Here is a 57,671-nt window from a genome sequence, read left to right as displayed (position 1 = left end):
CTATAGAAGGTCGTTTTTTGTATGTCAATCGTGCCTGGAAAGAAACCCTGGGATACAGTGAAGCCGACCTAGAGCGCCTGACGGTGTTTGAACTTCTGCATCCCCAAAGTAAACCCCAGTATCAAGACCGCTTTGACCGCATCTTTGCTGGGGAAACCCTGGATGAAGTCACCGCTGAATTTATGACGAAATCCGGTCAGACAATCTTCTTACAAGGCAGTATGAATTGTAAGTATTTAGAAGGCCACCCCGTCGCTATTCGGGGAATTTTCCGGAATATCACCGAACGAATTAGGGTAGAAAAAGCCCTGCAAAAACAACAAAAGAAAACCGAAAATTTGCTGTTGAATATTTTACCGGAACCCATCGTCGATCGCCTCAAGCTGGAACCCAACAGTATCGCGGAAACTTATGCCAATGTCACGGTTTTATTTGCGGATCTGGTAGGCTTTACCGAAATTGCTTCGGAACTTTCGGCCCTGGAAGTGGTTGAGTTGCTGAATTTAATTTTTTCGGCCTTTGATCGCCTCACTGAATTGCATCAACTGGAAAAAATTAAAACCATTGGAGATGCCTATATGGTGGTGGCGGGATTGCCCACCGAACGGGAAGATCATGCCGAGGCGATCGCAGATATGGCCCTCGATATGCAAACCGCCTTGAGCCAATTTAATCAGCAAAGTGAGCAGTCTTTTAGCATTCGGATTGGCATTCATAGCGGACCCGTGGTAGCAGGAGTAATTGGCATCAAAAAGTTTATTTATGACCTGTGGGGGGACACGGTAAACATTGCCAGCCGCATGGAATCTCACAGTTTACCCGGACGAATTCAAGTCAGCGAAACCACCTATTATTTATTGCGGGAGCATTATGAATTAGAAAAACGCGGACCGATTGCGGTGAAAGGAAAGGGAGAAATGAATACCTATTTTCTCATCGGGTCAAAATCAGAATTCTAGCAGTTCCTCGATTCCTCAAACCCTTTAGATATCTCCAGCTAGAGCAAGGCGATGGAACAGCCTTGACCCGAATCTTAAAGGGCGATCAATCGGGGTTTAAATGTCCTGCGGGAGTGTTATAAACCGGCGGGGATTTGTATCCCCGCCAGCGTTTTTGTCCTAACGGTTTAAAAACCTCTAAATCTTTTATGGTGTTACAAAACGGAGAGGGTCTTTCTTGCCCTTAAGCAATGCCAACCAACTCAATTTCAAAAATCAAATCTTTTCCCGCCAGGGGAGGATTGGCATCTAAAGTAACTTTTGATTCAGAAATCGCCGTAATGACCACGGGAATAATTTGATCCGGGGCTTGTTGAATTTGTAATTGTTGTCCCACATCTAAGGGGATATTATCCGGCAGTTGCTGCCGCTCAACTTCCACCACCATTTCTTGCCGATGGGGACCATAAGCCTCTTCCGCTGGAATCTTTTCCGTTTTGGATTCCCCCAGACTCATCCCTAAAACTGCTTGTTCAAAACCGGCAATGAGTTGTCCTTCCCCGAGGACAAATTCCAGAGGGTCGCGATCGATGGAGGAATCAAATACAGTCCCATCGTCTAATTTACCCGTATAGTGAACTTTCACCATATCGCCTTCTTTGGCTTGGGTCATTTTGTTTGCTCCTAATAATGTTCACGAAAACAAAGCATCCAAGTCTAGGGCTGATTAGTTATTACTCTGTAGCCTAAGCCCGTAAAAAAAACCGGGTTTTATAGACTGGATTGAAGTCAAGAAATCTTTATCCCTCCTTCATGCTAAATCAGTCAGACTGGAAGACCTTAACCCCAGGGAACCCATGAATGCTGAAATCCCCAGCCAACTTAGACCTCTGTTCCCGTTGTGGTTATTGGTTAGTATTTTAACTTGCCCGACAGAATTTTGCAGGAAGGTGGGGGAGTGGGGGAGATGGGGAGGATGGGGGAGATGGGGAGGATAGGGGAGATGGGGAGGATAGGGGAGATTTATCCTCGTGACTTGGCTGAAGGGAGTCATGGACTCTGGAGGCTGTGCCTACAGTCCCCCAGCGAGGCGCTTCAGTCTCGGATAGTGCGTGTTACGGCTCCAGCCATAATACGAGATGCACTTCTACTCTCCCCATCCACCCCATCTTCCCCATCTTCCCCATCTTCCCCATCCTCCCCATCTTCCCCATCTTCCCCATCTTCCCCATCTCCCCTATCCTCCCCTATCCACCCCATCCACCCCATCCACCCCATCTTCCCCATCCTCCCCATCCCCCCTACAAGCGCCCTTTGAGCAAATATACCTGCATTGCTCCTTTGCCTTTAATCTCGATCGCTCCTCTTGCTTCAAAACGGTATTGATCTTTCAAACAGTTATAGGTAGCCTCAGACACTTGAATTTGGCCGGGAATGCCGTGGGATTCCATGCGGGAGGCGGTATTCACCGTATCTCCCCACAGATCATAGATAAATTTTTTAATCCCAATCACCCCAGCGACGACGGGTCCAGTATGGATCCCCATGCGCATTTTTAAGGATTGATTAAATTCTGCATTAAATCGGGCGATTTCCTCTTGCATTTCTAGGGCCATCTCGGCGATCGCAACGGCACTATTTTCACAGGGAACCGGCATTCCCGCTACAACCATGTAACAATCGCCAATGGTTTTAATTTTTTCTAACTGATACCGTTCCAAGGCGCGATCGAAGCGAGAAAAAATATTATTGAGCAAGTGGACCAATTCCGCTGCTTCAATTTGAGCTGAAAGTTGGGTAAAGCCGACAATATCAGCAAATAACACGGTGACTTCAGCAAAAGTATCGGCTATATTTTCTTCCTGACCCTTGAGGCGATCGGCAATGACTTCCGGTAAAATATTCAGCAACAAACTTTCTGCCTTTTCGCGTTCGATTGCTAGGGCGTTGGCTGAGGATTCCAAGGTTTCTAACATGGCATTAATGGTCTGGCCCAAACTGGATAATTCATCTTTTCCAGAGATGGATACTCGCAAGGTTAAATCTCGGCGGTTATCAATTTTTTTGACATCTTGGCTCAAATATGATAATCTAGCCAATACCATTTTTTCGAGTAACAATAGGGTACAAAATCCAAAAACCAGACCGACGATCGCCAGCGACACCATCATATACCTGGCACTGGCTTGACCTTGATGGAAAATTTCCCTAGGAATATTCAGTTCTAATAAAACTGCCGGTTGACCATAGATATCCCGTAATAAACTATACCCTGCCATCCATTCCTGATTGAGTGGTTCGATGAGGATAGGAGGATCATCGGACATCTGGGATAAGCGAGCGATCGCCGGTTGTAACTCAACGGGGGTAGTCGGATCCATGAGTCCATAAGCCCTCACATCCAAGTGGGTAAGTTTTGCTAAACGCTGGATTTCTTCGCGATCCAGAAAGCGGGCGATCGCCAGGGTTCCCCGCGAGGGAAGATTCCCCTGACTGTTGAGAATTGGACCGGCGGCGAGCGTCATTGGACGGTTATTAATGGTGACAATTCCAGCCAAAGATTCTTTGGGTTTTAACACCTGAATGGAAGTCTCTGTAATCTTCTGAGAAACCTCTGCCGGAATCGGTACTAACCGCTGACGAACTAAGTCAAAACCCTGACCAAAAACCAGTTTACCTTCTTGATTAATAAAGAGGACCGCATTGGCTCGAAGGGAGGCCAAATTCACCTCCCCTAAATTTCTATCAATATAGTCTAAATTGCCATTTTGGATAAACCGATAAGTTTCATCCCAAACCCCCCACTGAAAGTTAAGCGCCTGTAATTCCTGCTGATAATTGGAGAAGGCATCCAAAACTCTTTTGACATTCCGCCTTGCTTCTTTTTGCTCTAAAGCGGTAAAGCCATTGAGTAAAATAGTTGAGGAGGTCAGATGCACGACTCCAAATAACCCAGCCAGGGTCATGCCGATCGCCAGTAATGTTTTCTTGCGGAGGGTCATCAGGCCACCAGGGAGGAGGGGACATATCAGTGAAATTATGACATGGATTGGCTGTTTTTTGAGAATCCTGTTTTGACTTCACCCAAAACCCAAAAATTACAGGGTGCAGGTATCCCACCCCAGCCCCCACTTCCCGTCCCACAAAGACGAAGTTTTTAATATCACCTTTGGGATTAGTTCACCCAATTGACTGAATTTTTGAGTAGGAACTTAAGAGAATAAATTGAGGAATTAGCGGGACTGAGTGCGTTTTAAATAGATTTGGGCAACTTTATCTTCTGGGTTAATTCTGAGACATTTTTGAAAGAACCGGGCAGCTTCGGCATATAAGCCTTTGTTGTAAAGCTCGATGGCTTCTTCAAAGATGCTTTTGGTGATTAATTTGCCCTCGCGGATGGAGGGAGGGTCGGCATCAAAGACTTCATAGACGGAGACAATTTCGGATTTGCCTTTGACTTGAACGCGATCAATATGTCTGATATTATAGGAATTCGGGTCCTTCAATCCGCAAAAGGTGCGATCGCCAATTAATAAGGCTACCCCATAATTTTTCGTCAAGCCTTCAATCCGTGAGGCTAAATTGACCGCATCACTAATCACCGTACTATCCATCCGTTTCTGTCCGCCAACGGTCCCCAGCATTAAGGAACCTGTATTGATACCAATGCCGATATGAATGGGGAGATAACCGCTTTGTTCTCGTCCTTGATTGTATTCGGTGAGTCGATTTAACATGGTAATTCCGGCTTTGACGGCATCATCGGCGCTGCCGCTAAATAAAGCCATAATCGCATCGCCAATATATTTATCAATAAAGCCATTATTATCGGCGATCGCGGGTTCCATACTGGAGAGATACGAGTTAATAAATTTAAAGTTATCTTCCGGTGTCATCCCTTCCGAAAGGGTGGTAAAATCGCGAATATCCGAGAATAAAATAGACATTTCCATTTCGACTGCTTCCCCGAGTTTAACTTCGACAATGCTTTCATAGCCTAAAAAATAAAGAAACTCATGGGGAACAAAGCGCCCGTAGGCATCGGTGAGCTCTAATTCCGCATCGAGGGCATCTTCGAGGTTTTGATTGAGTTCAAAGAGTTCTTTGGTAAAGCGTTCTCGTTCCGCTTCAACTTGTTTGCGATCGGTAATATCTTGAAAGGCAGCCATTGCGTAGGAAATATTGCCATTTTCGTCATAAATAGGAGTTCCCCAGGCTTCTATAGGGATGGTGGCATCAGGGCGGTGAATTTCCATATCATCGGCGGTGGTGCGATCGCCTTGAAGTGCGCGCACGATGGGTAAGCGTTCCGAAGGATAGGGGCGATCGCTACCCACAAAATAGATTTGATAAACCTCTGATAAGCGCTGGGTTGGTGCAGTTGTTATCGGTCCTTTTCCCAATAATTCTTTGGCTTTTTGATTGGTATAATAAGGCTTACCCTTAGCATCCAGGACGGCGATCGCCACCGGCATTGCTTCTAAAAATTGAGTCAATTGACTTTGACTATCGCGCTGGAGTCCCCGGCTATAATATCCAGCAATGGTGATTGCTGAAGTGGTTAAAGCCACCATTGGAGAGACGATGGGAACCCACCAACTATTTAAAAAAGCAACATAGCCCGTGATTAAAACTCCTGTACTCCCCAATACTAGCCAGAGGGCAAAGATAGCCCATCGCCCGCTCGAATTGTTCTTAAAAATTCGAGCTTGGAGCAAGGAATAGGAGACGGTGGCCCCAAACAGGGAATTGAAGGTGATCCAGAACCATTCTACAGAATCGGACCAGACTTGAATGAAGGGACGACCATCGAGGGCAGCGCTTAAAATTTGAGCGATCGCATTAGCATGAATCACCACTCCAGGCATTCGCTTTAGACTGTTGCCATAGGCACTGTAGGGGGTCAAAAACAGGTCATTCAGGCTCTCAGCGGTCACCCCCACTAACACCAGGCGATCGCGGAATAAATCTGGGGGAATCCGATCATTCAAAATATCAGTCATTGAGATTGTTTTAAAATTCTTTTCTGTCCCCTTATAGTTCAGAAAAATTTGATACCCTCCCGTATCAGCCCGGACATATCCCCCTTCATTTCCTTGTAAGGGGATAAAGCGGGCTTTACCCAATTGCAATTGGGAGCTATTTGGGTCTACCGCCTCTAAAGCCATCCCTTCGGCTTCCAAATACATTAAACTCATCCGGGCAGATAAACTTAATTTAGTCACCTCATCGTCAGTAACCACGGAGAGTAAACTGCGACGAACTTTACCATCCGGATCTAGGAGCAAATCCGCCATTGCCACCCGTTCAAGATCTTCTAAAAGTTTTGGGGCTTTGACTGGATTGCCCACCACTTTTTCTATCCCAATTAAATTTTGGGTCGATTCAAACACCTGTTGTAATCTTTCTGACCCGGGTTCTACGCGAAAATTCCGATATAAATCAATGCCCATGACCCGGGGTTCATAAGCGCTCACTTTTTCTAATAATTGGGCTAAAATCGCGTCTGGCATCGGCCATTGTCCGACATTTGTAATATCTGTCTCATCAATGGTGACAATGACAATTCGAGGGTCAGTGGGTTCGGAGGGACGGTGACGAACAAATAGGTCTAACGTAGCCCACTCTAACAATTGAAAGAGTCCCGCTGTGTTGGCAGCAATCACGATCGCAGCAACAGTGGGGGCCGTCATCAAGACGCCACGCCATTTCCAAACTTGCTTTCTGAGCTTTAGCCACATCTTTTATCGATACCCAGAAAGGATGAAAGACTCTAGGTTTATCCCAAATTCTAGAAGAATTCCTGGGGTTTGTGGAGAAAAATAACACAAATTGACCACAGCCAATCAAGTTTAAAGATATACCGATGATGAGCTCCACGCGATGGGTTGAGTTCCCGGCTTTCACCCAAGGAAAACCTGCACTGGGCTAAAATAGACCTCTTGCAAAATTCCGGATTGATCCCCCCAACCCCCCTGATTATCCCCCTCCCGTCCCCCTTAAGAAGGGGGAAGCCAGAGGAATAAATGTTTATTTCCCGGGGGCTTAAGAGATTTATGCAAGAGGTCTAATATAGACTGATACCCAATTCGGTTGTTTTAAATCAGTTTTCTCTCAAAGCCGCTGCACTCGGGTTGGATCGGAAAAGCCGGGAAGGGTATTTCCCGGCTTGATGAAATGGCAACGATTGAGCGGACATTGGAGTGAGGGGAGTCCAGAAATGGACTGAATCCCCAGGGAACTCATCTAAGGCAGTGCGATCGGTTTGGTGGCAATTTCCTCTAACCCAACCGAGGCTAATAACCCAGTCCAACTCGCTAGAATTGTAGGGTCATTGGGACTCGACTGCCGAAGCTGGGCTAAGGTGGTCATCATTTCATACCAAATCCCGGCGTTTCCGTACTGCTGGGCGAGTTCCAGGGTGGGAGCAGCCTGCTCGGAACCCCGGGTTAGGGAGTTGGCTTCCACCCGGCGAATGTCTCCCTGGACACCGGGACTATCGGGTTTGAGTCCGGCTTCATCAACGAGGATAAAGGTCCAGCGATAGGTTTGGCCGATTTCTAAAGGAGGTGCATCATCGGGTAAGGCGATCGCCATGACTGCACCTTCGCCTTCAGGGATCGGGATATTGGTTTGGTAGTGATGCTGATTATTTTCATCTTTGAGGGCGAAAAATAGTTCCCTCGCTGAGGTTTTAGGAACGTAAACGTAAAAGGTTGGACGCTGGGCTACGGTCAACCCCTGATCCGCTTCGGGGATGAGTGGTGTGACGCACGCACTGGACAACTGTGGTTCTTGTAAACAGGAATTTCCATCCCGGGATGCACCCCCTGCTGTATTGCGAGGTTGTCCCTTGCCTGGGGGATTGAAAGTGACTTGAGCGATCGCCCCGGGTTGTAGCCGTGGAGCGTTGCTGCTAGTCTGAGCCTGAGCTGGATTAAGAAGTCCTCCCACCCATGCCACATTTAAGGATAGGGTGAACAAGAGGGTTAGAGGTACATTAGTCTGTTGCCTTGCCATATTACAGTTACCCCTCTAGGATAATGTGCCGCTTTATTTCACTTTACTCTATATTCTGATTCAAGTTCCACTCCAATCTTATAGTTTTTATAAAGTTTTCTTCCAACTTCAATTGAGCTTCTGCATTGTCCTCATTGATTTCAGGGTTTCCATCCCCCAATCTGGAGGATTTTTCTTTCCGGATTAAATTTTATCCGACCGATTGGTAAGGATTATTTTGTCTAAAGTGAGTCATAAATTGTCTTTTCCTGTCGGAAAATAGCCCTATAAATTGTTAAAAATACTGCATTTTTTGCCCCTGGATTTGCTCTGATTGCTCCTTATGGCTTCCCTTGGGTTCCCAGGACAATAACATTCAGGGATTGGAGCCTCTGGCGGCCATCTGGCTAATCCGGAAGCAAGAGGCTCCAATCCCTGGCAACCTGGAATTTAAAGCCAATTCCCGACCAAAATAAACGGTGCCCAGTAAAACGGATGTTGGTACTCCGGTTGCTGCAATAAAGCGACTTGAGCGCGACGGAGGGCCTCAGCTTTGCTCATTTGACCCAGGGAGAATTCCCGATAAAAATCAGCCATCAACTGTGAGGTAGAATCGTCTTTCACAGACCACAAGGTTGCTAAAGTCGATCGCGCACCTGAGCGCACCGCCACCCCAGCTAAACCCAATGCTGCCCGTTTGTCCCCGGTTGCCGTTTGACAAGCACTAAACACGAGCAATTCAATGGGAGGAATCTCGGACTGGGTGACCCCCCAGCGGCCCGTTTCTCGCGATCGCAAAATCTCCTGGAGTTGCGTCACATGAATCTTCTGATCATAAGTGAGAATAAAGGTATCCTCGGGATTGGAACTAAACTGGCCGTGGGTGGCCAAATGGACCACGGGAAAAGAACTATTTTGGATCTCCTCCTTCAGAGCATCCGCCGTAAATGCCTGATTTAAAATCATCTGTGCCGGGAGATGTGAGCTAATCTCGTCCAGTTCCCTCGCAACCCCAGGCAAGGCACTAAATCCCTGCCGCGCTTCCGTCAATCCCACCGTTAAGGCGCGGAGTTGATTCGGGGCGATCGCCTGGGGAGCCAGCAATTGTAATCCCGGCGTGAGGGCAATGTTATAACTTTCTACCAGATACCGCCCTCCATCATAAAGCGCTGCCATTGGTAGATTTCGCAAAAGACCATCAAGGACAAACACCAGGGTCTGAATCTGTGCATCAGCTAAACTCGCTTCTGCCGGTCGAATTAGCCAGTCATACACCTGTTCCGATAACTTCAATCGCTCCTGATCCGAGAAAAAAGGATTCAAAGCAGCCAGTAACCGTTCTAGGGTACGTTCTACCTCACTTTGCGGTAAGCCAGTGGCATAATGACGCAGGGGCTGTCCCGGGATGGAGAGAATCACTTCCAGGCGATCGGGTAAAATAATCGGATAAATTGCCGCCGCTTTGGCATCCACCTGGTCGATTTGCACCGGCTGGATATCTAAACAGGCTTGGCGAAAAAAGTTTTCTAATTCAGCCAGTTGCAGGGCTTCCAGGGTTTCCCGGGCTTGTTTGAGGTGGTCTTGAGTGGGATTGTCACTTAAGAGTAAACTGACTAATTCCCGGTAGATGGGTTCGACTCGTTCTTGAAAGGAAAATTGCACCTCTTGGGCGATCGCCACTAAGTCTCGGCGTAGGAGAGACAAACTGCGAACCGCTTCGCTATAGGCAGCGATCGCACTTTGAGTCTCCCCTGTCTGCTTCAAAATGCGTCCGAGTTGCCATTGCCACCGCGCTGCAATCTCTTTGGCATTAATACTCACGGCGATCGCCAGAGCTTGCTGAGTCAATTTTTTGGCATCGGAAAACTGCCCGGTGCGTTTGTACAAATGCCCTAACTCGCCGATGGCGTAGGATTGCGATCGCGGATCTTGCAAGGCATTAGCCTCTTGAACTGCTGTTGCCAGGATTTGGGCGATTTCTGGCTCACTCAGGGTCGGTTCCCCCTCGCCTGTTGCCGATAACCCCTCCAGCATTTTCAGGGCCGAAAACGCGAAATTCACCCGCGCATAGACCCCGGAACGACTAGGGGGGAGGGTTGCCAGTTGCTCAATGATGGGGTTCAAGAGCGATCGGGCAGTTTCCCATTGTTGGGTTTCTACGGATAAACTGAGCTGATTGAGTTGAGCATCCAGTTTAGTAATCGGTGCAGTCGCTGTTGCTGCCGCTTCCTGATAGTAGGTGAGAGCTTGGTCCCAATCCTCTAAAGCCCGGGCGGTATTGCCCAAACTCAAGAGGGTGGTACTGATTTCTCCGGCAGCGCGCAGATTCCGGGCAATAGCTAAACTTTGTGATAACACTCGTTGCGCTTCGGGTAAATCTCCCACGACTTGTAAGGCATTGCCGAGATTTTGTAAGCCGGTGATTTTGAGATGGGAATCCGGTTGGGACTGCAATTCTTGGTTCACTTGCTCTAATAACAGTCGCGATCGCCGGTAGAGTCCCAAGGTTTGCATCCCTTGAGCTTGGTTAATTTGACTGCCCAAGGCCCCGGTGAGGTCCCCTTGAGCTTGATACAAGGCTTCGGCTTGTTTCCAACTGTCGAGGGCGGCTTCTGGTTCTCCCCGGGTCAATTGCAAACTGCCTTTACTGTTTAACGCTTGGGCGCGAATCCTTTCGGAGACTGGATTCCCGGTCCTGTGAGAGGAAGTTGCCGGGGAATCTAGGAGGGATAAACTCTCTTGGATTGATGCTTCTGCGCTGTCCCACTCTCCTAATGCTTGATACGCCAGGGTGAGATAGTTGAGACAGAGGGCTTGATTGAGGCGATCGCCTCCCTGTTGATACCCCTCGGCAGCGCGGTTCCAAACCCTGAGTGCTTCTGCAAACCGTCCCCCCTGATAAAGCTCCCGTCCCTGGTTGACGAGGGTCTCCCGTTGCTCCTCCACGGACTGCGCAGGGAGTTGGGACAACGGCAGGCGATCGCCGGAAATTCCCTGGACTGGAGTAACTGTGAGAACTTGTGAGGGTTCAGAATGCAGTCTTGAGGCGATCGCCGGTAACATCCCGGTGACGAATCCCAACGCCATCAGGAAAGCTATCCCCCTAAGCAGCAGTCGGTATCCCCTCCGGTTAAAAATACTGGTTTTCCAGGGGGTACAGCGCGATCGACATCGGGTGATCAGTTGAGTCAACATTCCTTTCATAGACTAGATACTAAATATCAAACTGCCCTTAGATCAGATTGCCACCCCTTCTGTTTTGTCCCCGATTGCATCACCATTCCCTGCTCCCCTAAACCCTCTGACGCACCCAATTAGGGTAGGCATTCAATGTGCCGGGTCCTTGTGCCTAACCGAGTGACCGGCTGGGTTTGGTCAATGAGCGCCACAGGTTCACCCCTGCGTCAGTTGTGACACTTGTTGAGCTATTCTATCAAGGAATCTTCATAAATTTCTGTCAGAGGTAGGGTTAATCCTAGGGATTCCAAATACAGGTCGTTTCCTAGATTTCCCAGGGTTTTTTCCCAGTTACCTAATGGGTTTTTGCGATAAATTTCAATGGGCATTTTCTCTTGGGGAACGAGGATATATTCTTGGAAACTGGGTAAGGTTTGATAGGCTAAAAACTTTTCTTGACGGTCTGTAGCGACGGTATTAGAGGAGAGAACTTCAACAATTAATCGAGGTTGAGTTTTATACTGGGGATGGCCGTCGGAGGGTTCGCAAACGACCATAACATCGGGATAATAGGCAACATCTGCCTGGGGAATCCAGAGTTTCATTTCTACTGTAAATACTTGGCAGTTTGTATCCCGTAGGCGGTCGTATAGTCCGGATCCGATATTGATAGCAAGGCGATCGTGTTGGGGACTGAGGGTTTCAATTTCAAATAATTGACCGGCGATGTAGTCATGGCGAACGGAACTGGTTTTTTCCAATTCCAGATAGTCCAAAAAGGTCAAGGTTGTCGGTTCGTCGTCCATTTGAGCTGTGCCACTTCAGGGGTTGAATGTATTGTAGCGGTTTGTTGCTCAAAAGAGGCGATCGCCTTGTTCAAGTCGGGGGAAAATCGGTACAAAACTCCGTCAGAAACCCGGTTTTTGGTCCCTTACCCAGTTATAGCGGTTCCCAGACTCTCCGGGGATCGATATTTAGGGAACTCCAAAAAATAAAATAGCCCAAACCCTTCCCCTGAATCAATTGTAGGGTGATCATTGCTCACCCTACTCCTAAACTCCAGATCCACCATTCCCTCGGATTTAACCCCCTCTTCAAGGATGGATTTGAAAAGTTAAGACTTTAATGTGGTTAAAAACTTTACCCAATTGACCTGATATTCCGGCGCTCCATATCTTCTTTGATAAACAAAATATTTATTTTGCAATCGATTAAATAAAGAGCGAGAGTTGGCGTGCCAGCAATGCCACTCTTGCTGTTCAAATGCAGAAATGGGTAAAGTTTTGCTGGCGGAGACGGTGGAGTTGATAAAAGGAACTTGAAAAATCTCCTCAAATGCGTTGATAAAGTTTTGAAAAGGCAGCAAAAACCGAAAGGTGTTGGCGCGATCGCACAATTCATCTCCATCGATTTCAGCGGCATCGGATTCCAGGATTCGATGAGCATCTGCCAGTCGCACTAACGGGAAAACTGGATTTCTGATCCCCCCACCGACGCAAACGTAAAATAATTGGTCCCTCGGATGCAATACTTGGGTGAAAGTGTCACCCACTGACACTTCTTGAGCGCGATGCCAAAAACTGCGTTCCAGGGTTTCGGAAAAGTTATCCCAAAATAAATGCCAGCGCAACATTAATTGCAAATTCGCTTGATTTGTAAATTCCATGACGCAATCTGATGGAGAAAGGCGATCGCCTATGGGTTTCTTAGATTTCCATCCCATTTTCGCCAGGAGGGTCATCGCCTTGACTGCATCTTGAGAACCAACTAATATCTCAAAGTTATTAATCATTCTTTCGCCAATATCGGAATAATGCAGCAAACATAACGCTGCATCTTTTATCAACAAACTGGGAATGCTGGCAGATTTAAACTGCTGTAAGATTTCCGTTAAATGTTTGAAAATGAGCTGATTTTCACACCACGTTCGTCGATACACGCCTTTGAGTTTGACCAAGGAGCGATCGCTAATCTCGTATTGTGATAAATTTCGGTATAATAATGGCAGCAACCGATACGATTCAGAATCGAGTGTTTCAATATCGACTAATTCGCTCCATTCTTGCCAGTAGGCGATCGCCTTTTCACTTTTTTCAACCGCCGCTTGCAGCAATCGTTTTTGTGCTAAGGTGGGTTGACCCCAAACCAGCAGTTCTTGTTCTTGCATTTTAAAGACTCCTGAGCGAGGGTTTAATGGGGGGGATGTTCATAAACCCGAGAGTTATATAATGATAATCCCGCATCAATTTTGAGGATGGTTCCGGTGGTAAATTTTGAGAAATAATCCGAGGCTAAATACACGGCTGCTCTACCAATGTAACGGGGGGGAATCGAGTGTTCATAAAGTACGGTGTAAGGGTGAGGGAGAGCAGTTCCGTCTTCGTTTTCCGCGATCCACCCCGGCGCAATTCCGTTGACACGAATGTTATGGGGTGCTAAATCTACGGCAAGTTCTTGCACGATCGCTCCTAATGCTGCTTTAGAGGCACTATAGCTCACCCATCGGGAAATTTCCCACTGATGTATGGAAGTGACAAACAGAATAGAACCCTGAGTTTGCCGATCGCGCATTCTATTGGCGATCACTTGGGTTAAAAACATCGGCTCAAATACATTAATATTAAAAGTGCTGTGCCAATCCTCTAACTTCAAACTTTTTAGTCCAATTTTATCGATTTTTAGGGCTACATTATTTACCAAAATATCGATATTAATCTGACTAGCTTCTAACTCCTTACACAGATTAAGAATTTTCTCCTGTTCTGAAATATCGAAAATAAAGCATTTAACCTGAATCGGATAAAGGTTTAATTCATGCTGTAATTGTTCGGCTCTTTCTTGACTGCGCTCGATGGCAAAGATATTGGCTCCCTGTTGCGCCATTTCCAGCGCAATACTTCTGCCAATATTATATCCCGCTCCGGTAATCAAGACATTTTTATTCTTTAACAGGCGATCGCTAATAATAACGCTAGGTTCGGGAGGCACTTCGCGAAATTTGGCCGTCTGCAACTTGCTGGGATTGACAAAGGCTTTTACCCCAGCTTTTAACCGCTTTTGCAAGTTAAATTTCATGGTTGAGTTTTCCCGCGACGCCGATCCAGAGACGCTTTGACAATGCGAACGTAATCTTTCCGGAAGTCGCGATCGCGGATTCCCGTATTCGTTTGATGAATTCTGCGCCTTAGCACTAGATCCGGTAACATCACGCTTTTTAATCCCGCCTCCATTGCTTTTAAATACCAGTCAATAAATTCTCCTAATTTCCAATGAGTATCAAACAATCCCACGCGCTCAAATGCCTCTTTCTTAATCATCATTGTTCCCGGATGATATCCCGCTATTAATTCCGGGGGACAGTAAACTTTCTGTTTCACGTCTTCAGGCAATTCTGGACTGTGAAAGTTTTTCATCTGTCCGAAAACGATATCCACTTCGGGTTTATTCGCAAAAGCTTCTAATTGACGATTTAACTTGTTTTCTTCCCAAATATCATCAGCATCTAAAAAGGCTAAATAGTTGCCTTTAGCGAGTTGAGTGCCATAATTGCGAGCGGTTCCGGCTCCTTGATGGGGTTGAGCGTAGTATTGAATAGATGCGGAAAATTCTCCCGCTACCGCCGCACTGTTGTCAGTGGAACCATCATCGATTGCCAGGATTTCAAAAGGAGTATGAGTTTGGCGCAAAATGCTTTCTATCGCTTCTTTTAAATAGCGATCGCAGTTATAAACTGGCACGATCACACTGACTAACGGTTGATTTTCCCTCATTTCCAACTCCTCATTATCGAGCCTTCCACTTCCAGCAGTTTTCTATCCTTCAGCTTTTTGCTTTTTTCGCTCTATCGATTGTCTCAGCAGTTTTAATAAATCTTGATTGTTGACCTGAGCTTGGTTGGAGAGATTGGTATCGTGAATATATTTATGAAGAAACACTTCCGGGATTGCTATCACCGAAATATTCAGATCTTTGACTCGTGAAAACCAGTCTACATCATTAGCAATGGTAAAATTAGAATTAAATTTCCCCACGGAATCGAATAGAGATTTGCGAGCGACTAAGGTTTCCATGATATAAGCAATGCGATCGCCTTCAAACAGTTCTGGTTTAAACCCAGGTGGAATCGAATGACCTTCCTCTAAAATAAACTTGACTTTGGCAACGCTATATTGGATTTCTGGATGTTCAAGCAGATAGTTAATCTGAGTGCTTAATTTGTTGGAAGTCCAAACATCATCATGAGAAAGAAAAGCAATAAACTCTCCTCGTGCGCTTTCAATTCCCAAGTTATAAGCTTCGGCAATTCCCGGTTTCTTCTGTTGAACACAACGCACTTGAGGATAGGATTGAGCAATGTTTAAGGTCCGATCGCTAGAGTGACCATCTACCACAATAATCTCATAATCTTTAAAGGTTTGAGCCATGATACTGTCGATCGCTCTGGCGATATATCGTTCGCCATTTTTGACCACGATGATAGCACTAACCATTGGAGCATTCATAAGCCAGTTTGGATTCATATTTAATTAAACGACTGAAAGCGAGGATGACTGGGATGCACTCCCAAATATTCCGACAGGGAAGGTAACTCCTTGGGTAAACTCGCAAAAGTGTCTTGGCGTTGCCGTTTGCGCTCAATATGCTTTTTATAAATTCGCAAAAACCCCAATTCTACTAATTCTTTACCGCCTGTCATATTTTCTTGATGTTTGCGATAAAACAAACTGACAGTTTTTATCAGTTTTTTAGGAATATTGTTTTCCCAAGCTCGCAAGAATAAATCCACATCTTCGCCATAGCGCATGGTTTCATCAAAGCCACCGAGTTTATCGAAAACGCCTCGGCGATAAAGTGCACTTCCCAGATTAATATAGTGATAGGCTGGCGTCGTTTTTTCAAATTTAGAGTCAAAAAGTTGCAGTTCTTGAATCAAGCCTTGCGCGATTTGAATAGACGGATTTTCGAGGAACGCATTGACTAACTCGATTACACAATTTTCCGACCATAAATCGTCCGCATCTAAAAACCCAAGAATCTCGCCTTTTGCCAGTTTGATGCCTGCATTGCGAGCCGCAGCAGGTCCCGCATTGTTTTGATAAATGTAGCGAATGCGATCGCCATACTCCTTGGCAATTTCAGCAGTGCGATCGCTGGAGCCGTCATCAACCACTAGAATTTCTAGGGAATGATAATCTTGAACGAAGACACTTTCAATCGCATCAGATAGATAAGTTTCTGCATTGTAGGCGGGAATAATAACGCTAATCAAGGGTAATTTTTCCATCACCTTTAATGTATTCCTTGGCTGAGAAGTTGGAAGATAGTTTGGGGAATTTGCTCGATTTCGGTACCGACTCGCAATTCGTAACAGGGGACGCGATCGGCCACGGTTTTCATCATTTGACAGGCTTCTTTGCCGGTACCGGGTAATTGAATCATCGTGCTGGGAGCGAGTGCGGTTAAGGCACTGGTGGATGAAGTGGGTTCTAATGTAGTGTCTTTTGTTCCGGCAATTCGAGGAATCAAAATGGCTTTGATGGGGAAATGGTTGAGAATTTTCTCGGGAAAGGTTTGATGAATAAAGTAAAGCGCTTTTTCTGTATCGAGGCGATCGCGATTGCGAATGGCAGAGGCTAAAAACGGCAACCGTTCCACATCATCAGCATTTTTTTTGCCGGTATTGTAAAGACTAAATACGGTAGGAGTCGGTGTTGGAGAAATTAAACAATAATCGTCGCTGGCATAAAACAAGTTAGAATTTAAACAAGCTAAGGCAGAGGTAGATTTTCCCGATCCGCCTTTTCCAGCAAGCAAAACGCCGCCTTCGGGAAGTCCTACGGCACCGGCATGAACCAGTTGCACCTCTCGTTGATTCAACCAAACGTTAAAAATGGTTCGCAGGGGAGCACCCGTTTCCCAATAGGGAATTTGTTTGACGGTAGATATCCAATAAATCCCTAAGTTGCGATCGCGATCGAGTAAGCTTAAGGCATAAGAACCCCATTGAAAGCTCGTATGAATGCGATCGGTATTGTATCCGATAATTTCGCCGCGTTTGGGATGGTAGCAATCTTTTGACCACGGTGGTGGTAGCATAGCGGTGTGCGTAGATTCGCTATCCCACAAACACACGGTGAGTTCTGGATTGGCAACCGCTTCTATTTCTAAATGGGATAATGCTGGCGTCAAATAGGGAATTAAAGCGGAACCCGCAAAACACAAGCGGATTTTATGTCCCGCTAGGTTATAAAATCGTTCTACAGATCCCTCGGACGCTACTTCGGCTGTTTTATATTTCTCGCCAACAGCATTGAAAAAATCTATAGGCGCTTGTGGGTCCGTATTCGATGTTGCAGCTTCTAACTCTATTTTTTTCGGGATTACCATCGCTTTCTTTTGCTGCTTTTTATTTTTTGGATTGGGGTTTAAATCTCTTTTTAAACCCCGGGTTTTCACAGTTCTACGCTTACTGTTTGACGTTGGGCCATCCCATGTCATCAACTTCATGGATGGGATCTAATGCCAGCAATTCCTCCATATCGGTATATTTTTGTAGAGTGGGAATTTCAAAGGGCTGCTTTTGCATTGAGGATAAATTTTCGGCAATAGCATTGGAAATAGTTTCTGACGATAAAGCGCCCCGAGCGTCTGGGACAATCAGTTCTTCATGCTCTAGTTTAGCTAAAAAATCCTGGATGGAAGTCTCAATTTGACTAGGTTCTCCTTCGTAGCGCTCTAGAATTTCTTGGAAAACGCGTTCGGTGGGTTTTCCTTGCAGTAAACCTTCCCAAATTTCGGCTCCCGTTGCCATAAAACTATAGTAGTCTCCTTTGTCTAAGTTGACCACTACCACTTCTCCTTCAATGGTTTCGTGAACCACTTTGGGGCTATTGACTCTATATTTTTGCGTTATTTTCATGGCTTGTTTGATTTCAAAGTGATAGAAGGACCGCCCGGATTTGGGGGACGTAGGAAATAGGGGTGTTTCTTGGACTTGTAAAAGGCTAAATTTAGCTTAACCGGGGGTTTTCCTCTTGTCAAGAGATTGGCTCGTTTAAAAATGTTGATTTGATAAAGTTTTATTAAACTTTAACTTTAAAATTTTTCTAGCTTAGAAGCGAGGGACGGACTCCTTTCAGGGGGTAGAATCCGTCTGGACTTCCTGGAGTAAGGCCGTGGATTAATTTCTGTGTTTTTCCAATGCTTTCACAATTTGTTCGCGAACCAGTCGGTAAGGGCGCAGAAAGTAATAGGGAAGCTGGGGAAATTCCGATAAAGGCAGCATCAACCAGTCTGAGGTAGTTGGAGTAGTTGCCACTTGGAAAAAATAATTGAGCCGATCGCCGATATGTTCTCTGACTTGCAGATGAAATCGGGTTTGGGTCCCATCGGAAATGGAACTGACTGGAGGCTCGAACAATTGTTGATAAACCCCAGGAAGGAGAGTCTTCAAGCTGGGGTCGCGCGACAGTTGCTGCTGAATGTTTTCGGGTAAATCGATTCCCAATAGTTCGGAGGCCAAACTTAACCCCAGCCCTAGCATTCGCTGGACTCTGTGGTGCTGAGCTTGCTGGAGAATTTGGTCCCAGTTTAGCTGAGGATGGTTGCGAATCAGGTAGGCAATGTCGGCAATTCTTGAGAGTTGCCTCCAACAGTCTTTGGTGCCATGTCCAATCAGGGCGAAGAGGGTTCTTTCGGGGGAAAGGGTGGGCACTTCTTGTCCGGAAATGCTCACGGATTCCAGAGTCTCCCAAAAGTCTTCTGTTTCAAGACAAAAACTAAAATATTTAGGCATGATTGCCCAATGCAGTTCGATGACTAAATGGCTTTGGGGATGCACGAAGGGATAGGCGGCTTCGCGAACGAAATGATAAATATCCCGCGATCGCAAAAAAGTCTCTTCTTGTTCTGAGGTGAGTTGAATCCGTTCGATTTTCATTCGGTATCCCTGGGACAACAATACCGCTTTGGCTTTTTCAATGTCTTTTTCGCGAATCAAAATATCTAAATCGCTAAACTGACGCAGGGAACAGTTTCCATAGGCTAATGCGGCCAGGGTCGCTCCCTTAAAAGGAAGGCTTTTAATTCCTTCTTTCTCCAACAATAACAACAGTTTTAACAACTCTCCACTTAATAATAAATTGTGTCGGCTATTTAAGCGAAAATCGAGGGTTAACTGTTTGAAAGCTGCGGGTGGGATGGACTCGCTTAGAGGGCTCAAACTGGTATAAACCAGAGGCATGACGCGATGGCGATTTGCCAGTTTTAGGAGAATCTGCCAGTTTATGGGGTTTTGTAACAGAGATTTCAGCAAGTCTATTTTCTCCGACTCGGGCTGGGAACTGGCACAAGTCAATAAAATTTCGAGTTCTCGTAGATGGGTTTTTGTGAATTGTTCGAGGTTGATTTGATATAACATCTGATGTCAATGTATAGGAGTTTTGATTGGCGATCGCCCGCGCGCAGGTCGAGGATTGCTAAACGGAGCTAGGGGGATAAATCCGACGCCGGAGCGTAGGGTTTGAAGAAACCAGAGCGAGAATCGTGCAAGATGTCGGTTTTTAACCGACTGAAAGAGTTATTGTGTTCCGGCTTTTAGTCGGTTTGAACTTTTAAGAAATACACTCACAAAGGTAGGTTTAACTACCAAAAAAAGCCCCATGAGTTAGCTTTTCTCGGGAGGTTATTGACCACCCGTTCTCAATACTTCTGTTCATAGGCATCTATGCCTGGATCTACATAGAGGCCCCTAATGTCCAGAAGTGATAGAAAAGGCGTGCCAGTTTGTGAGCAGTAGCAATAATAGCTTGAGGTGTACCCAAACGGGATCGCATCCGTCAATAAAAAGCGCTTAACGTGAAATTGCTCCTCCTGAAGGTTTGGGCAGCCCTGGGTAACGCCCCAGCAACTCCATTGACAACATGGCGAGTTTTGGAGCTTTTAGCCTTACCTCCCGTAATGCGAGTTCCAAGGCACAAGCCTAACCAAGAGGTAAAGTGTTTCAGCGCAGGGCAACGAAATGGAGCTAATCGTAACACGGAATATAGCAATTCTAAATGATTGGGAACAACACCACCGAGCAAGATGTAAAGCCCGAAGCTCGGGCTAAGGGCTGACTTGAAGGCTGCGCCAATGCTATGGGGCAGTACCAAGGTTGATACTAAGGCACTGCCTTGTTTTTCCCCATAAATCTCGGGCAAGTGAGGGAAAAGTTCCCATCAGGGGGTTTTAAAATGTTAAGAAATCATAACGATTAGGGCAAAGTGGGCTTTGCGAATTCTCCTGATATAGCGAAGAGAAAAAAGGCAGAGAATGACGCGGATGAAGCGAATTAACTGAGCAAATTGTATCCCAGGTTACAGTTAAGATTGACTGAATTCAGACTAGGGAGAGAAATTAGTCAATCATTTGCAGCCAACCGCGCCGGACGGCATAAACGAGGCGATCGATGAGGGTAATTTCTTCATCACTGAGGTCCTGTTCTAAAAGGGCAACCTTGATAAATTGCCGATCGCGTTGGGTAATCCGACCCACGGAATAAATATGAGAAAAAACATCGGTTACGGTCAGATTCGGGAACTGGTAAATCGCATCTATGATCATCATAAGAATTTTTCAAAGTTTCAAAATTTCTATGGGCTTCTGAAGCTACCATAAACGCGATCGTCTTGATTCAACCACCGCAGATCTATAGAAATCGATTCTCCGTAAATTCTCGGATACGCACTTCCGTATATTCTCGTATTTCTGATAGCAGAGGCAAAATTACTTAATAAACCGCCGATCGCCGGGAGTCTGCTACCCCATAAATTGCGGCGAGGATCAACCATCCCAAAATGTTAACCCGAGAGTCAAAGAGGGTGACATCGAAGAGGTGAAATAAGGTACAACCGGCAAAGGTAACTAGGTAGGTGAAAAAAATCAAGCGATCGTTTGTGAGTACCCCAGGGACAGAGACAGTCGCCTCAGCATTTCTGTCTAAAGGCAGATCGCTCCAATTCTTGAACGCTAAGACCCCTTTGGCCAGGACCCAACCGACTAACCCGCACAAGAACAGCATCCCGGGAATTCCCGTTTCTGCACTCAGCATCAAAAATAGGTTATGGGGATGACCCATCCAGACTTGAGTTTGGGCCTCATAGAGTTCGCTAAAGCTTCGTAAACCCCACCCGGTGATGGGGCGATCGCGAGTCAAATCCCAGGCAAATTGCCATTGAGTCGTGCGGAGGGTTGCCACGGGGCGATCGGGATATAACTGGTCCGTAATTCGCATCCAAAAATAAGCCGGAACGATCGCCTGTAATCCTTGGCGGATGGGGTGAGGACCAAACGCCGACCCTAACACCGCAGATATGGCCCCGAGAATCCCCAGCAACAGCCAACGCCATCCTTGGTACAGGATAAACACCAACCCCGCAAAAGAAGCCAGTGCCCACCCATTGCGGGAATTAGTCAATACCAAGGCGATCGCATTCGCCAATAGCGCCAGGGTCAAAAACACCAACCCCCACCCCACTTTTTCTTCCTCTCCCGTCACCGACAGGTCAATGGTTTTAACCACCCGGGGATCGCGGGGATCGCGGATTTTTTCGGGTTTTTTCGGCTGTTGTTTCAGGGTTCGCCATGCCTGAAAACTCTCACACCAGAGTCCCAATCCCAGAATCAAGGTCATTAAAAAATAACTGGCCAAAACGTTGGCATATTCAAACACCGATGCCATCCGTCCCGGAGGGGCGCCGGTGGCATCCAAGCGCCAATCTAAGATTAATCCTAATTTGACGGGTCCTGCCCATCCCCAAAATAATTGACCCCAGCCAATCACGGCGATCGGGACCGAGGTGGCGATCGCAATCCAAGCCATTCGCCGCATCTGTGCAGGGGTCTGGATCAGTAGGCTAAAGGTGACAAATAAGGCAAAGAAGGGCAGAAAATTAAATAATCCCAGGAAGGCAGAGAGGCGATCGGTGGCAAACACGGTTGTCACAACTAACCACAGGGCCAGGACCGCAAATCCTTGGTTGAGCGATCGCTCGTGAATTTCCCGGTACCGTTGTTTCCAGGTGCCAAACAGGGCCAACAACAAACCCATCCCACCCAGTAACGGACTCATGGGTAATAACAACAGTCCCACTTGGGCGCTATTCCACCAGAGTTGTAAACGGCGATCGGGATGGCAAATGGTCCGCAAGGATAAGGATTTGGTCATTGGCAGAGTGCAGGATTAAGGATGAAGTGGCAAGGATGAGGAAAATCACGAACGAGGGAAACGACAGCAAGTCGTTACTACAAACATCGCCTAACGACCATCTCCCCCATCTTCCCCATCTTCCCCGTCTCGATGGCGGTCTCCCCCATCTCCAACCCAGGACTCATTAAGCAAATTCCCAACACTCACTGCGTGTCAAGCGAATTTGGGCCAAGGTAAAAATGGTGGGGATAATGCGTCCATAGTTGGTAGCAATGGTCCGCCAGCCTAAATCGGCGAAGAACCAACCCCACAGGACGGGTCCGAGTAATGCTAAGGCACTGCGGGCAGCCCCATAGCGGGCAACGGAGAGGGCCATTCCGCGTTTGGCAGTTTGGGCAGTGAGGTAAGTCTGAACTTGACCTGCTGCCACTGCGCCCCCTCGGACGATCGCCGTTTGGGCGACTTGATACCGGGCAAAATGGAGGGAGAACTGGTGGGCAATATGTTGAAGGACGACTGGCTTGACGACGGAGGTAAAGGCGACCGCACTTCCGCCTTTGAAGAATAAGCCCAGGGGGTCTTTTTGGACCGACAGGGGCAGGGGTTTGGGAATGGTTGCCGAGGCCAGGGATCGCTGGACCCTTACTGTCAAGGCGTTTTGTTCCGAGGCGGGGAGTTGTCGCCATGCTTTGCCCAACAAGCACAGAAACACCTCAGCTTCTAAATCCGTGGTGGACAGGGCTTGAGAATAGGGAATTTTTAAATAGCGGCAAACTTGGATGAGGGTTTGTCGGTAGGTGACTTTGCGGGTTTTTCCTCTTAAAACAGTTAACCCATCGGCGGCGAGATAGCGAAATCTCTCTTCGATCGCATCCAGCCAGAAATCGCGATCGCGACTTTGGATATCGATCGGTTCTGGAGTTTGTAGGTAATCAATCGGATTAAAGCGACGACGGAATAAGATGTCCGTGATTTGCTGTAATTCCTCTTCTGTGGCTAACTCTAGCGCTGCTCTCAGTTCGTCCAAGGTTGGCTTCCTCCCCTGTGCTTGTCTTGTAAACCCTGCGGTTTCGACAGATTGGCAATCTTGATATGAGCGATGGATTCGGCGACTCTAGGGCCCGAAATATTTACCGTCTGTTCCTGCCTTCTGAGTTGACCCATTGCTGTTAGCTTACTCGAAACCGTCCCAAATCCGGTAGATTAGTCAAACCCCTTTTTTTACACCGGATGAGGACCAACCGATGAGCGATCGCATCGTTGAATTTGATATTGCCGTGATCGGTGCGGGGATCGCGGGATTGATCTCGGCCCAATCGTTGCGCTGTCTGGGTCATTCTGTTGTCGTCCTCGAAAAATCTCGCGGCGTGGGCGGACGAGTGGCTACCCGTCGATTATATGATACCCGCGCTGATTTTGGTGCACCGTTTTTAGAGCCGAGGGGAAGGCTTTCTCAACCGTTGGTGCAGGTCCTGTCTCGGGCGGGAATTGTGGTCCCTTGGACGGATACGGTTTATCAGGTTAACGAGGGCGACTACCCGATGAATCCTGCTGCAACCCTTTCTGCTCCTTATTATGTGGCCCCGACGGGGATCAATGCGGTGGGCAAGTTTTTGGCCCGTCATTTACCGATTTGGCATTGCCGTCGCGTCCAAACGGTTACCCCCACGGACCAGGGGAAGTGGCATCTGGAGTTAGAAGCGATCGCCGAGTCCAAAGATGCTGCTGTCCCCTTAGCTGTGCAGGCCAAAGCGATCGTGATGGCGACTCCCGCACCCCAGGCGGTGATGCTGTTAGAGTCGGGGGAGTCGGGTTTGCCAGGGGAGTTTGTTGATCGCCTCAAGGCGGTGGAGTTTGACCCCTGCATCAGTGTAATGGCGGGGTATCCGGCATCGAAACAACGGGAGTTAGTCCAGGGGGAATATCGGGGGCGAGCGGTGGGATTTCCCCCAAACAGTCCCCTGCGGGGAATGTTTTGGCAAAGTAGCAAGAGTTCAGACGCCACTCAACCTGTGTTTGTCTTGCACAGTAGCGCCCAGTTTGCCGAACAGTATTTAGATGCCACGGAACTTGAACCCGTGGGGAGAGAATTGTGCGACTGGGTGGGGGAAGCGGTGTTTCCCTGGTTGAAGGAGCCAGAATGGATGCAGGTCCATCGTTGGCGCTATGCCTTTTGTCGGCGTCCCTTAACAGAACCGTTATTGACTACGAGCACACCGTTACCGATGGTTTGTGCTGGAGATTGGTGTGGCGATCGGCAAATTGAAACTGCATTGCAATCCGGTTTAGCTGCTGCCGAATGGGTGAGCGATCGCCTGGGGGGAGCACCGATGCCACCTTTGGCGAGTTTATGGGAGGCGATCGCTCAGGAGAAATAACCGACTTAATTTCCATTAAAAACCTGGATTATCATGTGGAAAACAAAATACCTATCGAGATAGGACCCAGACCTCGCCTTAACCCCATAGAAAAATTTTACGGGGTGGAGTTCCCTTGCAAATAAAGTTAGAAGGTTATTCCTACCCGTCTTTGCGAAAAACTGTTAACCTGATTTTAGCCCAGATACCTTACTTCTATTACCCAACCCCTCAAACTAACTTGACAAGGAAAAACTATGCTCTCTTTTCCGGGTTATGAAATCTTAGAAGAAATTCACGAAAGTAATCATACCATTGTTTGTCGCGGTCGGAAGGAAGGCCAAGTCCAGACGGGAATTCTTAAATTCTTAAAAACTGAATATCCCACCCCTACAGAACTTGCTAAATTCCGGCATCAATATGAAATTGTCAAGCCCTTGAATATCCCCGGCATTGTTAAGCCTTTACACCTAGAAAGCTGGGGTCGGGGTCTGGTCTTAACGATGGAAGATGCTGGACCTTTGTCAGCGGAGCAACTGCTGTCTACTCAAACTATAAACTTAGAAAACTTTTTTAAAATTGCCATTTCCATTACGAAAAGTTTGGGAGAACTTCATAAACAATCGATTATTCATTTAGATATTAAACCCCAAAATATTGTAGTCAATCTCGATCCATTCCGAGTGACCCTAATCGATTTTGGCATTTCTACTCGCCTGGAACGCTCCCACCAAACTTTGAGTAATCCCAATTTACTCGAAGGGACTCTGGCTTATATGTCCCCAGAACAAACCGGGCGGATGAATCGCTCCATTGACTACCGCACGGACTTCTATTCTCTGGGAATCACCTTTTATCAAATGCTCACCAGGGAGCTTCCTTTTCCCACGACGGACCCGGTGGAAATGGTTCATGCTCACATTGCTAAACAACCGATTCCCCCCCATCAAGTTAATCCCGAAATTCCTCCCGTTGTCAGTGCAATTGTGATGAAATTGCTCTCAAAAACGGCAGAAGAGCGGTATCAAAGTGCCTATGGGTTAATTTATGATTTAGAAAAATGCTGGAGGCAATGGGGAGAAACGGGTCAGATAGATGAGTTTACCCCTGGGGAACAGGATACCTCGGACAAATTTCAAATTTCCCAGAAATTGTACGGTAGAGAAGCGGAAATTGCGGCTTTAATGGCGGCATTTGAACGAGTCAGCGGAACGGCCCAAAATGGAGACTTTTCAGAACCTAAGTCATCGGGAATCGAACTGATGTTAGTGTCTGGGTTTTCGGGTATTGGTAAATCGGTGATTGTTCAAGAAATTCACAAACCCATCGCCCAACAACGGGGCTATTTTATATCGGGAAAGTTTGACCAATTCAATCGGGATATCCCTTATCAATCCCTGATTCAAGCATTCCAAAATCTGATTCGGCAAATTTTAACTGAAACCCCGGAACGATTGGCGCGGTGGCAACAGCGGATTATGGAGGCATTAGGAACAGAAGGACAGGTGATCACCGATGTGATTCCGGAATTAGAGTTACTGATTGGGGTGCAGCCTCTGGTTCCTGAACTGCCGCCAACGGAAACCCAAAACCGATTTAATTTACTGTTTCAAAAGTTTATTGCAGTTTTTGCCCAAAAAGAACATACCCTCGTGGTATTTTTGGATGATTTGCAGTGGGTTGATTTGGCTTCATTGAAACTGATCCAACGATTAGCAACGGCTTCGGAAAGTCAGGCTTTACTGATTATTGGTGCCTATCGGGATAATGAAGTGGATGCGGCTCATCCGTTAATCTCGGCAGTGGAGGAGATGGAGGAACAGGGAGCTATTATTAATCGGATTGAACTGCAACCGCTGAAGTTAGAACATATCAATCAATTGATTGCCGATACTCTGCACTGTTCGGAGACAAAAAGTCTACCTTTGGGAGAGTTAATTTCTACTAAAACTCAAGGTAATCCATTTTTTATAAACCAGTTGCTTAAATCGCTTTATGACAGTCATCTGTTAACCTTTCGGTTTCCAGAGGGGGAGAGCAAGGGTGAGTGGTCCTGGGAAATGGAGCAAATTCAAGCGGTGGGAATGACGGATAATGTAGTCGAATTAATGACTAATAATATTCAGAAACTTCCGCAGAGGGTCCAGGAAAATTTGAAGATAGCTGCTTGTATTGGGAATAGTTTTGATTTGAAAACTTTGGGGGTGGTCCGGGAACAGTCCCAGATTGCGATCGCCCGGGATTTGTGGCCTGCAGTGCGGGAAGGATTCATTTTTTCGAGCAAGAATTATAGTTTTTTACCGGAAAGTAGCGAAGAAACTGCTGCGTTTTTGCAAGATAGCGATTTTAGTATAGAGTACAAGTTTCTGCACGATCGCGTTCAACAGGCGGCCTACTCTTTAATTCCTGAATCTGAACGTTCCACGACTCACTTACGGATTGGTCAGTTAATTCTCAATCACACGGGTTCGGAAGAGTTAGAGTCTAAAATTTTTGATATTGTGACCCATTTGAATGCGGGAAGTGAGTCAATTTTTGACCCTGATTTTAAATTAGAAGTCGCTCGTTTGAATCGGATTGCTGGCAAAAAAGCGAAAGCTTCTACAGCCTACCAAGCGGCGGTCAAGCATTTGGCGATCGCCCGGTCTTTGTTCCCAGAAAGTGCTTGGAATACAGATTACTCCCTCACCTTTACCGTATATCGAGAACTGGCAGAATGTGAATATTTATCGGGAAATTTTCAAGGGGCAGACGAGCTATTTACCATTCTATTAGAGCGCGTCCTTGATAAATTTGACCGGGCGGAAATTTACAACCTAATTGTGCTGCTGACGATTACCCAAGAGCGATTTCAGGAATCGGTACAAGCGGGATTAGCGGGGATGAAGCTGATGGGGTTAGAGGTCCCGGAGACCGAGGAGGAATTGCAAAGGGCGATCGGCATTCAAATGCAGGAAGTGCAAGCCAATTTAAGCGAAGTTAATATTGCGGATCTCTTGCACCGACCCCCGATGGAAGACCCAGAAAAACAGGTTTGCATGACCCTCCTCGCTAACTTTTGGGGAGCTTCCTTTGGCGGGGGTTACATCAATTATAATGTCTGGTGTGTGTTAACAATGACCCGGCTTTCTTTAACTTTTGGTCATGCAGAAACCTCGGCTTTTGGTTATTCGGCCTACGGATTGATGCTGGCACTACAAAACCACTATAAAACCGGGTATGAATTTGGAGTAGTGGCGTTAAAACTGTTAGAAAAATCCAAAACTCCCGTCTTTGGGGGCAAGGTGATTAATTTGTTTTGTAATGCCGTCAATCCGTACCGGAAACCCTTCAGTAGCAATCTGGCGCTGTACGATCGCTCTTACTTCATTTGCCGGTCTGTGGGGGATGTGATTTATGGGGTATGGGCTTTATTCTTGAGACTGTGGACGCGGTTAGAAATGGGAGACAATCTGGCAGAAATTGTCAAAGAAGCGGACAAATCTCTGATTACGATTCGCCAGACTAATTATCAGAGTATGGTGTATGCTGGCCTGAATTTGTACCACGTGATCAAGCAGTTACAGGGGGTTGAGAATGAGTTTGATGAAGTGGAAGGGTTGCGGTTATGGCGCGAGGGAAATTTAATTAGTGGGGTTAACTGGTACTATTATTTAAAAGCACAGGTTTTATATACCTTTGAACGCTATGAGGAAGCCCTCGCCATCTGTCGGGAAGCGGACCCCCTCGTTCCCGCTAACTTTGGGTTTTTCCCCCAAACAAAACATCCTTTTTATTATGGCTTGGTGTTAGCGGCGGTTTATCCCACGGCATCGGAAACGGAGCAACAGGAGTATTGGTTTCTTCTGGAAAAACAGCAGCAGCAGCTCAAAATTTGGGCGGAAAACTGCCCAGAAAATTATCAGGATAAATTCCAGTTAGTATCGGCGGAAATGGCCCGAATTTCCGGTAAAGAACTGGAGGCAATGGAGCTTTATCGGCAGGCGATCGCCCAGGCAAAAGAATCGGGGTTTATTCAAAATGAAGCCCTCGCCAATGAACTGGCGGCGCAGTTTTATTTTGCGAAAGGGTGGGATGAAGTGGGCAAAGTTTATATCCGAGAAGCGGCCTATAATTACCAAAAATGGGGTGCAGATGCCAAGGTCCAACAGTTAGAAAATAAATATCTTCAATTTTTACGCCGAGGGGGTCTATCTGCTGCCCAGATTGATTCGTTCCAAACGGTTAACTCCTCCACGGGAAGCAGTCGCGCCAGTTCCTTGGATTTGTTTACGGTGATGAAAGCCTCGGAAGCATTTTCCAGTGAAATTGTCCTGAGTAAGATGCTGGAAAAGTTAATTCAAATTCTCCAAGAAAATGCCGGGGCCTCTAAAGCCTTTTTAATTTTACAAACCCAAAACCGCTTAACCGTTGAAGCAGCGGTGGTTTCTGGGGAAGAAAGGATAGTCATGCAATCGATTCCCGTAGAAGAATGCGAGGATATTTCCTCGGCAATTGTCAATTATGTAGCCAAAACCCAGTCTGATGTAGTGTTGAATAATGCCACAAGGGAAGGACTGTTTACCCAAGACCCCTATATTCTGAACCATCAACCGAAATCCGTACTTTGTACAACAATTCGCCATCAAGGGAAACTGACGGGGATTCTGTATTTTGAGAATAACTTAACCACCGATGCCTTTACGAGCGATCGCCTCGAAGTCCTGCAAGTCTTAGCCTCTCAAGCTGCTATTTCCCTAGAAAATGCCCTGCTGTACCGCACTTTGGAACAAAAAGTGGAGGAACGCACGGCTGAATTGGCCCAAGCAAATGAGGAAATTACTATTCTGAATGATCGCCTCAAAGCGGATAATTTGCGCATGGCAGCGGAGTTAGATGTCACCCGTCGTCTGCAACAAATGATTTTACCGAAACAGGCGGAACTTAATGCCGTTTCTGGGTTAGATATGGCGGGATTTATGGAACCAGCGGAGGAAGTTGGTGGGGATTATTATGATGTGCTGCAATATCAGGACCGGGTGAAAATTGGCATCGGGGATGTGACGGGACATGGGTTAGAAAGTGGGATGTTGATGATTATGGCTCAAACGGCAGTCCGAACCTTATTGGAAGGCAATTTTACTAATCCTCAGCACTTTTTAGATGTCCTGAATCGCACGGTTTATCAAAATGCTCAACGGATGAGTTGTGATAAAACTATGACTTTAGCGCTGTTGGATTATGCCGATGGCGTTTTGCAAATAAGCGGACAACATGAAGAAGTGCTGGTGGTGCGATCGCACGGGGAAGTGGAACGAATTGATACCCTTGATTTAGGATTTCCCATCGCAATGGTGGAAGAAATGTCCGAGTTTATCTCCACCGCCCGCATCGAGTTAAATCCAGGGGATGTGGTGGTGCTCTACACCGATGGGATTACAGAAGCTTGGAATCTGGATGAGCAAGAATATGGATTAGAACGGTTAATTGCGGTAGTCCAGCAAAATTGCCACAAATCCGCCCATGAAATTCAAGAAGCGGTGATTGCGGATGTTAAGGGATATATTGGTCAACAAAAAGTTTATGATGACATCACCATACTGGTGCTCAAGCAGAAGGCAGGGGATTGATCCTGATTAGAGTAAAGGTTTTGCCGAAGTGCTGTAGTTCTTTATTGGGGGTCAAAAACCGGGTTTCTCAACTCGATTGCTGCCAATTGCCACAAGTTTGGGTCAGAAACCCGGTTTCTGGTCTTTTGCTGGGTGTGAGAAACGTTTCTAGTCCGCAGTTGAAGAAATGAATGTTTTTGAGATTACAATCCAACGCAAAAATGCCGATCGCTGGCCGATTGTGGTCAAATATAGCCGATCGCAGCAACTTTTACCCCAGCGATCAGAAGGATTGCTGTAACTGACTCCTGATCTCCTCCAGGAACTACTGCGCTTGCAAAAACGGCCCCGAGACTATGGTCGCACATTAGGGGCCCCCCTCTTTCAAGATGAAATCCGGGATGCCTTTGTGGGGGCTTTATACGAAAGTGAAGACCCCTTGCGAGTCTTACTGTTTATCGAAGCAACGGATCTGGAAGTCCGAACCCTGCGCTGGGAAAGACTCTGCGCCCCCATAGACGATACTTGGCGACTGTTGGCGACGAATCAGCGCGTTTTGTTATCCCTATACATTCCCGCAATTACGGAACGCCGCTTTCCCCCCATCGGAAATCGCGATTTGCGGGCATTAGTGCTCGTTGCCACTCCCGACTCCTTAGATCGATTTCGGTTAGCCCCCTTTGATGTTCAGAATGCTGTGGATGGCGTGAGACAAGCGTTGGGAGGCATCCCTGGCGATGTTTTGGCCCATCTCCCGGATGCCGTGGGATTCCCGACTTTAGATGCGTTGTGTGAGCAACTCACGAAGCGAGAACAGCGCTCTAGTCTGCTGCACTTTGTTTGTCATGGCCAGGTGATCGAGGGGGGTGAAACGGTGCTGTTTTGGGCTAATGCTAAGAATTAAGTCGAACCCGTGACGGCAACTCGATTGTTACAATGGTTAGCGGACTTAAATGGACCCAAAGGATTGCCTCACTTTACCTTTCTTTGTAGCTGCGAAACCGCCAGTCCTGATGCGGAAGCGGGATTAGGCGGATTAGGACAGCGCTTGGTGCGGGAGTTGGGGATGCCTGGGGCGATCGCCATGAGTGAACCCGTCACGGTAAAAACCGCCTTGGCCCTCACCAGCAGATTTTACCCACAACTGCGACAGTCTGGACAGGTGGATTTGGTCTTATGTGAGGCCACCGCAGGACTAGCGGAACGGGATGATATCACGGTTCCGGCCCTATTTAGCCGATTGGGGGACCGACCTCTGTTTAGTGATAACCTGGATCGAGACCTTACCAGTGCAGAAATTGAGGAGGGTTTGAAGAGTTTACAGACCCTGTTACAGGAGCGATCGCCGGTCGTGATTCCTGAATTCCAGGCCCAAAAAGCTATCCTAGAGAGGAGTCTCGGGGCCGAGGCGGTGGTTTTGAACTCCCAAGCGCGTCAGGAACGATATCAAGCGTTAGGGGAGATTAACACTCTGTGCGATCGATCGCGCGGTGGAGTGGTGGTTGCGCTGAGAGGAATATCGAGAACTCGGGGGAGTGAGTCAGGCGATCGCCCAAACGGCGGACCGAGTATATCACAGTTTATCCCCAATGGAACAAACTCAGGTTCGGAATATCTTTGTGCGCTTAACCCGTTTAGATGAGTTAGATATCAAAGGTCATGGGGACAATATTCGCAGCGGGGATTTTTCCGAAAATGGAGACTATTTGCTCACCGCTTCTCAGGATAAAACTGCTAAAATTTGGGACAAAAAAGGCAAACTAATTTATACCTTAACCGGACATAGGGAAGGGGTCAATTCCGCCTATTTTTCCCCCGATGGACAAAGCGTCATCACGGCCTCACGGGATAAAACGGCCCGGGTTTGGCCGTTATTAGACCAGATTTATTCGGGTTACAAGAAATGGACCTCTACTGTTTAACCCCAGAAGATTTAGACGAATATGGAATTGATGTGGCCTTGTGCCAATCTGGGATAAAAGTAGGAGATTGAAAGCAACTCCGGTAGAAACTGGGTTGCTGGTCCTTTACCTGGGGTTCAGAAACCGGGTTTCTTAATTCAATTGCTGTAATTATCACCAATTGGGGCAAGAAACCCACTTTCTAATCCTTTACCTGGGGGTGATTTAATTATCCCATAGCTTGCCTGATTTTATCAGCTAATGCCAGTGCCTCTTCCCTTGTGGAAATCTCTCCCTCCACGGTAGCTAACTGAATTTGGTTTAAAATCTCCCCAATTTGCGGACCCCGAGGAATGCCCAATTCGCTGATTAAATCCGTCCCCGTAATCAAAACTTTGGGATGCGCTGCCAAATCTTCCGGGTTCAAATAGCGCTCAACAGCATTGCCTAGGGCCTCCAGAGAAATTCCCGATGCCAGGGCGATCGCTGCTAGGGAGGGAAACAGCGACCCCACCTGACGAAACAGAAAATAATGCGATCGCACCGTCCAGTCTGTCAACCCCGGTTGCTGTTGGATGAACTGCCAACTTTTTATCACCTGAATCGCTGCTTTAATTTCCACCCGACTCAACTTTAATCGCATTAATTGCGCTTCAGCTAGACCCGAGTCGAAGGGTAACAAACAGATTAATTTGGCAACTCCTAAATATCCAGAAATCCTTAAACTTGCTCGCAAATCCAACAAAAATTCTTCCCCCAACTGCGGCCATTTTTCCCCGAGTTGGATCGCTGCTTCATCAATCCGAGTTAAAATCGTTAGGGAATCTTTCGTGGCATCGGGCAACCAATAGCGCAACAACCCATCCTCCCATGCCGCCACCAGAGGAGCACTTCCCCCTATGCGGTTCAGGAGATACCATAACTCGGTATTCACCCGTTCTGCTGCCACCTGCCGCAACAAAGGCGCTAATTGCCGAATTGCCGCTTGGGTTTGAGGTTCGAGGGTAAACCCCAATTGCGCCGCCTGCCGATAACCGCGTAACAAGCGCAGGGGGTCCGACGCGAGATTCGTGGGGGAAATCATCCGAATCCTGCGGTTTTGTAAGTCTTCCTGTCCTTTCAGAGGGTCTATAATTTGCCCCGTTTTGGGGTGGTAGGCGATCGCATTAATCGTAAAATCCCGGCGTTGCAAATCTGCCTCTAGAGTCATCCCCTCCTGCTTGGCAAAATCCACCGTGGCATGGGGAAACACCACCCGGGCGATTTTGCGTTCATCATCGAGGACCACAAACCCTGCTTTGTAGCGATCGGCAATCTGCTTGGCAATTTTAATCGCATAACCCGGTAAGACAAAATCTAAATCCAAATAGGGGGACTGCCGTTCCAGCAAGGCATCCCGGACCGAACCGCCGACGAGATAGGCATCATTAGGCAGCATTTCCACGCTAAACGGCCAAGTTTCGGGACCCAGAGCACGAATAGATTCGCCTTGTTTCATAAAAAATCAACCTACCGGGTGGGCAATATCTCTGTGGATTACGTTAGAGTAACAAAAAAGCCGTATGGAGTGTTTACGATGTGTATTTGCGTAAACTGCCACTATGTCGATCGCTGCTTAACCTATAACGCAGTGGAATATCAGCATCAACAGCCCCACTTAACTGAAACCCCTGATTTTGAACCCCTAGAACCTACCATTAATGTGAATATCCGCAATACCCCGGATGCCATTGAAATGGAATGGGATGTCGTCGGGTGTGAAAGTTTTAAAGAAGAAATGGGCAAATGGGCGCGATTACGTCCAGGGGAATTAGTTCCCACTTAGGATAGAAATCCATCACCCGTTTAATCGATTTAAACTGGTCCAGTTCCGTTTATTTCCTCCAAACTTCGACCCATTTAAATCGATTGAAACCCCACCATTCACGGGGCATCCTAGGGACAGGGCCAATGCTCTGTCCTTCCTCATTTTCAGGCAACCCCACATCCGATTCACAAAGGAACCCTATCCGGGAGAGCAGACTCTGCGACTGTTGTTAAAAATCGTCCCCTGTCGGCCCGGTTGGCGATATATAGCGGGTTTTGAACTCATGAGGTACAGATATTTCTATAGCAATCCTAAATAATGTGGAACCCAACTAGAGAGCAAGACTAGCGATATTCTTTTCCACCCTTCCTCCTGAGCAAGTTCATTCTTCTTCAATTGACAAGCTAAGCTCAATCGGCAGAACCACCGAAACCGTCGTTTCTTGATTAGGGATGCTCTCAATGGTTAATTTTCCCCCATATAATTCGGCGAGTCGTTTAGCGATGGCCATTCCCAATCCCGTTCCTTGCTGTTCATAAAGTTGGCGATCAAACTGAATATAGGCCCCGTGATTGGCAATTTGCTCCCGAGTCATACCTCGACCTAAGTCGGTTACGGATAGGGTATAGGATGCAGTCCCGCTTACCTCTCCTTTAACTGCGATCGGCGTCCCCGGTTCAGAATACTTGCAGGCATTATCCACCAGTTCTTCAACAATTTTATAAAGGTGGGTTTCGGAAATTTTTAAGAAGGCGTTTTCGATATCCATCTGAAGATCAGCTTCTCGACCGGTCTGTTTGGCTTTTTCTCCAGCACTCTGTGAAATCATACTTAGTGCCCCACTCATCGCCTGGTCGCGTAGATAATCCAGGCGCTGAGGTTGGTGAATGGCAATTTCTAGTTCAGCATAGAGTAAATAATTTTGAACCAGCCGATACAATCGCTTGGCGGAAATTTGTATTCCTTCTAACATTTCCTGGATCTCGGCTTTATCGTAGCTCTCTATATCCTGTAATAACAGTTCGGAATAGCCGAGAATGCCATTCATGGGAGTCCGCAATTCGTGAGGTAGGGCTAGGGCAATACTGTTGGTTAACGCTTGTAGTTTTTGTTCAGTATTTTTTTGAGTGATACTTTGTTTTTGCAGACGAGTGGAAATGGCGGCTAGAATTTCCTCTCGGCTGAAGGGTTTGGTTAAATAATCGTCCGCACCGAGTTCCATGCCTTGTCGGGTATCCCCTTTTGCCGCTTTTGCGGTGAGAAAGATAAATGGAATTATGGCCGTTGCTGGGTCCTGGCGCAATTCGGTGAGGACGCCGTATCCATCGATCTCAGGCATCATGACATCGCATAAAATCAAATCGGGCAATTTTTCTTTTGCCAATTCAATTCCTTCGCGACCATTTTCAGCGGCGATCGCATCAAAATCTTCCGCCTCCAATAAATCGAGGAGATTTTCGCGAACCCCTGTTTCGTCTTCAATCACTAAAATTTTTTTCATTGGCTCTAGAAAAGTTTGGTTTAATAGTATCTCAACTCAGCAGACTTGACAACTCCTCTAGGATCTCAGTACAGTCCAGGAAAAACCAGTGGGTTGCTCAAAAATACTCTCCTGCCTTGGCAACAAATCCGATGCAGAAACCTCGTCTTTTCTCCGGTTGATCAAATGCTGTACCGGAATCTTAAGAGGTCGCTTCAGGATTAGATCTAAAAGGGTAGTACGGTGGAGGGAAGAGTCGGGGGTTTCTTAACAGGATTTCGGCTAATCCATAACCAATGGAGTTGTTACCCCGTAACCGTCCTCTTTCTTGAATACAGTATCCACGATTTAGGGGCAAAAGAACAGGAGTTATGGCCGCCCCAGGAGAATCAGTGGGAGTATCTGGCTTGCTTTGTTTAGGGCAAACTGGATTCAATCACCGGAAGGCTGGAAGCAACAGGGGAATGCAGGGGTAAGGTGACGGTGAAAGTGGTGCCCACCCCTACCGTACTGCTGACCGTAATGGTTCCATTATGGCGATCGACGCACTTTTTCGCGATCGCTAATCCCAACCCGGTTCCGGGAAGACTGCCGACATTGCTGGCCCGTTGAAAGGATTCAAATAGATGGATTAAATCAGATTCGGGAATCCCAATTCCTGAATCTTCCACTGACAGGATTAGCCGTTCCCCTTCCCCGCTCACGGTAAAATTAACTGTTCCACCAGCCGGGGAATATTTTAAAGCATTTGATAGGAGATTTGTCAAGATATGAACCAGCAATTTTGGGTCCAGAGTTGCCTGGTCAATCTCTCCGCAGACCCGCAAATTGATTCGAGGTTTATCGGGGTTTAAATTCAGTTCTTCCACCAGTTGTTTAGCGAACTGGACTACATCTAACTCAATCGGCTTAAACTCTAGTTTGCCCGCGTCAGCTTTGCCAATCATCAATACTTCATCTAAGAGTTTTGTCATCGTCTTAATCGAGGATTGAATCCGCTTGAGATGGCTGAGTTTTTTCTCTTCGGACCATTTATGACTGTAATGTTCCAGTAATTCCGATGAGGATTGAATCGTTGTCATGGGAGTTCGGAATTCGTGGGAAGTCATGGCAATATAGCGAGAATTCAATTCTACCAAATTTTCCGCTTCTCGTTGGAGTTGGGCGGCGAGATCTCGCTCTTGACGGATTTTACCTTCAGCCTGATAGCGCTTGAGGGCCATTTGAATAGTGGTATGGAGTTCCCGGTCGTCAAAGGGTTTGAGTAAGTAGCCAAAGGGTTCGCTAATTCCGGCCCGGGCTAAGGTGGCATCATCAGAATAAGCCGTGAGGAAAATAATCGGAAGTGGATGGCGATCGCGAATCAAATTAGCCGTTTCGATACCATCTATTTCCCCTTTTAAGACAATATCCATCAGGATAATATCCGGCTGGAATTTCTCGACCTGGGCTAGGGCTTCTTGGCCCGTAGAAGCGATGGGAGGAACGTGATACCCTAAGTCTTCTAAACTACTTTTAATGTCGATAGCCGTAATAATTTCATCTTCAACAACTAAAACTGTAATCATCTTTTCCACTTGTTTATTTTCTAGGTTGGTAAGTTAATTCCTGAAATCGAATCGTGAAGCAGGTTCCTCCACTGCGAGCGAGGCTGATTTCTCCATCGAGTTGCCGGGTGAGGTTACAGACTAATTTCAACCCTAAAGATTCAGTATTGCGGAAATCCAAGTCCGGAGGAAGTCCGACCCCATTATCAGAAATTTTCAGTTCGTAGGTGTCCGGTCCGTCTTTATGAAAGTCAATGCTAATTGTCCCCGGTAAACCATCAATAAAGGCATATTTTAAGGCATTGGTGATTAATTCATTAATGGTTAATCCACAAGGAATTGCTGTATCGATTCCCAATTGAACCGGCTCTACATTAATGACAATTTTGGGCCGGGAATGAGCCGTTATATTATAGGCTCGCAATAAATTCGTGGTTAACTGGTTGATGTATTCCGAAAAATTAATGCTGCCTAAGTTATGGGAGCGATATAACAGTTCGTGAATCAAAGCCATTGACCGGATCCGGTTTTGGCTATCCCGGAACATTTGCAGAGCTTGGGGGTCTTTCGTGTAGCTGGATTGCAGTTTCAATAAACTGTGGATGATTTGCAGGTTATTTTTGACCCGATGGTGAATTTCTTTAAGCAATACCTCTTTTTCATGAAGGGAGGCTTTAATTTGTTCCTCGGATTGTTTACGAGTGGTAATATCCCGCGCCACGCAAATTAATCCCCCCCCAGCAATAGAGGTGAGGGAGATTTCTTCAGAAAAGGTCGTGCCATCTCGTCTTTTGGCCAAGGTTTCCCCGCTCCATTGTCCCGATGCCCCCAGCACTGGAAAAACTTCCTGTTCTATTTGCTGAATCTCTGGGGTATGGTATAACTCTTTCCAGCTTTTATTCAGCAACTCTTTGGGGTCGTCATATCCAAAGATTTTGGCATGAGCGGAATTCAAATAAATGTATTCGCTATTTTCATTGAGAATCCCGATGCCATCGGTAGCGGCTTCTACGGCAGCCAACTGACGGGCGAGGGCGGCTTGGGTAATTTGACGTTCTTTTGCTAGGGCGATCGCCGCTGCTGCGGAACTTAATAAGCTGACTTCTAAGGGGTCCCAAGGTTGGGCTTCGAGGCAATTATCAAAGCCGATAAAGCCAAAAAAGTCCCCATTTACCATCAGGGGTAACAACAGAATTGCTTGAATCCCTTGGGGTTCTAAAACTAAGCGTTCGGAGTCCGAAAAATTAGAGACAATTCCTTCAATGATTTCTCCCTTCCCCAGGGTATTGGGCAGCCTCGTGAAAAATTCTTCGTAGGGGCAATTTTGCAAGTCGGGATTGTTCTGTTGGGACTCCATCCCTTCGGCGCACCATTCCGCTTTTTGACTGGTGACTAAAGAACCTTGGGAATCGCGGGAATTTTCAAAAATATAGAGGCGACTGGCACCGGAGACGGGTCCGAGAATACTCAGAACGAGTTCGTAAAGGTCCGTATCTACGGAGGAATTTAATAATTGATGTTGAATTTCGACTAAGGCAGTCAGATAGCGATCGCGTTTTTCTTTTTCAACTTCTGCTTTTTTGCGATCGGTAATATCTTCCACAGCGGCAATAAAATAGTCGGGTTCTCCTGAAGGTTGACGCACGAGGGATACCGTCAGAGATGCCCAAATGATTGACCCATCCTGCCGATAATACCGTTTCTCAAAGGAACACTCGCGAGCCTCTCCCCTTAGCAGCGGATTCATACACCGAATATTCTCCTCCACATCATCGGGATGAGTAATATCTCTCCAACTTTTAAGCAGCAATTCTTCCTGAGAATAGCCGAAAATTTCACAGTATTTTTGGTTAACTCGCAGAAACTGACCCTTGAGATTACTATGAACCAGTCCGATAGTGGCCCCATTAAAGGTGGAACGGAATAACTGCTCACTCTCGCGCAAGGCGGCGATCGATCGCTTCCGTTCGGTGATATCCTGACCAATGCCAATCCCACTGCCATCGGAGAGTCGGATATTCGCCCAAGCGGCATCTAACTCTCTCCCCTGGCGGGTGCGGGCTTTAACCTCAATCCACTCGCCTGTTCCTGCCTCTATGGCATCTCGGATCTTTTGGCGTTCTTGCGGGTCGGGATAGCACTCCACAAAGGTATCTTGTGCTTGCGCTTCTGCCAAGGACCAACCCAGGGTTTTTTCTAGGGCTGTATTGAGAAGCTGGATTTGACCTTGACCATCAAAAAATACCAGCATCAGGGGAAGATTGTCAAAAATAGTTTGTAAAACTTCCGCTTGTCTTTGGAGCTTTAATTCATCAATTTTGCGCCGAGTGATATCTCGAAATACGCCGTGAATTCGGGAGTGATTTCCCTCGTTTTTCAACGATAGTCTTCCTTCTAAAAAGACAGCTCGCCCGTTGCTTTTGAGGGCTTTAAGTTCAAAGGTGACGGTTTGAGTGCAGCCTCCGGTGAGGGTGCTTAAGAGTTGATGATAGCGCGGGTTGCAGTGGGGATGAATGATGTCAGATACAAAGAGGTGCTGCACTTCTTCTGGGCTGTAGCCCAGGGTTTCGCGCCAAGCGCGATTAACGTAGAGAATTTTTCCTTGAGCGTCAACGGTTTGAATCAAATCGTTTGCACTCTCGAAAAATTTACTGAGTTGATCGGTGCTTTCTTTCAGTTCACTCTCGGCGAATTTGCGATCGCTAATATCAACACAAGACCCGACAATTTCTATCGCTTGACCTTGGGCATTGCGGACAACGCGAAAATCGTCCTGGACCCAGAGATAGCGGCCATCGGCATGGTGTAATCGATATTCCAGACTGAGGTTTTGGCGATCGCAGATCTCCGAGAATCCGGTTTCGACCATCTCCACATCTTCAGGATGAATGCAATCCCACCAAAATTGTGCATTGTTCAGGAATTGTTTAGGTTCATATCCTAAGATTTGGAGGACGTTATAACTGATAAAGGTGGTGGGGTAAGGGTCTTGCACTTGACAGCTATAAATAATCGTGGGGCTGACCCAGAGTAAATATTGCAGCCGTTCTTTGACCAGGATCAGTTCTTGTTGTGCCTGCTGTCGTTGCTGAATTTCTTCCTGTAATTGTTGAACGGTTTGTTCTAATTGCTCAGTTCGCTTAGAAACTCGGATTTCGAGTTCGGCATTCAAGGTTTTTAGGGCTTGTTCGGCTTGTTTGCGCTCGCTGATATCTGTAGCCGTCCCGATGTAGCCCGTCACGTTTTGATCGGGGCCAATTTCCGCAAGGGTTTGACCAAAAACCCAAGTTACTTCCCCATTGGGACGGCAGAAGCGATATTCGCAGGCAAAGGGGGTTTGGAGTTGGGTTGATTTGGCCCATTCCGCGATGACCCGATCGCGGTCCTGGGGATGCAAAGATTGGAGCCAACCGTCACCAAGGGCAGCTTGTCGAGATAACCCCAGCATTTCACAAGCGCGATCGTTGATGTAAATACATTTTCCTACGGGATCCGTACGCCAAATGCCCACGGGAGAGGCTTCCGCTAGGGTGGCATATAATTGTTCGCTGGAACGCAGGGCAGCTTCTGCCCGGTGACGTTCAGCCAGTTCGATTTGAGTATCGCGGTAAAGTTGGGCTTGGTGGATGGCGATCGCAATATGCACCGAAATTTTATCCAGTAAATCAATTTCTGATGCCTGCCAGGGTCGCGGTTCATTGCAGTGATGGGCAATCAGCAAGCCCCAGAGATGGGGGTGAGCGGGGTCTCCCTGAATGGCGATCGGGACCCCGAGACTGGCGCGTACCTGAAAATGCTCCAATAGCTGCTGATGGCAGAAGCTTAATCCGGCTTCACGGATATCCGCAGTCGCCTGGTTGCGCCCGTTCAGATAATCGGTGCCATGCATTTGCTGAAAGCAGATATCCCGAACCTGGATGCCCAAAATCGCCGAATACCCTACCTCCACTGATTCGGCTACCACTTTTCCCTCCTTCGTCGGCGCAAACTGGTACACCAGAACCCGATGGCACTGGAGGAACTGACGCACCTCTTCTACAGTGGTGGCAAGAATCTCGTCGAGATTGAGGGATTTGCGAATTTGCAGGGAGACTTTAGCCAGGAGGCGATCTCGTTGGCTGCTGGCTTCCAGGGAGGCGATGAGTTGCTCTTGTTCAGCGGTGCGCGATCGCACTTGTTTTTCCAGCTCGATGGTCCGATTTTGCAGCATTTCTATCTTTTCGGCTTCCAATGCGCTAATCGTATCCTGCATGACTTCAATCACCTTGTACATTTCCAAGGGATTGATCGAGTTGAGCAGGGTTGTTTGGGTAATAATTCCCCGCAGTTCTCCTCGGATGCCGGTGACTGCTAATCGCCCCACCTGCTGCTGCTGCATCTTCTGGAGGGCCATCCCCAAGGACTCCTCGGGACCAATGGCAAATACTGGCGATCTCATCATTTGCTCGACGGGGGTGTTCCCCAGGTCCAGTTCCAGTCCCTGGATTTGGATAATATCTCCCTCAGTAATAATGCCCAGGGGCTTGATATCTTCTCGGTTGTGGGCCCCCATCTGAGTGATTTTTCCCTCTGCGCTCTGGCAAATCATCACGCAACTGACTTGGTTACTGGTCATCAGTTTGGCAATATCCCGTAATGAAGTCGTAGGTGGGGCGCTGACAATCTGGGGAGTCATCACTTCGGCAACCTGTCGCAATTGCAACAAATTTGCAGGTTGCAGGATTTCCCGAAGGGTTTCCGTGCTGATCAAACCTATGAAGCGATCGCCCTCATCCAGAATGGGTAAATGCGAAATATGATATTGCCGCAATAGCGGCAGTACGGAAAAAATATCCTGCAATTGGGATCGACGCACCCACACGGGTGAGGGATTGATCAGTTCTCCCACGGTGATGCCTTCGAGAGATTTGCCCGAGGCAATCAATTTCACCACATCCCGCTCAACAAAGATGCCTAAAAATTGGTCGTTCTCTTGGACAACGGCACAACTGGAGAGGGTTTGGGAATTGAGGGGGCTTGACGCACTCTCGCCGAGGCGGCAAGCAGTCGATTTGACCCGATTCATCTGTTTTAGGACCTCCTTCACCGGGGTTTGGGGCCCAACGGAGATCGGAGCATGGGCGATCGCCGCTTCTAAATTGAGGGTATGGATGGCAGGTTCGCTGATCGGCATGGCTGAAGGAGGAGATGCCCGACATCTCACTACGGGGATCAAGAATTAAATGGGACAGATTACTCTTAAGCTTCTAATAAACGCGGTTCATTTTATATCCGCTAATAGCTTAATTTCGCCTTTTTTACTACTGTAAAAATACGGAAATTTTGCTAGGTGCAGCAAACTGGAGTTGAACTCCGAGTTTTCTGTTACTCAACTCTAACCCATAATGTTTTTTTAAACTGTAGTCGCATGAGGATTTGTTGAGCGCCTTTATTGTAGAACATCTCTGGCCGGGGGGTGAGATAGATGCAGTCTGGACACTCAAACCCCAAGAAAACCCTCGCTAAACTAAGCGATATTGAGAGGGTTATTTAATGTCAGACAAACCGCGAAGAGACTTCCGAGATCTCGCTTAGAATCAGCTAAGATAAAGGACATCAAAAAGGCTAAACTATTAGAAAGAAGCGGAGAAATGCGCGATCGCACCGAAGTTGCTCCCCCACAGCACAATTCCAGGAGACTTAAGGCGATGGCGCGGACCACCCAAACCGCATGGATCCCCAGGAGCGATCGGCGACTGCACTCAGAAGCCTTACCATAGAAGAAAGACATTCCATGATAGTCAGTTCTCTAGGGTATAGTCCCGATGGCATCACCTTAGCGAGTGGATCTCACGATGGCACGATTAAGCTGTGGCAAAATTCTTCGGGTTAGGACCCTGTACCCTAAAGAATGGTAGGGCTGTTTCATTCTCCGGGCCAGATAAAACTTATGGTTCTGGGAAAATTTTAGAATGAAATAGCCCTACTCTCTATATGGGGTTCATCAAGCTTGATGTGACACATCGTCCATAGACATATCGTCTACAGGCCTTGACAATCGGTAAATGAATCAATCGAGAAGAGCAATCCTGCTTGCCTTGGGTAATCTTGTCAAGAAGCGTCGGACAGAGTTGGGAATTTCCCAGGAGGAACTGGGTTTTCGTGCCAACCTGGATCGAACTTACATTTCGGGAATTGAAAGGGGGATGAGAAATCCTTCTCTAACTGCTCTTGTCAGTCTAGCCCGGGGTCTAAGTTTAACGGTTTCCACTCTTCTAAATGGATTAGAAGTTGAAGTGGACGAGATAGAATGAACCCGGATGACTTACCCTTTGACATTATCACTCAATTCAGAAAAAACTCGACCCAACGAAAAGTATTTGACCTTCTGGCCGACCAAAAATGGCATTGCCGTAGATGTGAAGGAAGCAAAATTGGTTCGGGACAATATGCGGGAGGGGGTGGAATTCAAGGATTACAACGTGGGACTAAAAGTCGTCCTGGTTTAATCATTGAAACTACAAGTAGATATTGCGAAAATTGTAAATCTAATCAACTACAAGACCGCTGGACAGGAAATCTTCAACCGGCAAATTCTTCAACAAATATTTCCCTTAAACTAGCAAAAAAAATATTGGAATTCTATGCTTACAGGGATGTAATAGAACAAAGAACCCGTTCCGTTCACGAACTGATAATTGATCATCGCTTTCCAATGGAACGGTGGGGAGATACTGAACCACCTCATGATGCGGACATGACCCCAGCAGAAATTAAGCAAAAATTTCAGTTACTCAAAAAAGATAGTGCTGGAAACCATAACCTTTTAAAATCCCGCAGTTGTGAACGTTGTATCAAAACGAATAAACGAGGGACACCGTTAGGCATAAAATTCTATTATGAAGGAGATGAAAACTGGCCCGCCGATGTCCCCGTTAGAGGGAAGGATGCTGAAACAGGTTGCGTGGGATGTGGCTGGTATGATTTTGAAACTTGGCGCGATCGCCTCAATCAACAAATAGCTCAGACTGATTAACCTGTAGCAAAATGTTAGTTTAAGCCTGAATTTTTTATGTGGTTGAGAGCGGGAATCAGTGCGTAGCCAATACACTCAGCTAAACGAGGTGGAACAGCATTCCCGATTTGCCACATTGCTTTCTTCATAGACCCCTCAAAAATAAATGTATCGGGAAAGCTTTGCAATCTTGCCATTTCTCGGGCTGAAATGACACGATTGAGGTAGGGATGGATGTGAGTGCCCCCATGATTTTCTTTAACAGTCATGCTTGGTTTACCGGGATATTGCCGCTTAAAAGCATCAACATAACTTTCATATAATGACCCACCCGGAGCAACTTTTGCAATTCGTTCCATATATTCAGAGGAATGGCGAGTCCACTCATGGTTAATTTCAGGAATTCGGGTATATTCGGGCAGATCAGAAATTGCGGATTCGATGGGTTTGTACTGTTCAGAGGTTAATTGAGGCTTGGGATAAGGGTTGTCCATTCCAAATCGGTTGGCAATGAAAATAGCACGGGGGCGAATTTGTGGAACTCCATAATCAGCCGATTCAAGAATGGCAATCGATACATGGGAATAACCGATCGCCTCCAGTGCTTCACAAATTGCTTGTTTGATAGCTCCTTTCTGGAGCGTCAAAATTCCCGGTACATTTTCTATGACAACATACCAGGGGCGTACGTGGGAAACCACTCTTACAAATTCCTGAAACAAACGATTCCGAGGATCATCGGGGTTGCGTTTTCCCGCTACGGAAAACCCTTGACAAGGCGGCCCTCCCACGATTAAATGTACGGGGGAAGAATTAATTTGATTGAGAACTAAATCAGTAGAAAATTTCTCTATTTCTCCACAAAAATGATTGCAATTTGGAAAATTTCTTTGGTAAGTTGCAGAAGCAATCGGATTTACTTCTACACTCGCGATCGGGTTAAAGCCAGCTTGGAATAAACCTTGAGTCATTCCTCCCGCACCACAAAACAGATCCATAAATAGATAGGGATTATCAGATTTGAGACCCGCTTCTACTTCTACAAAAATTTTGTGAGGATCCGTTTCACTCAATACCAGTTCCCGCTGAATCCGCTCGTATCGTCGTAACTTAGGTTGTTTCTCTATTCTTTTAGAATCTATTGTTTCTAATTCGGGCCACAGAGAAAGTTGTTCTCCTTCCATAATGTAGGGCTTATTTTGATAACAATTGAATTTTCACATTTACCTTTAATAATGTCAAGCTCCTTGGAGGAGGTAAATAGAGTTGGTAGTTGTTGATTGCCACCTAATTGATGAGCTTCCCTGTGTTGATTAGGTAGAGAAAGCCTGTAAAAAAAACCTTTACTACTCACGTCACTCAATCGACAATCAATTTCCTCGCCCTGAGACCATAACAGCACCGCAACAACCCCCGCTCATCGGATTGCCATCCGAAGCCTTACCATAGAGAAAAGAAATCGAACGGTCAGGACTACATTGGAGTAAATTTCCTTGGTGAGTCTGTGCTTCGATGTAATTTAGACCCAATCCGGTACTCTTCGGCGAAAAACCGCACCCTCAAGGGTGGGGCTACACGAACAAAGCCCGCCTGCGCGGGCTAAAGAATAAAATAGGTCTTTCACCACCGGATTTGGGATGAGACTATTGTCAGACTGTTGATTGCTTGTTCACCTGTTGTGAAAACCATGACTAAACCCCACTGGCTCGAAATTACTGAATCTGTGGCCCTTGCCGGTTCTGTGCTGGGCACGATCGCCGTTGCTGGAACTCAACAAGTCCTCTATGCAGCGGTCCCGTTAACGGTGGCGGTGAGTTTGAATGTGGCGAATCGACAACGACTGTACCAACTCAACCAACGACGCAGCGAGGAGGCGATCGCCCAAGTTTATGACTCCCTGCAACCTCTAAACCAACGGTTCGATCGCCTGGAATCCAGCAAGCAACAGGCAAACTCCCAAACGGAAGAACGGATCACCCAGTTACAAGAATCTTTACGGGATGAACTGTTCGAGGCGATCGCCCAAGTTGAGGAGAGTTTCCCCCCTATCCCGGAAGTCCCCACCCTGGACCCGCTAATTGCCCGGATAAACGCCCTAGAATCCCAACTGGAACAACAGCGCGATCGCATCGAAGCGCAGAAATTGGAATTAAAAGACTCATTGCGCCAGGAAAATGAAACGGCGATCGCCCGCATCCATCAAGCATTGGAATCCCTTCCCCCCTTCCCTAATCTCAAACCTTTAGCCGATCGCCTCGAACAACTGGAAACCGCAACGGAACAAGTCAACCAAGAAACTGAACGCCAAATCGAAGCGTTCACAAAATCCCTGTGGGAACAAACAGAAAAGGCAGTCGGGCAAATTTATCAATCCCTCGCCACTTTACCCACTGCTGAAACCCTGACAACTCTTAGCGATCGCCTGAGTCAACTGGAACTTACTACTAATGCGATCGCCCTGGCTTCATCCCCAGAAACAGACGCCTCTAGCACTTCTGCTGCTGCACTCCAAGATGCCATCCAATCCCTCTCGAATTCCCCGAAATTTGAGGCAATTTACGATCGCCTGCAACAATTAGAAGCACTCAACGAACCCCCAACAACGTCTGAACTTCAGGAAATTCAAGCAACGTTAACCCAACAAAACCAAGAGGCGATCGCCCGGGTGAATACGGTAATTGAGGCAGTCACCCAGCGTTTGGAACGCCTAGAAACCGCATCCCGCGCCATACCCTCTCCCCTCCCGGAACTCCACCACCTACCTCCTCCTGACGAGAGCAACGCCAATCCACCCACTGCCAATCCTCCAACCCCAGAAAACCCCAGCCAACCGCCTCGGGTCCCCTCGGAATATCGCAAAGAAGCCTTTTCCGTGAAACCCTTAACCCCACCGCCTGCTAATTCCGAGGATGACTTGGACGAGTGGGACGAAGAAATCATCGCGCCATCGGAGGAAAACCCAGAGTCTACGCCAACGACACCGAACAAACCCTTAATCCCGAAATTGTCTATCAAACCCTTTACTAAACCCGAATCCCTCACCAAAGCAATGGGGGGAATCGAATCCTCCATCGGCGAAGTGTTGGGGGATTTGCAAGGATTTGTCGGCAAATGGCGCGGGGAAAAATCTTCCCCAGATGCCTCTGAAACTGTTCCCGATGCTGAAGGATTTCCTAATCAAAATTGGCGCTGCATTCGCACGATCGCCGGACATCGAGATATTGTCAATTGTGTGGCAATTCATCCTGAAGGCAACAGCATTGCTGCTGGGGATGGGGATAATACGGTGAAACTCTGGGGGATTGCTGAAGGCAGCGAAATCCGCAGCTTTAATGGGGAAGATTGGTTTGCCTCGGTGAATGCGATCGCATGGAGTCCCGATGGTGGGGCGATCGCCTGTGGCGTTGGGGAAGCGGTGGAGGTGTGGGATGTAGCCCAGGGTCGCGCACTTCATCGATTTACCCGCAATTCCGAGGCAGTTTATGCGGTTATTTTTCTTAATAACGGTCAACAAATCATCGCCAGTGATACCCGAGGGTCAGTGGCTTTTTGGCATCGGGAAACTGGGGAAGAACTGCGCCGATTTAATGCTCATCCGGGCATGATTCGCGCTTTAGCGATTAGTCCGGACGATCGCATTCTTGCCACTGCCTCAGATGAGGGGATGATTAAACTCTGGCAGTTACAAACGGGACAGGAAATTTGCGTTTTTAAGACTCATAACGATGCCGTGAATGCGATCGCCTTCAGTCGTGATGGACAATTCCTCGCCAGTGGCAGTACCGACATGACCCTAAAACTGTGGCAGGTGAACTCTGGGGAAGAACTTCGCACCTTTACGGGACATACCGGGGCGATCGCTGCTGTTGCCTTCTCCCCCCACAGCGAAACCCTGATTAGTGGCAGTACCGATAAAACCGTTAAACTGTGGCATCGCGAGACTGGCGAACTGATCCGAACTCTCAAGGGTCATAGCAACAGCGTCACCGGCATTGCCATCACTCCCGACGGCAAAACCCTGGTGAGTGGCAGCAGCGATAAAACTGTGATGATTTGGCAGCGCGAGTAATCCCAAATCCAGGTATGAAAAGTTATTTCTATAGAGTAGCCCGCGCAGGCGGGCTTTGTTAGTATAGCCTCCGGGCTTTCCTTACGGAACGCTACGCGAACAGCCTGCGGGTATTTAACTCCATAGCATTCTACAGCCAACCGATTACTATAAAGTTATCCCCCTGCTGGCTTGACCCTATGAGCTATTGTTTAAATCCCGACTGTCAAAAGCCTCAAAACCCAGCAACCTATAACTTTTGCCATAATTGTGGTGCAAAGCTGCTACTGGGCGATCGCTATCGTGCGCTTAAATCCATTGGACAGGGTGGGTTTGGGCGAACTTTCCTGGCAGTCGATGAGTATAAACCCTCCAAACCCCGCTGCGTCATCAAGCAGTTTTTTCCCCAATTCCAAACCCCGCAAAATGCTCAAAAAGCAGCGCAACTGTTTCAAAAAGAAGCCGTCCGTTTAGATGATTTAGGAACTCATCCCCAAATCCCTGCCTTACTGGCTCATTTTGAGTCGGATAATTATCAATATTTAGTCCAAGAATTTATCGACGGACAAACCTTAGCCCAAGAGTTGGAAACTGAGGGCGCACTCTCGGAATTTAAAGTTCGTCAAGTGCTATTTGATTTATTGCCAGTTTTACAATTTGTTCATGATAAAAAAGTCATTCACCGAGATATTAAACCGGAAAATATTATTCGCCGCACTACCCTAACTGAACTTTTAGAAGCGGACCCTGAAGCACGAGAAGAACCCAATCATTTTCAATCTGGGCAACTGGTGTTAGTGGATTTTGGGGCTGCTAAATTTGCCACCGCTACCGCCTTGGGGCGGACTGGAACAGTAATTGGCACTGCTGGATATGTCGCCCCAGAGCAATTTTTAGGTCAAGCGGTTCCGGCTAGTGATTTGTATTGTTTGGGGGTGACTTGTGTGCAATTATTAACGGCAACTGAACCCTTTAGTCTATTTGATGTCAAGGAAGGAGTTTGGCATTGGCGGGATTATCTATTATCTCCCGTTAACCTGGAATTTGCCAAAGTTTTAGACCGATTATTAGAAGCAAATCTCAATCGGCGCTATCATTCAGCGACAGAAGTTCTCACGGATTTAGAGTGGTTACCCCCGGTGACTAATCGAACGACTCCGAAACCCAACCCGTCGCCCGGAGTTAGGGGAAATTCACCACCCCAACCCCCCAATAATCCCTCCATTGTCTCGCGATTAATCGGGGCGACACCGCAAATGATTAAAGGGACAATTTTGGAGAATTTTGGCAAATTTGAAGCGGCGATCGCTTCTTATGACCAGGCGATCGCCCTCAAACCAAATAATGCCGATGCTTGGTATAAAAAAGCTCGTCTCTATGCCGAAATGGGCAACCATGACGAGGCATTATCCGGCTATGAAAAAACCCTGGAACTCAAGCCAGACCGCTGGGATGCATGGCGAGATAAAGGCATTATGCTCTATAAATTGCGCCGCTATCCCGATGCTATTTCCAGCTATTTAAAAGCATTACAATTTCAACCAAATCAGCCTTTAATCTGGCTATTAATGAGCATGGCAATTAGGCAATCAGGCAATTATAAAGAGGCCCAAACCACTTTAGATCAAGCTAGACAGATCTTGCCGGAACGGGATGCTGACCGAGCTTCCTTGTTATGGCAAGCGTGGGAAATTTTAATTAAAAATTGATAAAAATTGATTCAAATTTGAATCAGCAAATAGTATGCCAATGAATTTTGAGGGACCGAAATATTATGATGCAGTGATGGGCGGCCACCATTCACCGCCACCGGGATCCGCAGTATTGGGGGGACTGACGGGGATTCAAAACCGCTTGGCGGTGGTGGATATTCCCGTGAAAGTTTCGGCGTTGAAAGAGGCGTTAAATTATGGTCAAGCAGGTTTAGAATTAGTCATTGAAGCGTTAAAAGATGACTGTCACACCGTGCGGCGATCGGCATTTTTGTTGCTGAAACATCGGACCGAACCGACGGCGATCGCTGCTTTAAAAAAGTTTAATGCCTATCGCTTTTTTGAATGCATTCATACCATTCAAGCGCATCGCAGTTGGGTTTTGTCCATCGCTTTTAGTCCCACAGGACGGCAAATTGCCAGCGCCAGTAAGGATAAAACGATTAAATTGTGGGTGAGGGATACCGGACGCAAATTGTACACCCTCAAGGGTCACAGTCATTGGGTTTCCGCAGTGGCATACAGTCCGCGATCGCCGATTCTGGTCAGTGGCAGTTGGGACTACACCATCAAACTTTGGCAACGTCTTGGGGAACGCGAACTCTATAGTTTCCCCGGAGACAGCGAAATTTATGCGATCGCCATCAGTCCCGACGGCGAATTTATTGCCGGTGGCAGTGGGGATAAAACCATCAAACTCATTGATATCGCCAAAAAACAGCAAGTTAGAACCCTCGTCGGACATCAGGGTTATGCAATGGCAGTGGCATTTAGTCCCAATAACCAACTCATTGCTAGTGGCAGCAGTGACAAAACCATCAAACTCTGGCATCGAGAAACCGGCAGGGAACTCTATACCCTCACGGGACATGGGGAACAAGTCTGCGCGATCGCCTGGAGTCCTGACGGCCAAATCCTCGCCAGCAGCAGCTTTGACCAAACCATCAACCTCTGGCAAATCCAAACCGGACGCCATCTTTGCACCCTTCTCGGTCATACCCATTGGGTCTATGCGATCGCCTGGAGTCCCGATGGACAAACCCTCGCCAGTTGCAGTCGCGACAACACCGTAAAACTATGGCACGTCAAAACAGGCCGAGAAATCCGCACCCTCCCGGGTCACACCCGCGCCACTTGTGCAGTCGCCTTCAGTCCCGATGGACAAACCCTAGCAACTGGCGGCGATGATGGCACAATTAATATTTGGGAATGGCATTGAAGGGGAGAGAACCGCAGATCGAGCGTGGGCAAAGCTGACTATTAGCGCTGTGATTCAGGTGATCCGATAACCCAGTTTGTGTTAAAAATGCTGTACTGTAGGGAGATCATCTTCAATTGTTTTCTGATTGTGCCATTGGACTCTAACCCCTACGCGATCGCCTTCCATACCAGCAGTCCCGAACTAGGTCTAGCTTTGAGCAATTTTGCTGAAACCCACCGCTGCCAAACCTGGGACATGGGGCGATCGCTTGCCACCCACCTACACTCCTATCTTGCCGAGTTTATCTCCCCTCAAACTTGGCAGGATTTCGCCTTTCTTGCTGTTGCCAAAGGACCGGGTAGCTTTACCGGGACCCGTATTGGGGTCGTCACTGCCCGAATTCTCGCCCAACAACTCTCTATTCCCTTATTTGCAATTTCTAGTTTAGCCGCAGTCGCCTGGTCCCAAACTCGCCAGCAGACTGACCCCCAACCGAAGGCGATCGCCCTACAAATGCCCGCCCAAAGGGGTCACCTCTTCACCGCCATTTATGAAATCACACCCACGGCAGCGATTCCCCTCCTTGCGGATACCGTCCTCACCCCAGAACAATGGGAAGAGGCCCTTGCCACTTGTTCGAGTCCCTATCAACTCATCCAAGTCCCAGAAAATTTAGGGTCTACCGTGTCCAGTCTTCTGGAACTCGGCCATTTGGAATGGCAACAAGGGAAACGTCCTCTGAGTTCCGAGGCCCTGCCATTTTATGGACAGCATCCAGTGGACCAGTAAAGCGATTCGTAGAACAAAAGTGCCTGTTGCTTTAACTGTAGGGAAACGGCACTACCTTGTCCTCATTTTTACTCTTGAGCCGTTTTACTTAACTCAGAAAGTTCAATCACCTTTCGCGCAATTTCAACTTTGCTCTGCCTGAGTAATCTTATCTCGGATTCGTTGAGCCGTCGGGGTTTTGAGCAAGTAACGTGCTTCAGACTCTGTAAGGCAGGCAAAGTTGAAGCCGAATCGATTTTGCCACCAGTTTTCAAGTTCGGATCCATGTTTTGATCTTAGTGCATCAAGAGTTGTGTTTGTTAAAGTGATATTGGCCGAATAGGGTTTACCCGTGAGGACAGTTGCCCCAATGACTTGTCCTCGACCACTCATAATATGAGACCGCAGGTTGGCGAGGGTTCCACCTTGTCCTACGAAATCGTCAACTAAAAGATAACATTGGTTTGGGGTGACCTCTCCCTCAAACTCAGCTTGTCGGGCAAGGCGAGAAAATCCATCAGCCCCTGTATGTCCAACAATATTGCTTTGAACAATTCCACTGTCCGTAGGCCAATGTAATTGCTGGGCTAGGGAACTGGCTAATGCTTCAGGAATCGCATTCACCCCTATAGACTCGATCGCATGGGCTGAAACTAATGTCACCTGGGTTCCCTCAAAGGTAGATGCTAACTGCTCTACTACTTGTGCGGAAAGCATCTCATTAACCAAGCGATATGCAGCTTCAGGGTCTCCTGATTTGGCTTCACGGTAGGCCAAATGCTTTTTCACTTCTAATTCTTGGGCATGAATCCATACTTCTGGAAATTCATCCCAAGGAAATCGCACAATAGTCATTTAAGCAATTTTAAAACCCGAATACCGTAAATTTAGCCCGCGCAGGCGGGCTTTGTTCGTATAGCCCCACCCTTCAGGGTGCGGGGCCAGGTAAGGGCGCGGGGCCAGGGCCGTTATCTCTTACTCTGGAGAACCAGGAGGTACAGTTGCTGCCCCTTTCTGCTTCGCCCGGTCTTCGCGTTTTTTACGGTCTGCGGCTAAAATGTCATCCATGACACTGCGGGCCTGAATCATTTTCTCTAAATTGCTGCGGTAGAGGTCGAGGTCTTTAGAGAGTTTATCTGGAGGCAGATTCAGCGCCGTACAGATGCTCTGAACCGCATCTTGACGGGATTTTTCATTTTTCACCAGTTCTAAGTCAGCTTGTTCGAGGAGGGTAAACAGACCCACGGCAAATAATCGGCTGTACTTAAAGTTGGGTTTAGCAGCGATCGCCCCCAGGATGCCTTGGAAATCTCCTTCCATTTCTGGCCCTGCAGAACGACTGAGTAACGCCACCATCTCCTCTCCAGAATGGCGACTGGCAATTTCCTCTAACCATTGGGCATCTTGCCGATATTTGTGGGGATCAGCTTCTAACCCCTTGCAGATGCCATTAAAAATCGATACTTTATCATCTTCGGGTCGATATCCTTGCATAAATCGGTCAAAGGTGGTTACGACTCCGAGGGCATAAATGGGGTCATAATTAAAATCCACATTCACCGACAGCAAGTGCATTTCCACCATCAATTCTTCGACGACCCGTCGATAAATCGAGTTAATCGGACGGGTGTGAATGGTATAGAAGGCTCGCTTGGTATCTGATACGGTGCGGACGTTATTCACGGGGTGCGTTGTTAAGGAGAACTTCCCTTCATTTTCTCTCGTAAACGTACTTTTGCCAAGCGGCATCCGGGGGATCGCCCTCGGGATCTGGCCTAGAATGCTTTAAAATGCAAAATCAACCGGAGATTTCCGGCTGGATATTTCATGAAAACGTTGCAATTTTTAAATTAAAAATGACCCTGACATCGGAGTTAATCGCCCTGGGGCAATATTTAGCGGGGGAATTTGACAATCGAGAACAGGCGATCGCCGAACCTACCTGGTATGTCCACCTGCACCTGTGGCAGCGTCCGGTCCCGGTCCAGTTATTTCCTGAACCCAGTCTGACCCTGTTTGCCGAACAAGCCAACATTCTCAATCTGGAACACCCTTATCGGCCTCGAATCATGCAACTTCGACAACTTGCCAACGGTGACGGGCCACCCCAGTTAGAAGTACAGTATTTCATGCTCAAAGACCCTAGCCAATTCCGGGGGGCTGGTCGCCAACCCAGTCTACTCAAACAGCTAAATCCGGCACAAGTAGAACTCTTGCCCGGATGTACCCTCACCGTCAGCCCGAAACGCTTAACTGACGGGACCTATCATTTTGCCGCATCCTTGCCCTCGGGAGCAAGATGCTGCTTTCCCTATCAAGGAGAAACTCGCCAAGTCGATCTGGGTTTTGAGGCATCCCCGACTGAACTGTTCAGCTTTGATAAAGGCATCGATCCCAATACGGGTAAAGCCTTGTGGGGGGCCATTTTAGGGCCATTCCACTTCACCAAGCGTCAAGATTTTTCAGGGGAACTCGTCGGACTCGTAAGATGAAAGCCGGTGAGCCTTGCGAAGTCCCGGGGATGCCCAACCTAGTCAGAAATGGTCCGACCCGTTTCTCCAATCCCCTTCCGGCATTAAGTCGCCATGCTCCGGGGTCCCGCTTCCAGCGCTTCTTCTTCGGTTTCGTAGATTTCAAAGACTGAATCCATCATCGTGACTTCAAAAACCAATTTGGCCTCTGGATGCACGTTACAAATACGGAAACTGCCTTTAACCTTGTCCGCATCTCGCATCCCTGCTACTAGCGACGTCAGGCCAGAACTATCAATAAAGTTAACCTGCCCTAAATTAACGACAATATGACGACTCAGTTTAGAAATGCACTCCTGTAATTTGAGGCGAAATTGCCAAGCGGTGGTAATGTCTAGGCGACCCGTTGGGGCCAATACAATCACCGTTGTTCCATCCTGGGTCGTATGGGTTTTTTGCTCGATATGAATCACAGGCCCTCCCTCAATACGCTAGTTGCCTACCTCGCTTTCGTAGTTTAGCAAAATCGGAGCCATTGCCCCGATTGAGCTTGACCGAAATTAGCCAAACTTGCTGCTAGAAAAATAGCACAGTGCGTCATCCCTTGACGAAGGAAATGCCCGATCGCGTAACTCCATCGCCCGCATTGACCGGGAATTTGGGTAAATTTGCCCAATTTTTCCAGGCCGTCGCGGGGGATGAAGCAAAAACTGACAGTCTCCAGGAAGGGTGCGGGGGCCTTTATTTACCTGTCCACTCCGCCCAATTTTGCGGTTTCAAAAAGGTTTCGTAGAGTTCCGCTTCTGGGGTGTTGGGTTCGGGTTGATAGCAATATTCCCACCGCACTAAAGGCGGCAGAGACATTAAAATCGACTCGGTGCGTCCATTGGTCTGGAGTCCAAAAATGGTGCCGCGATCGTACACGAGGTTAAATTCCACATACCGTCCCCGGCGATAGAGTTGGAAATTGCGTTCGCGATCGCCATATTCCATGCTGGAACGACGCTCAACAATGGGCCGATAAGCGGGTAAAAACGATCGCCCGCACTCTTGAGCAAAAGCAAACAACGCTTCCCAACTGCGCTGGGGAGGGATGCCAATGTTTCGACTATATTCTGCTGCCGGTCCTGTGGGGTCTGGACCGCGATAGAGTTCGCTTTGACCATCTTGGTAGTCAAAAAATAGACCGCCCACCCCTCGGGTTTCGTCACGATGCTTCAGATAAAAATATTCGTCACACCAGAGTTTGAAAACCTGGTAATACTCATCATGGTGGCGATCGCAAGCCGCTTTCAAGGTTTGGTGAAAATGGGCCGCATCTTCCGCAAACGGATAATAAGGCGTCAAATCTGCACCGCCGCCAAACCACCAAACCGGCCCTGCTTCAAAGTAGCGATAGTTTAAATGGACCGTGGGAACGTAAGGATTGCGCGGGTGCAACACCATCGAAGTGCCCGTGGCATAGAAACGATGGCCTTCGGCCTCGGGACGTTGTTTTAAAATAGAAGGCGGCAGATGATCGCCCCACACTTCAGAAAAATTCACGCCCCCTTGTTCAAAGACATTGCCCTCGCGCATCACCCGAGAACGGCCGCCGCCTCCTTCTGGGCGGTCCCAAGAATCTTCTTGAAACGTGCCAAGGCCATCGAGTTCTGCCAACCCTTGACAAATTTCATCTTGTAGCGATCGCATAAACTGAGTGACTCGTTCTTTCGAGTCATCCGGTGGCAAATTCTGGGTAGAGGTGGCCTCAAAAGTCGAAGAAACTGTCATAATGTCAAATTATTTTCTGCTGCGGGATAGAGATCTGCCTGTCAAGAGCGATCAAAATCAAGAGCGGTGGATAACGCGATCGCACCCTTGATGAAATCTTTAGCCCTTTTCTTGATCAAGCTGACCGACTCTTGAAAAAATCCTATCTTAATCTCCGCCTTGATCAACTGCCTTTAAAAATTCTACATATTACTACAAAAAAAGATACATTAGGAAAATACCTAGTGTTTCAGCAGGCAGCGCGTGTAAGGGGAAGCAACAAACCCAGGCGATCGGGAACAGAGGCAAGATCTACAATTGCGCCTTCCCCTACGGGAAACCACACCCACTCAATGGGCCAAAACTCAACCCCGACCTTCCCCTAAAATAACGACTGTCTGCCTGATCCGTCCGAGAGAGGAGAAACAGGCAAACCAATGACTCAACCCCTAACTTCCCAAGCCATCTTAGAAGTCTTGCAACCCGTGCAAGACCCCGAACTCCAAAAGAGCTTGGTAGACCTGAACATGATTCGCAACGTCCAAATTGACCAAGGGAACGTCAGCTTTACCTTAGTTCTGACCACCCCCGCCTGTCCCTTGCGAGAATTCATCGTCGAAGACTGCCAAAAAGCTGTTCGCACCTTACCGGGCGTTCAAGAAGTCAGCATCGAAGTCACCGCTGAAACCCCCCAACAGAAATCCCTTCCCGATCGCCAAGGCATCGCCGGAGTCAAAAATATCCTCGCCATTTCCAGTGGCAAGGGCGGTGTCGGTAAAAGCACGATCGCCGTCAACGTCGCCGTCTCCCTCGCCCAATCCGGTGCTAAAGTCGGACTCCTCGATGCCGATATCTATGGTCCCAACGACCCCACCATGCTCGGACTCGCCGATGCTCAAGTCATGGTCCGCCAAGGTCCCCAAGGCGATGTCCTCGAACCTGCCTTTAACTACGGCGTGAAATTAGTCTCAATGGCCTTTTTAATTGACAAAGACCAACCCGTTGTCTGGCGCGGTCCCATGTTAAACGGCGTAATTCGGCAGTTTCTCTATCAAGTCGATTGGGGAGAACTCGACTATCTCCTCGTAGATATGCCTCCTGGGACCGGCGACGCCCAACTCACAATGGCTCAATCAGTCCCAATGGCAGGTGTTGTAATTGTCACTACTCCCCAAACCGTCGCCTTGTTGGATTCCCGCAAAGGGTTAAAAATGTTCCAACAATTAAACGTCCCGGTCCTGGGAATTGTGGAAAATATGAGCTATTTCATCCCCCCGGATATGCCAGACAAAAAATACGATATCTTTGGCTCGGGAGGTGGACAAAAAACCGCCGACGAACTCGGTGTCCCCTTATTAGGCTGCGTCCCCTTAGAAATTCCCCTGCGCGAAGGCGGTGATAGCGGAGTGCCGATTACCATTTCCGCCCCGGATTCTCCCTCCGCCAAAGCCCTGCGAGAAATTGCTAACCGAATTGCTGGTAAAGTGTCTGTCGTTGCCCTAGCCTAACCGTAGATAGAACAAACTTTATCTCGATGGCGGTCTCCCCTATCTTCCCCATCTCCCCTATCTCCCCTATCTCCCCTATCTCCCCTATCTCCCCTATCTCCCCTATCTCCCCTATCTCCCCTATCTCCCCTATCTCCCCTATCTCCCCTATCTCCCCTATCTCCCCTATCTCCCCTATCTCCCCTATCTCCCCTATCTCCCCTATCTCCCCTATCTCCCCTATCTCCCCTATCTC

At 47.5% G+C, this 57,671-nt stretch carries 46 protein-coding genes (1 of these 46 running past the window's edge); 17 read left to right on the top strand and 29 right to left on the bottom strand.

Features of this window, described 5'->3' with window-relative positions:
* On the top strand, nucleotides 1-959 hold the final stretch of the coding sequence (locus NG792_RS20720) for an adenylate/guanylate cyclase domain-containing protein (RefSeq protein ID WP_261201201.1). The gene continues 1,441 nt to the left of window position 1, outside the view; the window shows 959 of its 2,400 coding nt (coding positions 1,442-2,400); the start codon falls outside the window, past its left edge; its stop codon occupies nucleotides 957-959.
* Between the two features lie 223 nt (nucleotides 960-1,182).
* Here the strand turns inward: NG792_RS20720 and NG792_RS20715 are convergent, their stop codons facing one another.
* The 18 genes from NG792_RS20715 to NG792_RS20630 all read right to left on the bottom strand — a co-directional run bounded on the left by NG792_RS20715 (nucleotide 1,183) and on the right by NG792_RS20630 (nucleotide 23,329).
* Entirely contained in the window at nucleotides 1,183-1,611 is a 429-nt protein-coding gene (locus NG792_RS20715; RefSeq protein ID WP_261236654.1) for an FKBP-type peptidyl-prolyl cis-trans isomerase, read from the bottom strand.
* Between the two features lie 422 nt (nucleotides 1,612-2,033).
* Nucleotides 2,034-2,225 (bottom strand): hypothetical protein, encoded by a 192-nt coding sequence (locus NG792_RS20710; protein ID WP_261236653.1) that lies wholly within the window; start codon nucleotides 2,223-2,225, stop codon nucleotides 2,034-2,036.
* A 14-nt stretch (nucleotides 2,226-2,239) separates the two neighbouring features.
* Nucleotides 2,240-3,940, bottom strand: coding sequence for an adenylate/guanylate cyclase domain-containing protein (locus tag NG792_RS20705; RefSeq protein WP_261236652.1), 1,701 nt, complete (start codon nucleotides 3,938-3,940; stop codon nucleotides 2,240-2,242).
* Nucleotides 3,941-4,171: 231 nt separating this feature from the next.
* Nucleotides 4,172-6,679, bottom strand: coding sequence for a CHASE2 domain-containing protein (locus NG792_RS20700; protein WP_261236651.1), 2,508 nt, complete (start codon nucleotides 6,677-6,679; stop codon nucleotides 4,172-4,174).
* A gap of 505 nt (nucleotides 6,680-7,184) precedes the next feature.
* Entirely contained in the window at nucleotides 7,185-7,958 is a 774-nt protein-coding gene (locus tag NG792_RS20695; RefSeq protein ID WP_261236650.1) for a DUF928 domain-containing protein, read from the bottom strand.
* 429 nt (nucleotides 7,959-8,387) lie between these two features.
* The gene (locus tag NG792_RS20690; protein WP_261236649.1) at nucleotides 8,388-11,141 is read right to left on the bottom strand and encodes a CHAT domain-containing protein; all 2,754 of its coding nucleotides are present in this window, start codon (nucleotides 11,139-11,141) and stop codon (nucleotides 8,388-8,390) included.
* A gap of 221 nt (nucleotides 11,142-11,362) precedes the next feature.
* On the bottom strand, nucleotides 11,363-11,920 hold the full coding sequence (locus NG792_RS20685; RefSeq protein WP_261236648.1) for a Uma2 family endonuclease: 558 nt from the start codon (nucleotides 11,918-11,920) through the stop codon (nucleotides 11,363-11,365).
* A gap of 308 nt (nucleotides 11,921-12,228) precedes the next feature.
* Entirely contained in the window at nucleotides 12,229-13,281 is a 1,053-nt protein-coding gene (locus NG792_RS20680; RefSeq protein WP_261201194.1) for a nucleotidyltransferase family protein, read from the bottom strand.
* Between the two features lie 23 nt (nucleotides 13,282-13,304).
* Nucleotides 13,305-14,189, bottom strand: a complete 885-nt coding sequence (locus NG792_RS20675; RefSeq protein ID WP_261236647.1) for an SDR family NAD(P)-dependent oxidoreductase — start codon at nucleotides 14,187-14,189, stop codon at nucleotides 13,305-13,307.
* Complete coding sequence (locus NG792_RS20670; protein WP_261201191.1) at nucleotides 14,186-14,884, bottom strand: glycosyltransferase family 2 protein; 699 nt, start codon at nucleotides 14,882-14,884, stop codon at nucleotides 14,186-14,188. The genes NG792_RS20675 and NG792_RS20670 overlap by 4 nt, the downstream gene beginning before the upstream one ends.
* A gap of 42 nt (nucleotides 14,885-14,926) precedes the next feature.
* Nucleotides 14,927-15,616, bottom strand: a complete 690-nt coding sequence (locus tag NG792_RS20665) for a glycosyltransferase (RefSeq protein ID WP_261236646.1) — start codon at nucleotides 15,614-15,616, stop codon at nucleotides 14,927-14,929.
* A 20-nt stretch (nucleotides 15,617-15,636) separates the two neighbouring features.
* Entirely contained in the window at nucleotides 15,637-16,398 is a 762-nt protein-coding gene (locus NG792_RS20660; RefSeq protein WP_261236645.1) for a glycosyltransferase family 2 protein, read from the bottom strand.
* A gap of 5 nt (nucleotides 16,399-16,403) precedes the next feature.
* Complete coding sequence (locus tag NG792_RS20655) at nucleotides 16,404-17,501, bottom strand: phosphoenolpyruvate carboxykinase (ATP) (protein WP_261236644.1); 1,098 nt, start codon at nucleotides 17,499-17,501, stop codon at nucleotides 16,404-16,406.
* A 79-nt stretch (nucleotides 17,502-17,580) separates the two neighbouring features.
* Nucleotides 17,581-18,033 (bottom strand): PqqD family protein, encoded by a 453-nt coding sequence (locus NG792_RS20650; RefSeq protein WP_261201188.1) that lies wholly within the window; start codon nucleotides 18,031-18,033, stop codon nucleotides 17,581-17,583.
* 261 nt (nucleotides 18,034-18,294) lie between these two features.
* Nucleotides 18,295-19,533 carry a nucleotidyltransferase domain-containing protein gene (locus NG792_RS20645; protein WP_261236643.1) on the bottom strand — a complete coding sequence of 413 codons (1,239 nt, stop codon included), beginning with the start codon at nucleotides 19,531-19,533 and terminating at the stop codon, nucleotides 18,295-18,297.
* Nucleotides 19,534-20,510: 977 nt separating this feature from the next.
* A complete protein-coding gene (locus NG792_RS20640; RefSeq protein WP_261201186.1) occupies nucleotides 20,511-20,720 on the bottom strand; it encodes a hypothetical protein in 210 nt (69 codons plus the stop codon).
* Between the two features lie 163 nt (nucleotides 20,721-20,883).
* Nucleotides 20,884-22,320, bottom strand: a complete 1,437-nt coding sequence (locus tag NG792_RS20635) for an O-antigen ligase family protein (RefSeq protein WP_261236642.1) — start codon at nucleotides 22,318-22,320, stop codon at nucleotides 20,884-20,886.
* A 166-nt stretch (nucleotides 22,321-22,486) separates the two neighbouring features.
* Nucleotides 22,487-23,329: a YaaW family protein gene (locus tag NG792_RS20630; RefSeq protein WP_261236641.1), complete on the bottom strand. Its 843-nt coding sequence runs from the start codon at nucleotides 23,327-23,329 to the stop codon at nucleotides 22,487-22,489.
* Between the two features lie 217 nt (nucleotides 23,330-23,546).
* Here NG792_RS20630 and NG792_RS20625 point away from each other — a divergent pair, with 217 nt between their 5' ends.
* The 5 genes from NG792_RS20625 to NG792_RS20605 all read left to right on the top strand — a co-directional run bounded on the left by NG792_RS20625 (nucleotide 23,547) and on the right by NG792_RS20605 (nucleotide 32,169).
* On the top strand, nucleotides 23,547-24,680 hold the full coding sequence (locus tag NG792_RS20625) for an NAD(P)/FAD-dependent oxidoreductase (protein WP_261236640.1): 1,134 nt from the start codon (nucleotides 23,547-23,549) through the stop codon (nucleotides 24,678-24,680).
* Between the two features lie 236 nt (nucleotides 24,681-24,916).
* On the top strand, nucleotides 24,917-30,268 hold the full coding sequence (locus tag NG792_RS20620; RefSeq protein WP_261236639.1) for a SpoIIE family protein phosphatase: 5,352 nt from the start codon (nucleotides 24,917-24,919) through the stop codon (nucleotides 30,266-30,268).
* Between the two features lie 313 nt (nucleotides 30,269-30,581).
* Nucleotides 30,582-31,151: a CHAT domain-containing protein gene (locus NG792_RS20615; RefSeq protein ID WP_261236638.1), complete on the top strand. Its 570-nt coding sequence runs from the start codon at nucleotides 30,582-30,584 to the stop codon at nucleotides 31,149-31,151.
* 9 nt (nucleotides 31,152-31,160) lie between these two features.
* Nucleotides 31,161-31,889 (top strand): CHAT domain-containing protein, encoded by a 729-nt coding sequence (locus NG792_RS20610; protein ID WP_261236637.1) that lies wholly within the window; start codon nucleotides 31,161-31,163, stop codon nucleotides 31,887-31,889.
* Nucleotides 31,783-32,169, top strand: coding sequence for a WD40 repeat domain-containing protein (locus NG792_RS20605; protein WP_353961709.1), 387 nt, complete (start codon nucleotides 31,783-31,785; stop codon nucleotides 32,167-32,169). Before NG792_RS20610 ends, NG792_RS20605 begins: the two co-directional genes overlap by 107 nt.
* A 208-nt stretch (nucleotides 32,170-32,377) precedes the next feature.
* On the opposite strand, the gene NG792_RS20600 is transcribed toward NG792_RS20605, so the two are convergent.
* On the bottom strand, nucleotides 32,378-33,646 hold the full coding sequence (locus NG792_RS20600; RefSeq protein ID WP_261201951.1) for a CCA tRNA nucleotidyltransferase: 1,269 nt from the start codon (nucleotides 33,644-33,646) through the stop codon (nucleotides 32,378-32,380).
* 78 nt (nucleotides 33,647-33,724) lie between these two features.
* Between NG792_RS20600 and NG792_RS20595 the strand changes: the two genes are divergently transcribed.
* Nucleotides 33,725-33,973, top strand: a complete 249-nt coding sequence (locus NG792_RS20595) for a Ycf34 family protein (protein WP_261201950.1) — start codon at nucleotides 33,725-33,727, stop codon at nucleotides 33,971-33,973.
* A 364-nt stretch (nucleotides 33,974-34,337) separates the two neighbouring features.
* Here NG792_RS20595 and NG792_RS20590 read toward each other — a convergent pair whose 3' ends face one another.
* The 4 genes from NG792_RS20590 to NG792_RS20575 form a co-directional block, all read right to left on the bottom strand.
* Nucleotides 34,338-35,456 (bottom strand): hybrid sensor histidine kinase/response regulator, encoded by a 1,119-nt coding sequence (locus NG792_RS20590; protein ID WP_261236635.1) that lies wholly within the window; start codon nucleotides 35,454-35,456, stop codon nucleotides 34,338-34,340.
* 395 nt (nucleotides 35,457-35,851) lie between these two features.
* Entirely contained in the window at nucleotides 35,852-37,003 is a 1,152-nt protein-coding gene (locus NG792_RS20585; protein WP_261200725.1) for a hybrid sensor histidine kinase/response regulator, read from the bottom strand.
* Nucleotides 37,004-37,016: 13 nt separating this feature from the next.
* Nucleotides 37,017-42,155: a PAS domain S-box protein gene (locus NG792_RS20580; RefSeq protein ID WP_261236634.1), complete on the bottom strand. Its 5,139-nt coding sequence runs from the start codon at nucleotides 42,153-42,155 to the stop codon at nucleotides 37,017-37,019.
* A 333-nt stretch (nucleotides 42,156-42,488) separates the two neighbouring features.
* Nucleotides 42,489-42,752 (bottom strand): hypothetical protein, encoded by a 264-nt coding sequence (locus tag NG792_RS20575; protein ID WP_261236633.1) that lies wholly within the window; start codon nucleotides 42,750-42,752, stop codon nucleotides 42,489-42,491.
* A gap of 3 nt (nucleotides 42,753-42,755) precedes the next feature.
* Here NG792_RS20575 and NG792_RS20570 point away from each other — a divergent pair, with 3 nt between their 5' ends.
* The 4 genes from NG792_RS20570 to NG792_RS20555 all read left to right on the top strand — a co-directional run bounded on the left by NG792_RS20570 (nucleotide 42,756) and on the right by NG792_RS20555 (nucleotide 43,997).
* Nucleotides 42,756-42,854: a hypothetical protein gene (locus NG792_RS20570; protein ID WP_261200728.1), complete on the top strand. Its 99-nt coding sequence runs from the start codon at nucleotides 42,756-42,758 to the stop codon at nucleotides 42,852-42,854.
* Between the two features lie 172 nt (nucleotides 42,855-43,026).
* The gene (locus tag NG792_RS20565) at nucleotides 43,027-43,275 is read left to right on the top strand and encodes a helix-turn-helix domain-containing protein (protein ID WP_261200729.1); all 249 of its coding nucleotides are present in this window, start codon (nucleotides 43,027-43,029) and stop codon (nucleotides 43,273-43,275) included.
* A 6-nt stretch (nucleotides 43,276-43,281) separates the two neighbouring features.
* Nucleotides 43,282-43,470, top strand: coding sequence for a hypothetical protein (locus NG792_RS20560; protein ID WP_261200730.1), 189 nt, complete (start codon nucleotides 43,282-43,284; stop codon nucleotides 43,468-43,470).
* Between the two features lie 125 nt (nucleotides 43,471-43,595).
* On the top strand, nucleotides 43,596-43,997 hold the full coding sequence (locus NG792_RS20555) for a hypothetical protein (RefSeq protein ID WP_261200731.1): 402 nt from the start codon (nucleotides 43,596-43,598) through the stop codon (nucleotides 43,995-43,997).
* A gap of 14 nt (nucleotides 43,998-44,011) precedes the next feature.
* Here NG792_RS20555 and NG792_RS20550 read toward each other — a convergent pair whose 3' ends face one another.
* On the bottom strand, nucleotides 44,012-45,160 hold the full coding sequence (locus NG792_RS20550) for a DNA cytosine methyltransferase (protein WP_261236632.1): 1,149 nt from the start codon (nucleotides 45,158-45,160) through the stop codon (nucleotides 44,012-44,014).
* 503 nt (nucleotides 45,161-45,663) lie between these two features.
* Between NG792_RS20550 and NG792_RS20545 the strand changes: the two genes are divergently transcribed.
* The 4 genes from NG792_RS20545 (at nucleotide 45,664) to tsaB (ending at nucleotide 51,726) form a co-directional block, all read left to right on the top strand.
* Nucleotides 45,664-48,045, top strand: a complete 2,382-nt coding sequence (locus tag NG792_RS20545) for a WD40 repeat domain-containing protein (protein WP_261236631.1) — start codon at nucleotides 45,664-45,666, stop codon at nucleotides 48,043-48,045.
* Nucleotides 48,046-48,224: 179 nt separating this feature from the next.
* Nucleotides 48,225-49,733: a protein kinase domain-containing protein gene (locus tag NG792_RS20540; RefSeq protein WP_261236630.1), complete on the top strand. Its 1,509-nt coding sequence runs from the start codon at nucleotides 48,225-48,227 to the stop codon at nucleotides 49,731-49,733.
* Between the two features lie 34 nt (nucleotides 49,734-49,767).
* Complete coding sequence (locus tag NG792_RS20535) at nucleotides 49,768-50,955, top strand: WD40 repeat domain-containing protein (RefSeq protein ID WP_261236629.1); 1,188 nt, start codon at nucleotides 49,768-49,770, stop codon at nucleotides 50,953-50,955.
* Nucleotides 50,956-51,042: 87 nt separating this feature from the next.
* Nucleotides 51,043-51,726 carry a tRNA (adenosine(37)-N6)-threonylcarbamoyltransferase complex dimerization subunit type 1 TsaB gene (gene tsaB, locus NG792_RS20530; RefSeq protein ID WP_261236628.1) on the top strand — a complete coding sequence of 228 codons (684 nt, stop codon included), beginning with the start codon at nucleotides 51,043-51,045 and terminating at the stop codon, nucleotides 51,724-51,726.
* A gap of 123 nt (nucleotides 51,727-51,849) precedes the next feature.
* Here the strand turns inward: tsaB and NG792_RS20525 are convergent, their stop codons facing one another.
* Nucleotides 51,850-52,560: a phosphoribosyltransferase gene (locus NG792_RS20525; protein WP_261200737.1), complete on the bottom strand. Its 711-nt coding sequence runs from the start codon at nucleotides 52,558-52,560 to the stop codon at nucleotides 51,850-51,852.
* A 120-nt stretch (nucleotides 52,561-52,680) separates the two neighbouring features.
* A complete protein-coding gene (gene psb29 / locus NG792_RS20520; RefSeq protein ID WP_261200738.1) occupies nucleotides 52,681-53,388 on the bottom strand; it encodes a photosystem II biogenesis protein Psp29 in 708 nt (235 codons plus the stop codon).
* Nucleotides 53,389-53,561: 173 nt separating this feature from the next.
* On the opposite strand from psb29, the gene NG792_RS20515 reads away from it, so the two are divergent.
* Nucleotides 53,562-54,197 carry a chromophore lyase CpcT/CpeT gene (locus NG792_RS20515; protein WP_261200774.1) on the top strand — a complete coding sequence of 212 codons (636 nt, stop codon included), beginning with the start codon at nucleotides 53,562-53,564 and terminating at the stop codon, nucleotides 54,195-54,197.
* An 83-nt stretch (nucleotides 54,198-54,280) separates the two neighbouring features.
* On the opposite strand, the gene NG792_RS20510 is transcribed toward NG792_RS20515, so the two are convergent.
* Together NG792_RS20510 and hemF are read right to left on the bottom strand one after the other, a co-directional pair.
* On the bottom strand, nucleotides 54,281-54,649 hold the full coding sequence (locus NG792_RS20510) for an STAS domain-containing protein (protein ID WP_015148893.1): 369 nt from the start codon (nucleotides 54,647-54,649) through the stop codon (nucleotides 54,281-54,283).
* A 268-nt stretch (nucleotides 54,650-54,917) separates the two neighbouring features.
* On the bottom strand, nucleotides 54,918-55,949 hold the full coding sequence (hemF, locus tag NG792_RS20505; RefSeq protein WP_261236627.1) for an oxygen-dependent coproporphyrinogen oxidase: 1,032 nt from the start codon (nucleotides 55,947-55,949) through the stop codon (nucleotides 54,918-54,920).
* A 416-nt stretch (nucleotides 55,950-56,365) separates the two neighbouring features.
* Between hemF and NG792_RS20500 the strand changes: the two genes are divergently transcribed.
* Nucleotides 56,366-57,436, top strand: coding sequence for an Mrp/NBP35 family ATP-binding protein (locus tag NG792_RS20500; RefSeq protein WP_261236626.1), 1,071 nt, complete (start codon nucleotides 56,366-56,368; stop codon nucleotides 57,434-57,436).
* Here NG792_RS20500 and NG792_RS20495 read toward each other — a convergent pair.
* Nucleotides 57,393-57,671: hypothetical protein (locus tag NG792_RS20495; protein ID WP_261236625.1), on the bottom strand; the 279-nt coding region annotated here is incomplete at its 5' end. The two genes, NG792_RS20500 and NG792_RS20495, sit on opposite strands and share 44 nt — an antisense overlap.

The organism is Laspinema olomoucense D3b, from assembly GCF_025370785.1.
Taxonomy (GTDB): domain Bacteria; phylum Cyanobacteriota; class Cyanobacteriia; order Cyanobacteriales; family Laspinemataceae; genus Laspinema; species Laspinema olomoucense.
The sequence above is the reverse complement of the archived record's forward strand: the minus strand, read 5'-3'. Positions and strand labels throughout refer to the sequence as shown.

Excerpts from the sequence above, each read along its gene's own strand:
- NG792_RS20570 (WP_261200728.1), top strand. The coding sequence starts at position 42,756 with ATGATAGTCAGTTCTCTAGGGTATAGTCCCGATGGCATCACCTTAGCG.
- NG792_RS20500 (WP_261236626.1), top strand. The coding sequence starts at position 56,366 with ATGACTCAACCCCTAACTTCCCAAGCCATCTTAGAAGTCTTGCAACCC.
- NG792_RS20575 (WP_261236633.1), bottom strand. The coding sequence starts at position 42,752 with ATGTCTTTCTTCTATGGTAAGGCTTCTGAGTGCAGTCGCCGATCGCTC.
- NG792_RS20585 (WP_261200725.1), bottom strand. The coding sequence starts at position 37,003 with ATGATTACAGTTTTAGTTGTTGAAGATGAAATTATTACGGCTATCGAC.
- NG792_RS20535 (WP_261236629.1), top strand. The coding sequence starts at position 49,768 with ATGCCAATGAATTTTGAGGGACCGAAATATTATGATGCAGTGATGGGC.
- NG792_RS20705 (WP_261236652.1), bottom strand. The coding sequence starts at position 3,940 with ATGACCCTCCGCAAGAAAACATTACTGGCGATCGGCATGACCCTGGCT.
- NG792_RS20580 (WP_261236634.1), bottom strand. The coding sequence starts at position 42,155 with ATGCCGATCAGCGAACCTGCCATCCATACCCTCAATTTAGAAGCGGCG.
- NG792_RS20550 (WP_261236632.1), bottom strand. The coding sequence starts at position 45,160 with ATGGAAGGAGAACAACTTTCTCTGTGGCCCGAATTAGAAACAATAGAT.
- NG792_RS20685 (WP_261236648.1), bottom strand. The coding sequence starts at position 11,920 with ATGGACGACGAACCGACAACCTTGACCTTTTTGGACTATCTGGAATTG.
- NG792_RS20625 (WP_261236640.1), top strand. The coding sequence starts at position 23,547 with ATGAGCGATCGCATCGTTGAATTTGATATTGCCGTGATCGGTGCGGGG.
- NG792_RS20620 (WP_261236639.1), top strand. The coding sequence starts at position 24,917 with ATGCTCTCTTTTCCGGGTTATGAAATCTTAGAAGAAATTCACGAAAGT.
- NG792_RS20545 (WP_261236631.1), top strand. The coding sequence starts at position 45,664 with ATGACTAAACCCCACTGGCTCGAAATTACTGAATCTGTGGCCCTTGCC.
- NG792_RS20515 (WP_261200774.1), top strand. The coding sequence starts at position 53,562 with ATGACCCTGACATCGGAGTTAATCGCCCTGGGGCAATATTTAGCGGGG.
- NG792_RS20670 (WP_261201191.1), bottom strand. The coding sequence starts at position 14,884 with ATGAGGGAAAATCAACCGTTAGTCAGTGTGATCGTGCCAGTTTATAAC.
- NG792_RS20680 (WP_261201194.1), bottom strand. The coding sequence starts at position 13,281 with ATGCAAGAACAAGAACTGCTGGTTTGGGGTCAACCCACCTTAGCACAA.
- NG792_RS20525 (WP_261200737.1), bottom strand. The coding sequence starts at position 52,560 with ATGACTATTGTGCGATTTCCTTGGGATGAATTTCCAGAAGTATGGATT.
- NG792_RS20540 (WP_261236630.1), top strand. The coding sequence starts at position 48,225 with ATGAGCTATTGTTTAAATCCCGACTGTCAAAAGCCTCAAAACCCAGCA.
- NG792_RS20590 (WP_261236635.1), bottom strand. The coding sequence starts at position 35,456 with ATGAAAAAAATTTTAGTGATTGAAGACGAAACAGGGGTTCGCGAAAAT.
- NG792_RS20690 (WP_261236649.1), bottom strand. The coding sequence starts at position 11,141 with ATGAAAGGAATGTTGACTCAACTGATCACCCGATGTCGATCGCGCTGT.
- NG792_RS20635 (WP_261236642.1), bottom strand. The coding sequence starts at position 22,320 with ATGACCAAATCCTTATCCTTGCGGACCATTTGCCATCCCGATCGCCGT.
- NG792_RS20645 (WP_261236643.1), bottom strand. The coding sequence starts at position 19,533 with ATGTTATATCAAATCAACCTCGAACAATTCACAAAAACCCATCTACGA.
- NG792_RS20675 (WP_261236647.1), bottom strand. The coding sequence starts at position 14,189 with ATGAAATTTAACTTGCAAAAGCGGTTAAAAGCTGGGGTAAAAGCCTTT.
- NG792_RS20700 (WP_261236651.1), bottom strand. The coding sequence starts at position 6,679 with ATGTGGCTAAAGCTCAGAAAGCAAGTTTGGAAATGGCGTGGCGTCTTG.
- NG792_RS20655 (WP_261236644.1), bottom strand. The coding sequence starts at position 17,501 with ATGGTAATCCCGAAAAAAATAGAGTTAGAAGCTGCAACATCGAATACG.
- NG792_RS20695 (WP_261236650.1), bottom strand. The coding sequence starts at position 7,958 with ATGGCAAGGCAACAGACTAATGTACCTCTAACCCTCTTGTTCACCCTA.
- NG792_RS20640 (WP_261201186.1), bottom strand. The coding sequence starts at position 20,720 with ATGATGATCATAGATGCGATTTACCAGTTCCCGAATCTGACCGTAACC.
- tsaB (WP_261236628.1), top strand. The coding sequence starts at position 51,043 with ATGCTGTACTGTAGGGAGATCATCTTCAATTGTTTTCTGATTGTGCCA.
- NG792_RS20650 (WP_261201188.1), bottom strand. The coding sequence starts at position 18,033 with ATGAAAATAACGCAAAAATATAGAGTCAATAGCCCCAAAGTGGTTCAC.
- NG792_RS20600 (WP_261201951.1), bottom strand. The coding sequence starts at position 33,646 with ATGAAACAAGGCGAATCTATTCGTGCTCTGGGTCCCGAAACTTGGCCG.
- NG792_RS20710 (WP_261236653.1), bottom strand. The coding sequence starts at position 2,225 with ATGGGGAAGATGGGGTGGATGGGGTGGATGGGGTGGATAGGGGAGGAT.
- hemF (WP_261236627.1), bottom strand. The coding sequence starts at position 55,949 with ATGACAGTTTCTTCGACTTTTGAGGCCACCTCTACCCAGAATTTGCCA.
- NG792_RS20595 (WP_261201950.1), top strand. The coding sequence starts at position 33,725 with ATGTGTATTTGCGTAAACTGCCACTATGTCGATCGCTGCTTAACCTAT.
- NG792_RS20715 (WP_261236654.1), bottom strand. The coding sequence starts at position 1,611 with ATGACCCAAGCCAAAGAAGGCGATATGGTGAAAGTTCACTATACGGGT.
- NG792_RS20665 (WP_261236646.1), bottom strand. The coding sequence starts at position 15,616 with ATGAATGCTCCAATGGTTAGTGCTATCATCGTGGTCAAAAATGGCGAA.
- NG792_RS20560 (WP_261200730.1), top strand. The coding sequence starts at position 43,282 with ATGACTTACCCTTTGACATTATCACTCAATTCAGAAAAAACTCGACCC.
- NG792_RS20565 (WP_261200729.1), top strand. The coding sequence starts at position 43,027 with ATGAATCAATCGAGAAGAGCAATCCTGCTTGCCTTGGGTAATCTTGTC.
- NG792_RS20660 (WP_261236645.1), bottom strand. The coding sequence starts at position 16,398 with ATGGAAAAATTACCCTTGATTAGCGTTATTATTCCCGCCTACAATGCA.